This window comes from Kosakonia sp. LAM2021 (assembly GCF_016620385.1).
Taxonomy (GTDB): Bacteria; Pseudomonadota; Gammaproteobacteria; order Enterobacterales; family Enterobacteriaceae; genus Kosakonia; species Kosakonia sacchari.
Map to the genome: position 1 here is coordinate 1,205,477 of NZ_JAENHT010000001.1, position 57,671 is coordinate 1,263,147.

A 57,671-nucleotide genomic window follows, 5' to 3' on the forward strand; every position below is an offset into this window, starting at 1 on the left:
GAGCGTTTGGGCGACTTCTTTATAACTCAGCCCTTCAATGCTCACCAGCAACAGAATGGCACGATAATCGGTCGGCAGCGTGGCGAACACCGCCAGCGTATCATCCGCCATTGCCAGTGATTCGGTTGACGCGCCGGTGGCCTCCTCGCCGGTAAAAAAAGCGAGGATTTTCATATACCGTCGCTTGCGCCGCTCACCGTCAATAAATTGACGGTAAAGAATGGCGAACAGCCAGGCGCGCAGGCTCCGTTCGCCATCACTATTTGGGCTACGCGTCAGCGCTTTCATCAGGCAGCTTTGTACCAAATCTTCCGCGCTGTGCGGGTTGCGGGTTAGCCACAGCGCAAAGCGTTGCAAATGTGGCATCACCTGACGAATCTCATCATCAGTCAGTTGCATAGCTTGCCTTCATCGCTTGCGGGTTCCCGACATACTTTCAAAGACGCCATCGCGGAGCACGAGGGCATGAAACAGCGCGGCGGCTAAATGCAGCATCACCGTTGCGAACAGCGCCAGCGCCACCAGGGAATGCAGTGGCCGCAGTAGCGCGTAAGTATCATTATTCACCGGCAGGATAGGTGGCAACACCCAACCGGCGACAGTCACCGGGTAGCCCGCCGCCGAAAGCATTCCCCAGCCAATCAGCGGTTGCGCAATCATCATGGCATAGAGCGCCCAGTGTGACAGGTGCGCCATGGCGCGTTGCCAACCCGCAAGTGTCGCCGGTAACGCGGGCGTGGCAGTATAAAACCGTAGCCACAGGCGGACCAGCACCAGCACGAAAATCATTAAACCCAGCGGTTTGTGGATTGACACCAGCAAGCTGTGCAGGGATGAGACGGTAGAAACCATTACGACGCCAATAAACAGCATCGCGATGATCGCCGCCGCCATTAACCAGTGCAGCGCGCGCAGCGCCGGGTGGAAATAGGCAATGTTTTTCATAAATGAGCTCCAGCCTGGGCGGATTGTTCACGGGTGCGCGCATTGTAAGATTTAGCATAAGCCGCAGAACGCGCATTGAGTAACGGATCGTCAGAGGCGGCAATGCCGTCCGGCAGGATCAGCGGATCGTAATTGATGTCATTACACGGCCCGTTTTGCTGTTCTGTTGCCTGGGTGAGAACCAGCGTTCCGGCGTTAATTGTTTGCCGGTCGGCAGGCCAGACTTTCGTTGCATTACTGCCATCGTCTCCCGGTCGGGCGACGGTTATCAGCAGATCCCATTTCAGCGGTCCCTGTGCCAGACGCTGTTTGAGATCCGTTTGCAGGAAATTTTTGTCGCTCTTTTCTTCGGCGCTGATGGGCTGATAACCGGTATGCGGCACCATGCTCCAGCGCACCAGATGCGTCATACCGGATTTATCAATAAAACGGAACGCATTCAGGCTATTAAAGCGATCGCTGGCCCAGCTCGACGAAGGGACATTCTGTTTTGCCCACGCCAGAAACGGCAGGATCTCCGGGTTCTTTTGCACGAAGGCTTTGAATTTCTCTGCATTCGGTTTGCCGGTTGCCGCATCGGGCAGCGAGGCAACCTGCAATTCATAGAATTGCTCAACAGTGGAGACCGGGAAAAAGGGCATTGCGTTCATGCCGGTGCGCCACTGTTCACCGTTTGCTAACTGAAACGCCAGCGCCAGACTGCGTACGGGAACGGCATAATCCGGCGCGGCGGGGTTTCCTCCGGCAATGGCAAAACGGCCGGTTACCGGCGTTTCACCTGCGGCAAATACCGAAGCGCGAGACAGCGTGCTGGCATTGCCACTGGAGATAAAACTGCCAGTAACACAGAGCCCTTTGGCGTGATTACGCCGATAACCCGGATGTTCGCCGCCCGCTTGTTGTAAGACATTAACCAGTTTATCTGCGCTCAGGCGCGCAGGAGTTAACCAGCCGCCGCCCCACAGGAACAGCACAATCAACACCAGCGGAACAAGGGCGATCGCTATAAGACGTGCAAGGATCTGGCCGGTCGTAAAAGGAGTGTTTGTCATAGTCGCTCACCTGCTAATCATGAGCGGATAAGACGAAGCAACGGCGGGGTTATTCCACACGGAAGAAAAAAAATTTTTGTGAAAAAAGCCTGCAACAGAATTTTCGTTGCAGGCTCGCTGTTATCAGGGGTTCATCGTCGCAAAGAGTGTGGCGAAGTTGCCGTTTTTTTCAGCCTGCCGGGTGCCTCATAAGCCACCTGCAACAATATGAAAAGTCCCGGATAAGCGACTTCGGCTTTGATAACAGACGAGCGAATTATAAAGAGCCAACCAGCGGCGTACGGGTAATGTGCTGCGTGTCGTTAATCACTTTCGGACCGCGTAACAGGATACTTTCGCCTTCCTGCGCATCGACGACCGCATCGCCGCCAATTTCAATCTGATGCTCGATCAGCACATTGCCGTGAATGCGCGCATTGCCCTGAATCACCACTTTTTCATCAAGTTGCAATGGCCCGCCGCGTAACCAGGCGCGACCGCCCACCAGCACGTGGTGTTTTAAAATACAGTTGCCTTCAACAACGGCGTTTTCTGCCACCTGCGAACTGTAACGAAGGGTCGGGATCTCATCGTCAAGCGTCCCGGCGACCACGCGCGCGGAACCATACACTTTGGCGCAGTCGCACACCCAGACATCATTGAGTTCGTTACCTTCGAGCAGGGCGAAATCAAAGACTTCGGCGCGGTGTTCAATAAACGCGTAATTAACGATGGCATCGCCATAAATTTGCGCCTGATGTACCACGCGCGAATGGCTGACGGTGGCGCGATCGTAAATCTGCAAAATCTGTTCGTTGTCCAGCGTTAAACCCTGAGCGGCAATGATGTCGCAGCCGCTGAGAATGCGCGCATCGCCGCGTAAATGGCATAAACCGCGTACGGTAGAGGCCTGAACGGTGACATTGTCACTTAATTGCGCGCCGTGGCTTATCTCGCTGCCGTCAACCCAGGCGTTATCCGCAATGACGACATCGTGGCAAATCACACACGGCTGGGTGATCCGCGCATTATCCCGCACCGTGCTGCCATGAAAAACCATGCTGTTTTCATCGTAAATCCAGCAGTTTCCTTGCTGATCGAGCACGTTTTCATTATCAACCCAGCCACCGGCGCTGCCCGCTACAACATCGTTGAAATCGCGCAGGGCGATAATCTGGCGCAGGGCGACGGATCGCTTTTCGCCGCTAATCTGGTAATGCATTGTCCTTTGCTCATCACTGAGCCGATACTTATTCATGCTACATTTCCCCCCATCTGCCTGAGTTAAACGTAGCAAATTTTACGCCGCTGGCTATCCGCCAGCGAAACCAATAAAATGCACTGAAAATGCAACTTATAAATTCGCGACGTATTGAGGAACAGCATGACCACCCGCACTGATAACTACTTTACTGAAAAATACAGCATGACCCCGACCCATTCGGAAGTGCTTAACGCCGTTAATTATGTCCAGCCGGGTAAAGCGCTGGATCTCGGCTGCGGTAATGGCCGCAACAGCCTGTTTCTCGCCAACCGGGGTTTTGATGTCACCGCATGGGATAAAAACCCGAACAGCCTGAGCAATTTACAAAATATTCGTGAAGCGGAAGGGCTGGAAAACTTACATATCGAGGCGGTTGATCTCAACAACCTGAGTTTTGAAGGCGACTACGATTTTATTCTTTCGACCGTAGTGCTGATGTTTCTCGAAGCGAAAACCATTCCCGGGTTGATTGCCAATATGCAGCGCTGCACCAAACCGGGCGGCTATAACCTGATTGTCGCGGCAATGGACACGGCTGATTTCCCGTGTACGGTCGGTTTCCCGTTTGCCTTTAAAGAGGGCGAGTTGCGCGATTACTACACCGGTTGGGAGCTGCTGAAATACAACGAAGAAGTCGGTGAGCTTCATCGCACCGATGCCAATGGCAACCGTATCAAATTGCGCTTTGCCACGATGCTGGCACGCAAATCCGCGTAAGTTTTTCCGTTGCGACAGTAAAAGAGCCGGAAGGATGCCACCGGTTCTTTTACTGCCAGCCCGCCGTTTTTCTCTTTCGCCGTTTGCTGCATCACGCCAATTCCTGCTATTCGCCAGGTAAACTTATGGTGATGATGTGTCACCGCTGGCGCAGCAAATGCCGGATGGCAGGGCAAGCCAGCGCATTGGCGTGATCCGCATCCGGCTCATTAAATAGGGTCATCATTACGGAGTGAACTCCGATCCGACACCATCACCGGTCTGCTTTAACGCGCCGCCAGCAGGCAAAGCTGCAACGCAACGTTATAAGAGGCTTCGAAAGCACGCAGCGGCAGGAACTCAAAACGCGAGTGGAAGTTATGTGCGCCGGTGAAGAAATTTGGCGTCAGCAAACCTTTAGCAGAAAGCGCTGCACCGTCGGTGCCGCCGCGCATTGGCGTTGGTTTTGGCGTGATCCCCAGTGATTCCATGGCTGTGAACAGTAAATCAATCGCCCGGCGATCTTCGCCAATCGCGTTGCTGATATTGCTGTAGGTATCGCTGATGCTGTACTCAACCTTCGCGGTGGGATACTGAGCCGCAATTTTTGCCGCAACATCGGCAACTTGCTGTTTGCGTTTGGCAAAACTTTCGTTGTCGAAATCACGAATGTTGGCGTTCAGCGTCGCGTAGCTCTGCACGGCATTGATCCCGTTAAACCAGATATAACCTTCGCGTCCTTCTGTGTGCTCCGGCGTTTGCTGGCGATCGAAATGGCTGATGTAATCCATCGCCATCAACAGCGGGTTCACCAGCACCCCTTTCGCCGACATCGGGTGCGCGGTCACCCCGGTAAACTGGATTTGCGCGCTGGCGGCGTTAAAGTTTTCGTAAACGATTTCGCCCATTTCGCAGCAGTCGATTGTCCAGGCAAAATCAACATCAAAACGCGCTAAATCCAGCGCTTTCGCACCGCGCAGGCCCACTTCTTCATCGGGCACAAAGGCCACCACGATATCGCCGTGACGCTGTTCTGGCGTCAGATTTTCCAGCAGCGTCATCACCACGGTAACCGCGGCTTTGTTATCGGCGCCGAGTACGCTGGTGCCGTCACTGAAAATTATCTCCTCATTCGGATACGCGAGGATCTCCGGATGCTCATCAACGCGCAGCCAGATATCCTGCGCGCTGTTCAGGCAGAGATCTTGTCCCTCAAAGCGCAGGATCTGCGGATGAATATGCGGGGATAAACCGACGTCCACGGTGTCGATATGGGTGATAAAACCAATGCGCGGCGCACCGGGAACATTGCCTTTTTTGACGGCGGTGACGGTCGCGTGATCGTCAATAACGATCTCTTCAAGACCGAGTGTTTTCAACTCATTAGCCAGTTCGCGCGCCATATCAAACTGCCCAACGGTAGTGGGTAAGGTGGTGGCAGTGGGATCGCTTTGGCTGGTGATGTTGAGATAGCGAAAGAAGCGATGCGTTAATTGACTGGTGAGCGACGACGACATAGTGATTCCTTCTTTATTCGAATTATCAGGTGTTTGCAAATTCACTTTAATGTTATTTATGAGAGGGCAAACAACAAGCCTTTACAATAAAACAACAGGAAAAACTATGATTAGCAAACCGACAACACTTGCTCTGGCGTTGGCCGCGATGATAGTGAGTTCTTCTGTGGCGGCGAAAACGCTGGTCTATTGCTCGGAAGGCTCGCCGGAAAACTTCAACCCACAACTCTATACCTCGGGCACCAGCGTGGATGCCAGCGCGGTGCCGGTCTATAACCGGCTGGTGGATTTCAAAGTGGGCACCACGCAACTGCAACCCAGCCTCGCGGAAAGCTGGGATGTCAGCGAAGACGGTAAGGTTTACACCTTCCATCTGCGCAAAGGGGTGAAATTCCAGAGCAATAAATACTTCACGCCAACGCGAGACTTCAACGCCGATGATGTGATCTTCTCATTTATGCGGCAAAAAGACGCCAGTAACCCCTATCACAATGTCTCTAACGGTACGTACTCGAACTTTGAAAGCCTGGAGTTCGGTTCGCTGATCACCGCGATTGATAAACTCGACGACCATACGGTGCGCTTTACGCTGGCGCACCCGGAAGCGCCGTTTGTCGCTGACCTTGGCTGGTATTTCGCCTCGATCCTCTCAGCGCAATACGCCGATGCGATGTTAAAAGCGGGGACACCGGAACGCGTCGATATGGACCCGATTGGCACCGGGCCGTTCCGCCTGGCACAGTACCAGAAAGATTCGCGCATTCTGTTTACCGCGTTCGACGGCTACTGGCAGGGCAAAGCCAAAATTGATCGCCTGGTCTTCAGCATCACGCCGGATGCCTCCGTTCGGGTGGCAAAACTTGAGAAGAACGAGTGCCAGGTCATGCCGTTTCCCAATCCGGCCGATTTGCCGCGCCTGAAAGAGAACAAAGACATTACGCTGATGAGCAAAGCCGGGTTGAACACCGGGTTCCTGTCGTTCAATACGCAAAAAGCGCCGCTGGATAATGTCAAAGTGCGCCAGGCGCTGGCGATGGCGATCAACAAACCGGCGATCATTCAGGCCGTGTTCCAGGGAACAGGCACCGCAGCGAAAAACCTGTTGCCGCCGGGCGTCTGGAGCGCGGATAGCGAACTGAAGGATTACGACTACGATCCGGAAAAAGCCAAAGCGCTGCTGAAAGAGGCCGGTTTTGCGCCTGGAACGACCATCGATTTGTGGGCAATGCCGGTGCAACGCCCCTATAACCCAAACGCCAAACGCATGGCCGAGATGATCCAGGCCGACTGGGCGAAAGTGGGCGTGCAGACTAAAATTGTCACCTATGAGTGGGGCGAATACCTGAAACGGGTGAAAGGCGGTGAACACCAGGCGGCGCTGATGGGCTGGACCACGGCGACCGGCGATCCGGATAATTTCTTCGGCCCGCTGTTTACCTGTACCTCTGCTAACGGTGGTTCTAACTCGGCGAAATGGTGTTACGCGCCATTTGACAAAATTATCGCCGAAGCGAAAGCCACCACCGATCATGAAAAACGCGTCGCGCTGTATAAAGAGGCGCAGCAGATGATGCATGATCAAATGCCAGCGGTGATGATTGCCCACTCAACGATTTTCGAACCGGTACGCAAAGAGGTGCAGGGATACGAAATCGACCCGTTTGGTAAACATATTTTCTGGCAAGTTGATCTGAAGAAATAACCATTAACAGGCGAGCAAACCCAGCGCACTCGCGGTTTGCTCGCCCATTTCACTGCGCTTTATACGTTTTATCAAAGCCGCTGCCCGCCGGGACATTTTTACCCCCCACAAAACGCCGCTGCGTTTGCTATACCTTAAGAGCAATTCCGCACTCACAGGGACATCCTCATGCGTACTCATGCATTGGTTAGCGTTGCCGTCTTTTCCGGCCTGCTGGCGTTATCAGGCTGCGCGTCAAAAGTGACGCAACCGGAAAAATATTCCGGGTTTCTAAAAGATTATTCAGGGCTGAAGGAAACCACCTCCGCCACCGGTAAACCGGTGCTTCGCTGGGTGGCACCGGGTTTTGATCCGGCAAAATACGACAGTATCGTCTACCACCCGGTGACCTATTATCCGGTGGCGAAACCTACCAGCCAGGTGAATCAACAGGTGCTGGATGGCGTTCTTAACTACACCAACAGCAAGCTGAAAGCTGCCGCCGCTTCGCGTAAACCGCTGGTGACATCGCCAGGCCAGCACAGCCTGATTTTCCGTGGGGCGATAACCGGCGTGGACGCCAGCAAACAGGGATTGCAGTTCTATGAAGTGGTGCCGGTGGCAATGGTAGTGGCAGGAACGCAGATGGCAACCGGTCATCGCACGATGAACACGCACCTCTATTTTGAAGGCGAGCTCATCGACGCGCAGACCAATGCACCGGTGTTGAAAGTGGTGCGCCAGGGGCAAGGGAAAGATGTGAATAATGAAAATGCGCCGGTCACCGTCGATTCTCTGAAACAAGTCATTGACGATATGGCGACCGACGCGACGATGTTTGATATCAGCAAGCGTTAGCTTTTCGCCGTGCTCCGCGCCCGCCCAGCCATGTTTCCGGGCGGGCAAACATCACCAGATTGCCGGTAAGGATCAGCAGTAACCCGGCAACGCCATTGAAATGCCAGATATAGCCTTCGAAAAACGTCGAAACCGTCAGCGCGACCAGCGGAAACAGCAGGGTGCTGTACGCCGCTTTGCTGGGGCCAATCCGACCAACCAGCGTAAAATAGGCGCCAAAGCCAATCACCGATCCGAACAACGCCAAGTAGACCAGCGCGCCAAGGTAGCTGGCCGTCCATTGCGGGGTGAAATCGTCACCGCGCAGCAGGCCTATCGCCCCCATAATCAACGTTCCGTAGAGCATCGCCCAACTGTTGGTGGTGATGGTTTCCAGTCCTTTACGCTGATGGCGGAGGCTTATCATATTGCCAAACGAGAAGCCCAGCGTGCCCAGCGCCGACAGACCAATCCCCATTAGTAGCGTTATGCTCCAGCCGCTGTTGACCAAATCCTGCCAGAACAGCGTCACAATCCCCGTCAGGCCGAGGATCGCCGCGACAAAAAAGCGTGCCGGGGGCTTTTGACCAAAAAAGAGATAACTGTTTACCGCGTTAAATAACACCGCCATGGAGAAGATCACCGACTCCAGCCCGGTGCTGATCCACGCCGCAGCGGTATAGAAGCACCAGAAGTTAAAACCAAACACACAGCCGCCCTGGAGCAGGCAAAACAGATGATCGCGCAGCGGCAGGACGCGCAATTTACGCTGCGCCAGTAGCACCAGCATCATTGCCGCCGTGGCCAACGCAAAGCGCCAGAAGATCGACACCGGCGCGGCGACCGGTCCTTGTTGTAGATAAATCGCAATCCAGGTTGTTCCCCAGATAACCACCACCAAACCGTACAGCAATGCGTTCATGTTGAGTTCCAGTGCGTAAAACGAATGCTGAGTGTGGCAAAACAGCAACGCAGGCGATTGCACCGGTTTGCGCCGGACTTGCATATTCTTGCGCTTTTCTTTACACAACGCTGGTATCCGCCGCCAGCTATTCATAGACTGGGGTTCTGGTGAATTTATGATAATTTCCGTGAATGTCTGAGCATTACGAAGCTTTTGAAAACCTCAGTAAACACAACGCCGTGTTGCATAACTCGGTGGCGCTGCACTCTGGCATTCAACTGGCGGCCTGGTCGAACAAACGCGACAACATCACCCAGTATTGCAATCACCATACCCTGAGTTTGTACGTGGCCGACGGCTATGAGAGCTATCACAAAACCGCCTACGGCTGGAAAAACGGCGGCGGGCCGGATCGCTTTTGCCTGATGCCGAAAGAGAGCGAATCAGTGTGGGATATCCGCGATACGTTGTCTTTTGTGCACCTTTACTGCACCGATGAGCATCTGCGTGAAGTGGGTGAGCAGGTGTGGGATCGCAGCCCGGCATCGTTCACGCTGGATGAGAAAACATTCTCGCAGGATGCGCGTATTACTGCGCTTTATCGCCAGTTTTTGCTCGGTTGCGACTGGCAGCAAAACGCCAACCAGTTAACGCTGAGTACCGCATCGACGCTGTTACTGACGCACCTGGTGCAGCACTACAGCAATGTGCAGTGGCAACTGCCGACGGTAACGGGCGGTTTGGCGCCGGTGGTGCTTCGTACCGTGCTGGAGTTTATCGATGCGCATCTGGCAGAACCGCTACTGCTGTCGGATCTGGCGGCGCAGGCCGCGCTGAGCGAATACCATTTTGCCCGCATGTTCCGCCAGTCAATGGGCGTTGCGCCGCACCAGTTCGTGATGCAACGGCGCATGGCACGGGCGAAAGATCTGTTGCTTCATAGCGATCAGCCGCTGACCACCATTGCGCTGGCCTGCGGTTTTAACTCTGCCAGCCACTTCAGTAACCGCTTCAAAGCGGCGAAAGGCATGACTCCCTCGCAGCTACGCGCGTCGCGCTAAGCGCAATGCGCCGTAGCAAATCCCGCCGATCGCTAACCCCCAGAATGCAGACCCAATCCCCAGCAGCGTGACGCCGCTGGCGGTAACCAGAAAAGTGACCATCGCGGCATCGCGATCGCGCTCAGCGATCAGCGCCTGGTGCAGGCTACCGCTCATTGTGCCCAGCAGCGCCAGCCCCGCCAGCGTCTGGATCCAGCTTAATGGCAAGGCAGTGAGTAGAGATGTTATCGAGCCGCCAAACAGACCGGCTAGCAGGTAAAACACCCCGGCCGCCACCGCGGCCAGCCAGCGTTTTTCTGCCTGCGGGTGAGCGTCCGGGCTTTGGCAAATTGCCGCCGTGATGGCGGCAATACAAATCGAATAGACGCCAAACGGCGAGAACAGCAGCGCCAGCGCGCCGGTAAAAATAATTAACGGTGAAACCGGAACGGGGTATCCCGCCGCCTGCATCGTGGCGAAACCGGGCGCATTCTGCGAGGCCATCGTCACCAGAAAGAAGGGAATACTGATGCTCACCAGCGACGACCAGTGGAATTCTGGCGTGGTATAAGTCGGTACAACCAGCGCGATAGTGATTTTTTGCGTGACAACCTCACCGCTTAGCCACGCAACCAGCCCCCCGACCAGAAGTGTGGCGACAATGGCATAGCGCGGTGCCAGCGCTTTGCAGATAAGCCAGGCCAGCAGCATGCTGCCACACAAGACAAAATGCCCCTGAATATTGCTAAAAGCCTGCAAACCGAAGCGCAGCAAAATGCCCGCCAGCATGGCCGCCGCAAGCGTGTGGGGAATGATTTTCATCAGCCTGGCGAACAGCCCGGTAATGCCACACAGGACAATTAAGGCATTGGCAAAGATAAATACGCCAACCGCTTCATTTAGCGAAACGCCTTGTAAGCTGGTCGCCAGCAGCGCAGCGCCCGGTGTTGACCAGGCCGTAAGTACCGGCATGCGATACCACAAGCTCAGCGCCAGCGTGCTGATGCCCATACCCAGACCGAGCGCGGTCATCCAGCCGGCAATTTGCACCGCACTTGCGCCCGCCGCCGAGGCTGCTTGCCAGATAATGGCGGCGGAGCTGGCATAACCGACCAGCACCGCGACAAAGCCAGCCAGCAGGCTGGAAAAAGGGAGGGCAGAAGCGCGAGTAAAGGCGACATTCGACATGAAATAATCCTTGTGCGTTATAGCATCCGCATAAAATATCACTGGCCGTTATAGCGCACAAGCTGGCAGATCATTAAGGTATTTGGCGTGGTTATAGTTTCGCTCTCTAAAAAAGAAACGCTGCGCTATACTGCCCCGGATTTTTCTTCCCGGAGGCGTAATGAACATCGCAGACTACCTGGCAAGCACCTTAAAACTTCTCCGTCAGGGCCGTGGCTGGAGCCTTTCCAGGCTGGCAGAAGAGACGGGCGTTTCCAAAGCGATGCTCGGGCAAATTGAGCGTAATGAATCCAGCCCGACGGTGGCGACACTCTGGAAAATTGCCACCGGCCTGAATGTGCCGTTTTCTACCTTTATTGCGCCGCCACAGAGCGATACGCCGCACGCCTACGATCCCGACCAGCAGGCGATGGTGATCACGCCCATTTTCCCGTGGGATGAAAAGCTGCACTTTGATCTCTTTTCCATCACACTGGCACCGGGGGCGATAAGTGAATCGACGCCGCACGAAAGCGGGGTGATTGAGCATGTAGTTGTCATTAATGGCGCGCTGGATTTATGTCTCGGTGGGCAGTGGAAAACATTTACCAGCGGAATGGGCGTGCGTTTCGCGGGCGATGAAGCCCATGCGTATCGCAACAGTTCCGCACATACCGTGCATTTCCACTCGTTGATTCATTATCCAAAAGAAAAAGCCGCAAGCACGCCTGCGGCCAAAAACGACGACGATAAATAACATGACAACGTTGACCCGCGATACTCCGGGCTGCAGGAAAGTTCAGCCCCACCTGCAACCGGCAGTACGGTGGGTAAAACGTGACGAGGAATGTCCGAGTCACCACTCTATCGCCGCATGAAACGGCGTGGAAATAGCAATTTCGACATTGCATTGCCGACAGACGCAAATTCCCCCTGCGGCAGGTGGTGAAACGCCCCGGTTGTGACTACAATAGCCGCCATTTTGCACATAATGGATAACGACGATTGTATGCGCCTGCACCCCCATCATCTTGAACTGTTAAGCCCGGCTCGCGACACCGCCATTGCCCGTGAAGCGATCCTTCATGGCGCTGATGCGGTCTACATTGGCGGCCCTGGCTTCGGCGCGCGCCATAACGCCGGTAACAGTTTGCGCGATATCGCCGAACTGGTGCCGTTCGCGCATCGCTACGGCGCGAAAGTGTTTATTACCCTGAACACGATCCTTCATGATGACGAGCTGGAACCGGCGCAGAGCCTGATCCATGACCTGTACCAGGCCGGTGTCGATGCGCTGATCGTGCAGGACATGGGCGTACTTGAGCTGGATATTCCGCCGATCGAGCTGCACGCCAGTACACAGTGCGACATACGCAGTGTGGAAAAAGCAAAATTCCTCTCCGATGTCGGTTTTAGCCAGATTGTGCTGGCGCGTGAGCTGAACCTAGAGCAGATCCGCGCCATTCATAGCGCGACCGACGCCACCATTGAGTTCTTTATCCACGGTGCGCTGTGCGTGGCCTATTCCGGGCAGTGCAATATCTCTCATGCGCAGACCGGGCGCAGCGCCAACCGCGGCGACTGCTCTCAGGCGTGCCGCTTGCCCTATACGCTGAAAGACGATCAGGGACGCGTCGTGGCGTATGAAAAACACCTGCTGTCGATGAAAGATAACGATCAGACCGCCAACCTGGCGGCGCTGATCGATGCCGGTGTGCGCTCCTTCAAAATTGAAGGGCGCTACAAGGATATGAGCTACGTGAAGAATATCACCGCGCATTATCGCCAGATGCTGGATGCCATTATTGAAGATCGCGGTGACCTGGCGCGCGCGTCTGCCGGGCGTACCGAACATTTCTTTATTCCCTCGACGGACAAAACCTTCCATCGCGGCAGCACCGATTATTTTGTCAATGCGCGCAAAATTGATATCGGCGCGTTTGATTCACCGAAATTTATCGGCCTGCCGGTCGGTGAAGTGCTGAAAGTGGCGAAAGATCACCTCGATGTAGAAGTGACGGAACCGCTGGCCAACGGTGATGGCCTGAACGTGCTGGTGAAGCGTGAAGTGGTGGGTTTTCGCGTCAACATCGCCGAGAAAACGGGCGAGAACCGCTACCGTGTATTCCCGAACGACATGCCGGATGCGCTGCGAACGCTGCGTCCGCACCATGCGCTGAACCGCAACCTTGACCATAACTGGCAGCAGGCATTACTGAAAACCTCCAGCGAGCGCCGCATCGGCGTGGATATTGAGCTAGGCGGCTGGCAGGAGCAACTGGTGCTGACGTTGACCAGCGAAGAGGGTGTCAGCGTGACGCACACGCTGGACGGGCAGTTTGACGAAGCCAACAATGCGCAAAAAGCGCTGGAAAGCCTGAAAGATGGGCTGGCGAAACTGGGGCAAACCCGCTATTACGCGCAGGCGATCACCGTGAATCTGCCGGGGGCGCTGTTTGTGCCCAACAGCCTGCTCAATCAGCTGCGTCGCGAAACGGTAGAGATGCTGGAAGAAGCACGGCTGGCGAATTACCAGCGCGGCAGCCGCAAACCGGTGGCGACACCGGCGCCTATTTACCCGGAAACGCATTTGTCATTCCTGGCTAACGTTTATAACCACAAAGCGCGTGAATTTTATCATCGCTACGGTGTGCAACTGATTGATGCCGCCTTCGAAGCGCATGAAGAGAAGGGCGATGTGCCGGTGATGATCACCAAACACTGTTTGCGCTTCGCCTTCAACCTGTGTCCGAAACAGGCGAAAGGCAATATCAAAAGCTGGCGCGCGACGCCAATGCAACTGGTGCATGGCGACGAAGTGCTGACGCTGAAGTTTGACTGCCGTCCGTGTGAAATGCATGTGATTGGCAAAATTAAGAACCATATTCTGAAAATGCCTCTGCCGGGCAGCGTCGTGGCGTCAATAAGCGCCGACGACTTAGTAAAAACGTTGCCAAAACGCAAATAAACAAAGGGTGGCGCTATGCCGCCCTGTTTTTTTACTGCTCCCAAAACAATTCTTCCAAATAGCCATAAATTATCCCGCCGCAATAAGAACAATCATGCGTTAATAACCGTAATACGTTAATCTGGGCGGGCGGAAATAATAAGAAATGGCTTATTGATGATATTCATGGAGAGGAAATGCGTAAATTTACGTTAAGTGCCTTGCTTGTCGCGGGTGCATTTTTGTTGTCTGCCTGTACGCCGGGCCCGCTCGGCACACAGCGTTATCAGGCCTATACCGGTAGCGACGCGACAGTAGTTTACACGCAGGCTAATAAGGCTCATCAGGGGCTTTTTTATTTCCAGCGTTATAACAAAGAGGGTGACTGCTTTAATTCCGCCGAGATGATTTACATCAGCAATAATATGCTGGAGGGCGTAGTTGACCGGCTTTTTACCAGCCGACTGAAAGGCGATCAATACTGGACATTAATCGTACAGGATAATTCCAGCGGCAGGATGTGGATCCATGAGACCGCCTTTTTCCTTGAAAAAGGCAAACACTATGTGGCGATAAGCTCCCGAGGTGCGGTTGAAATTCCGGCGGATTTGAATATCACCAGCCAGGACGATCTGGATAAAGTGTATGACCGCTATCAGGATAAACCGGCGAAACCGTGGAATTTGCGCCGTGGCATCTGTAAGTCCTGGTTATCCAAAGCGATGGGCTCGTAATCTCTTCAGCAAGCTTTCTTAAAACAGTGTCTACAAGATAAAAAAACAGGCCTTTCGTGATAGCGAAAGGCCTGTTTGCATTGCGGGCTGGATTAGCGGTCGTCACCCGGACGGCTTTCTTCCGGCAGTGGCGGTTTCTTACCGTTGTGTTTGTCGTTGTGTTTATTATCCGGGCGCGGCGGCTTATCCTGCTTGTGTTTCGGCGGCGGTGCCTCGTGCGACGGTTTTTTATCTCCTTTATGGTGCTGGCCGTTTTGGTACTGTTCCGGCGGTAGCGGCGGACGTTCGTCAGCAAACACCATCGAAGAGAAGCTCACCGCCAGAATGGCAGACACCAGTGCAATCTTTTTCATCTTTTACATCCTTACTCGTTCTATTGCGTGGCGACGATTTGACGATAAAAAAGTGAAGGGATTATGGAGCGTTACGCCTTCGGGATTATTCCTGGAGGCGCGGTGGAAGATAGCGCCAGTAGGGCGGTGAACCGAAACTCGCCAGTAAAAAATCGATTACCGCGCGGGTGTTAAGCGACGGGTATTTTCCGCCCGGGTAGAGCAACCACAGCGACTGCGGCGTTGCCGAATAAGTGGCAGTGAAATCGGGCATGAGCGCCACAAGCTCGTTGCGGTTTAGCATCTCACCCACCTGCCAGTCCGGGAAGAGCAATATTCCCGCATCACTCAGTGCGGCCTGTAACAGCAATTGCGCATTATCAGAAACGATTTTGGCCTGCGGCGAAAACTGGCAGGATTTATCCCCTCGCTGAAAACACCAGCGCTGCAAACCACTTTTCCCGCGATACGCCAGTAACCGGTGCGACTGCAACTCCTCCGGCGTGTTTGGTTGACCATAACGGCGCACGTAGGCGGGGGTCGCCACCAAATGGCACTGCTGCTGCGCAATCAGCCGACCGTGCAGCTCGGAATCCTGCAGCGCCGCAATACGCAGCAACAGATCGGTACCATCAGCAAAAGGGTCGATATAGTCATCGTTCAGGTTCAGTTCGATATGCAGACGCGGATAGCACTCGCTCAGCTCGCTGATTTTGGGGCCAATATGACGCAGGCCAAACGAAGTCGGCGCATTAATACGAATGCGCCCGCCTGGCTCGTCGCGACGCTCGCCCACCTGAGTTTGCGCGTCCGCAAGCTGCTGCAACATGGCGCGAAACGTGTCGGCATAGATATGACCCGCCTCAGTGGCGATCACCGCGCGCGTGTTGCGGTACAACAACTGGGTTTCCAGCGCCTGCTCCAGTTGCTGAACCACGCGCGATAACGATGAGGCCGCCAGACCTTCGTTACGAGCGACTTCGGATAAGTTTCCCTCGCGAACAATGGCGAGAAACAGCTGCATTGAGCGCGCGCTAATTTGACTGAGCTTATTCATCTATGCGTAATCCGCAAAGGTCCATGGCGCATTGTAGTGTTTTTACGAACAGGTTTCATCGCTAAGCTACGCGAACAATTAATATGGAGAAGAATCATGAGCACTGTAGTGAAAGCCTTCGATGAAACCATTCGCCAGCGTTTTTCCGCCCGTGCATTTTTACCAACCTCGTTAACGGACGAGCAAATTCAGGACGTGTTGCAGGATGCGCAATATTCCCCGTCTAACTGCAACACGCAGCCGTGGCATGTGCATGTGGTTTCCGGTGAAACGAAAAACCGTCTTGGAAAAAGGATGACGGAAAACGATCTTGAAGGGCGTCAGACGCCGGATTTCACCTTTTCCTATGATGATTTTCACGGCGACTATTTCGAGCGCGCTCATGAGCAAGCGCGGATTTATTACGATGCGATCGGTGTCGCGCGTGAAGACAAAGCGCGTCGCCAGGAGGCTTATCTGCGAAATTACCAGTTTTTTAACGCGCCACACGCGGCTTTCCTGTTTATGCCATCCTTTGGCGACAACATCCGCGTTGCTTCAGATATCGGCATGTACGCACAGAGCTTTTTGCTGTCACTGACGGCGCGCGGATTTGCCGGAATTCCGCAGACTTTACTGGGTTTTCACGCCGATATGATCCGCGAAGAACTCGGTGTTTCCACTGATTATCGGCTGCTGTTCGGCATCTCGTTTGGCTATGCCGATATGTCTGCGCCGTCTGCGAAAACACGCATGCCGCGTATTCCTGTTGAGCAAAGTGTGGTGATGCACGGGTAACTCGCAGATGACCAGAGACGCTAATCGCGAGCGTCTCTGGTCGGTGTTACGCAGCACAAAGCGCGCGGGCGCTCTGTTTCCACTCATCAACCTGATCGGGGTGCAGAAAGGAGAAATAAACGGTGGTGTTATCAGGCAGGATATTTTGCAGCGCTTGCATGCAGTTGGCTTCGCAGGGGCGTAATTCGATATAAACGCTGGTGATCGGCAACTGTTCATCACCATTGCCGGATTTCTCAATGCGTCGTATCGCCGCAATCAGCGCCGCCATTTCGCCATGCAATTTTACCCAGTTATTGGTGTAAATATCCGGTGGCATCTCAATACGCATCTGGCTATTGCCAAAGGCGTAGCGGGAATTACCGCGCAGCGTGTATTCGACAGTGGCGCAGCACGATTCCGGGCCAAAACCATCATGTTTAACCAGCTTTTTTTTGTCTTCCAGCGTACGGCGGACAATCGGATAACCCGATCGGAGGTTGTAAGGCGTCTGAACGAGGTTAATCATTATTTCTCCCTAAACGCATGAAAAATCGCAGCTCTAATGTAAATTGGACAACAAAAAGCGTAGTGAACGATCCCGGAAATTTCTAGCCAGGATCGTCCGTTGCGAATGGCCAATTAGTGCGATTTAAACCCCGCCGCCGACATCAGAAGCCGGAACACCATACTGACCGCAAACAGTGCCAGTACGCTGCCGCCCCAGATTAAAAGCATCCACATCAGGCGGTTGAAGAAGGAGTGTTTCATCAATGATACCCCTCGCCATGTTGCACCTTGCCGCGAAACACGTAGTAGCTCCACAAGGTATAAACCAGAATAATCGGGATAATCAGCAGGGCGCCGACCAGCATAAAGCCCTGGCTTTGCGCAGGTGCTGCGGCCTGCCACAACGTGATATCCGGCGGAATAATATGCGGCCAGATACTGATGCCAAGGCCGCTAAACCCGAGAAAAATCAGCCCCAGTGTCTGCACAAATGGCAGCGTGTGGGAATCCGGGTTGCCGAGACTGCGCCACAGCCAGGCACTCAGTACCACAACTAACAGCGGCACCGGCGAGAAGAAGTAGAGATTCGGCAAGCTGAACCAGCGGTCGGCAATCGCGGAATGCGTCAGCGGCGTCCACAAGCTAATCACGACAATCACCACTAACATCGCCAGCAACAGTTTTCTCGCGGCCTTGCGCATTTTCCCCTGTAGCGGCTCTTCACTTTTCATCACCAGCCAGCTTGCACCGAGCAGGGCATAAGTGATGACCAGCCCGACACCGCAAAACAGATTAAACGGTGTCAGCCAGTCGAGTGCACCGCCGCTAAATGTGCGGCCTGTCACCGGAAAACCGTTAAGCACCGCGCCCACGACTACCCCCTGGGTAAAGGTGGCAAGCAGCGAGCCGGAGAGAAACGCTTTATCCCAGAACGGCCGGTGCGCCGGAGTGGCTTTAAAGCGAAACTCAAAGGCCACGCCGCGAAAAATAAGCCCGATCAGCATTAAGGTCAGCGGAATAGTCAGCGCATCGACAATCACCGCATACGCCAGCGGAAATGCGCCGAACAACCCCGCGCCGCCGAGCACCAGCCAGGTCTCGTTGCCATCCCAGACCGGCGCGACGGTGTTGACCATCACGTCGCGATCGTGAGCGTCACGCGTGACGGGAAACAGGATGCCGATACCAAGGTCAAAACCGTCCATCACGATATACATCAGGGTGGCGAAGACGATAATGACAAACCAGATTAACGAAAGATCGATGCCCATTATTTATCCTCATCTGCCTGGAGATGTTCGCCCACCGCAGACAGCGGTCGTGCCGGCGTACCTTGCGTGGCGTGCTCATCACGCTCCTGCGGCCCTTTGGTGATAAGCCGCACCATGTAGCTGTAACCGACGCCAAAAACGGAACAATAGACAACAAAGAACGCCAGTAAACTGAGGCTCATTTGCAGGTCGCCATGCGCGGAAACCGCATCGGCCGTGCGCAGCAAGCCATACACCACCCACGGCTGGCGACCCACTTCTGTCGTGACCCAACCGGCAAGAATGGCGATTAACCCCGCGGGTCCCATCCATAGTGCAAAGTGTAAGAACGGCCGCGACTGATAGAGCCTGTCACGAAAACGCAGCCACAGCGCGGCGACCCCCAGCGCAATCATCAGCACGCCAAGCCCGACCATAATGCGAAACGACCAGAATACAATCGGTGAATAGGGGCGCTGATCTTTCGGGAAATCTTTTAGCGCCGGGACTTGCTTATCGAGGCTGTGCGTCAGGATCAGACTACCGAGCGCCGGGATCGCCACGGCGTAACGCGTGCGCTCCTGCTCCATATCCGGCAAGCCAAACAGCAGCAGCGGTGTCGCTTCTCCGGGCGGGTTTTCCCAGTGGCCTTCAATAGCAGCAATTTTTGCCGGTTGATGTTCAAGCGTATTCAGCCCGTGCATATCGCCGACCATCGCCTGAATCGGCGCAACAACCAGCGCCATCCACATCGCCATAGAAAACATCTTGCGGATAGCGGGCGTACTATTCCCGCGTAACAGATGCCAGGCGGCAGACGCGCCGACAAACAACGCACTGCTGAGGAATGCCGCAATGGTCATGTGCAGCAGTCGGTACGGGAAGGAGGGATTAAAGATAACCTTGAACCAGTCGACCGGCACCACCTGGCCATTTTCGACGATAAAACCCTGCGGCGTGTGCATCCAGCTATTGGACGCGAGGATCCAGAAGGTGGACATAATGGTGCCCAGCGCGACCATACAGGTGGCGAAAAAGTGCAGGCCAGGCCCGACTTTGTTCCAGCCAAACAGCATCACGCCGAGAAAACCCGCTTCAAGGAAGAAGGCGGTCAGCACTTCATAGGTCAGTAATGGCCCGGTAATGCTGCCGGCAAACTGGGAAAAACCGCTCCAGTTGGTGCCGAACTGATACGCCATCACCAGCCCGGAGACCACTCCCATACCGAAGTTAACGGCGAAGATCTTCGACCAGAAATGGTACAACGTGCGCCAGTCCGGGTTGCGGGTTTTAAGCCACAAACCTTCAAGCACCGCCAGGTAACTGGCGAGGCCGATAGTGATTGCCGGAAAAATGATATGAAAAGAAACGGTGAAGGCGAACTGTATTCTCGCCAGGTAAAACGCGTCTAAACCAAACATGCACAACCCCAATGTCAATGTTGTGGTGTCAATGTTAATGAGCACAAGCGTGAACTTGCAGAAACAGATACAGGGAATTTTCGTATAACAGTTCCCTGTAAAGGGTATGGCAGGTTGCTGATTAGTCCAGACGAAGCGGGAACCGGTAACCATAACAGTGCGCATAATGAGCTGTTTTGTATAAACTGATATAGCAAGATAGCGCACCGCGTGCCATGATGTAGACGTTTTGTTAACACGTGAAAAATCATGAAAAAATACCAGCGCCTGGCGCAGCAAATCGCAGAACAAATTGATCTTGGCGTCTGGCGACCGGGAGAGAAACTGCCGTCGCTGCGTGAGCAGGTGACCAGCAGCGGACTGAGTTTTATGACCGTCGGTCATGCTTATCAGTTGCTGGAAAGCCAGGGGCGGGTGATTGCCCGGCCACAGTCTGGCTATTTTGTCGCGCCAGCGCCCGGCTTACCGCGCGCGCCGGCGGCTAAGGTCACGCGTGATGAAGCGGTGGACATCAATACCTATATTTTTGACGTGTTACAAGCCAGTTGCGATGCTTCGGTGCTGCCGTTTGGTTCCGCCTTCCCCGACCCCAAACTGTTCCCGATGCCGCAGCTCAACCGCTCGCTGGCAAAGGTGAGTAAAAGCGCCACCGCCATGAGCGTGACAGAAAACCTGCCGCCGGGAAACAGCCAGTTGCGCCACGCCATTGCCAAACGCTATGCCCGCCAGGGGATGAACATTTCGCCGGATGAAATTGTTATTACTGCGGGCGCGCTGGAAGCGCTGAATCTCAGCTTACAGGCGGTGACAGAACCGGGTGACTGGGTGATTATTGAAAGCCCCTGTTTCTACGGCGCGTTGCAGGCGCTGGAGCGGCTCAAGTTAAAAGCGCTATCGGTACCGACCGATGTCAAAGAGGGCATCGATCTTGATGCGCTGGCGCAGGCATTAACTGACTATCCGGTAAAAGCCTGTTGGCTGATGACCAATGCGCAGAACCCGCTCGGGTTTACATTAAGCGCTGCGAAAAAGGGGCAACTGGTCGCGCTGCTGGCACAACACAACGTCACGCTGATTGAAGACGATGTTTACAGCGAGCTTTACTACGGGCGCGAACAGCCGTTACCGGCGAAAGCCTGGGACACGCAAGATATGACGTTGCACTGCTCCTCATTTTCGAAATGTCTGGTCGCCGGATTTCGCGTCGGCTGGGTCGCTGCCGGACGCCACGCCAGGCGCATTCAGCAATTGCAATTGATGAGCACCTTATCCACCAGTTCGCCGCTGCAACTGGCGCTGGTCGATTACTTATCGACCCATCACTACGACGCCCATTTGCGCCGCCTGCGCAGACAGCTTGCCGAGCGCAAACATTTGGCCTGGCAGGCGCTGCTGCGCCATCTTCCGCCGGAAGTGAAAATCTACCGTAATGAGAGCGGCTATTTCTTGTGGCTGGAGTTACCCGCCGGGCTGGATGCCGGTGAACTGAGCCAGCAGGCGCTGGCGCACCATATCAGCATTGCGCCGGGGAAAATGTTTTCGACGTCCGACAACTGGCGTTCGTTTTTCCGCTTTAATTGCGCCTGGGTCTGGGGCGATAAAGAGGAGCGGGCGGTAATGCAATTGGGCGAATTAATTCGCCAGATGATGAATTAACCGCACCTGACATTCTTATTTTCTGAATAACTTATTCTCCTGTTAAAAATAACGGCGGCGTAAATATGACGTACGCCGTCATTATTTTCTGCGCTCCCGAACCTGGTATTCATAGGAAATGTGAATAGCAACACAGATTAACGGACGTTCGCTAACTCCTTGTCTATACTCCAAAAGAGCGCGCAATAGCATTTTCATTGTTAACGCAATGCGTCATCTGTCACATCCTTGCGAAATTTCCGACGGGCCACATTCATGCCGTCAGCGCGCCGTCTATTTTTATTAAGGGAGATATATTTACGGCAAGGCGGCCGCACTTTTTTCATTGCGACAGGAGTAGACAATAATGAGCAAGAAATTTGCCCGCAGCAGCCTGTGTGCGCTGGGTCTGACCGTTATAACCGCACACGCCGCCGAGCCAACCGAAATGGGAAAGGGGGAAGGTCGGCTGGATATTATCGCCTGGCCTGGCTATATCGAGCGCGGCCAGACCGATAAGCAATATGACTGGGTGACCGCCTTTGAAAAAGAGACCGGCTGCGCGGTGAATGTGAAAACTGCCGCCACGTCCGATGAGATGGTGAGCCTGATGGCGAAAGGCGGCTATGACCTGGTAACCGCCTCCGGTGATGCCTCTTTACGCCTGATCATGGGTAAACGTGTCCAGCCGATAAACACCGCGCTTATCCCCAACTGGAAAACGCTCGACCCGAAGCTGGTGAAAGGTGAATGGTTTAACGTTGCGGGGAAAATCTACGGCACGCCTTATCAGTGGGGGCCAAACCTGCTGATGTATAACACCAAAACCTTCCCGACGCCGCCTGATAGCTGGGCGGTGGTCTTTGTGCAGCAAAATCTGCCGGACGGCAAAAGTAATAAAGGCCGCGTGCAGGCCTACGATGGCCCGATTTATATCGCCGACGCCGCGCTGTTCCTGAAAGCCACGCAACCGCAACTGGGCATTGACGATCCGTACCAGCTTACCGAAGCGCAGTATCAGGCGGTGCTGAAAACCCTGCGCGATCAGCATCTGCTCATTCACCGTTACTGGCATGACACCACCGTTCAGATGAGTGACTTCAAAAACGAAGGCGTAGTGGCTTCCAGCGCGTGGCCTTATCAGGCGAATGCCCTGAAAGGGGAAAATCAGCCGATTGCCACCGTGTTTCCCAAGGAAGGTGTAACCGGCTGGGCGGATACCACCATGCTGCATGCCGATGCGAAACACCCGAACTGCGCTTACAAGTGGATGAACTGGTCGCTAACGCCGAAAGTGCAGGGTGATGTGGCGGCGTGGTTTGGTTCACTGCCGGTGGTACCGGAAGGGTGCAAGGCCAGCACCTTGCTGGGTGAAAAGGGCTGCGAAACCAACGGCTACAGCTACTTTGACAAAATCGCCTTCTGGAAAACGCCGGTGGCGCAAGGCGGCAAATATGTGCCTTACAGCCGCTGGACGCAGGATTACATCGCCATTATGGGCGGCCGTTAACCTGCCAGGAGCGCGTTATGACCTATGCGGTAGAATTCCTCGATGTCGCCAGAGTCTATGGCGATGTGCGGGCGGTTGACGGCGTAACGTTCGCCGTCAACGACGGAGAGTTTTTCTCCATGCTGGGGCCGTCCGGCTCCGGCAAAACCACCTGCCTGCGGCTGATTGCCGGGTTTGAACAGCTCAGCGGCGGTGCCATTCGTATTTTTGGCCGCGAAGCCAGTGAGCTGCCGCCCTGGGAGCGGGACGTGAACACCGTCTTTCAGGATTACGCGCTGTTTCCGCACATGTCCGTTCTCGATAACGTCGCCTACGGGCTGATGGTGAAAGGCGTGGACAAAAAACAGCGCCATGCCCGCGCCCGTGAGGCGCTGGAAAAAGTGGCGCTCGGTTTTGTGCACGCCCGTAAACCCTCGCAGCTTTCCGGCGGCCAGCGGCAACGCGTTGCTATCGCCCGCGCGCTGGTAAATGAACCCAGAGTGTTATTGCTCGATGAACCCCTGGGCGCGCTGGATCTAAAGCTGCGCGAGCAGATGCAGCTGGAGCTGAAAAAGCTGCAACAGGATCTCGGCATCACCTTTATTTTTGTCACTCACGATCAGGGCGAAGCCTTGTCGATGTCCGACCGCGTGGCGGTGTTCAACAATGGACGTATTGAGCAAATCGATACGCCGCGCGAACTTTATCTGCGCCCGCGTACGCCGTTTGTCGCCGGGTTTGTCGGCACCTCGAATGTGTTTGATGCGAAGCTTGCGGAAAAACTCTGCGGTATGAACGGCGTCTACTCGCTACGCCCGGAACACATTCGCCTGAATACGCCGGGAGAAATTGAAGCCAGCGCGGTGGTGCAGGCAGTGCAATATCAGGGCGCATTGACCCGTTTTGAACTGGCGCTGGCGCAGGGGGAAAAATTGCTGGTCAGCCAGGCAAACCTCTCCGATGCGTTACTGCCACAAACGCTGGCACCGGGACAACAGGTGCGGGTTTCCTGGTCGCGCGAGGCAATGGTGCCATTACAGGGAGCGGGGTGAGAGGGTAATGAGCATTGCGCAACGTTCGCCGCGCCGCGTCAATCTTAGCGCCGTCTTCTGGCGCAAACCTGTGTACGGGCTGCTTTTGCTGCTGCTCGGCCCGCTGATGTGGTTTGGCATTGTCTATTTAGGTTCACTGCTTACGTTGTTGTGGCAAGGGTTTTACACCTTCGATGATTTCACCATGTCGGTTACCCCGGATTTGACGTTCGCCAATCTGCTGGCGCTGTTTAACCCGGCTAATTACGACATCATTCTTCGTACGCTGATGATGGCGATGTGTGTGACGGTGGCGAGCGCCATTCTCGCCTTTCCGATGGCGTGGTATATGGCGCGTTATGCACAGGGCAAATGGAAAGCGTTCTTTTATATCGCGGTGATGTTGCCGATGTGGGCGAGCTACATCGTTAAAGCCTACGCCTGGACGTTGCTGCTGGCGAGAGATGGCGTTGCGCAGTGGTTTTTAAGCCATCTGGGGCTGGAGCCGCTACTCGCTGCGTTTTTGACGCTGCCCGCCGTGGGTGGTAATACGCTTTCCACTTCCGGGCTCGGACGTTTTCTGGTGTTCGTCTATATCTGGCTGCCGTTTATGATCCTGCCAATTCAGGCGGCGCTCGAGCGCTTACCGCCATCGCTGTTGCAAGCCTCAGCGGATTTAGGCGCGCATCCGCGTCAGACTTTCCGGTATGTGGTGTTACCGCTGGCAGTGCCAGGTGTGGCGGCGGGTTCAATATTTACCTTTTCGCTGACGCTCGGGGATTTTATCGTGCCGCAACTCGTCGGGCCGCCGGGATATTTCATTGGCAATATGGTTTATTCACAGCAAGGGGCGATTGGTAATATGCCGATGGCTGCCGCGTTTACCCTCGTGCCGATGGTGTTGATCGCCCTTTATCTGGCGTTTGTGAAACGCCTGGGAGCGTTTGATGCACTCTGAACGCGCACCGTTTTTGCTCAAAATCGCCACCTGGGGCGGTGTCATCTTTCTGCACTTTCCGCTTTTGATCATCGCCATCTATGCTTTCAATACCGAGGACGCCGCATTCAGCTTTCCGCCGCAGGGCTTTACGCTGCGCTGGTTTAGCGTGGCGGCGGCAAGGGGAGATATTCTCGATGCGGTGACACTGTCACTGCAAATCGCGGCGCTGGCGACGGCCATTGCACTGGTTCTTGGCACACTTGCTGCAATGGCCTTATGGCGCAGCGAGTTTTTCGGTAAAAACGCCATTTCCTTACTGCTGCTGTTGCCGATTGCCTTACCGGGAATTATCACCGGGCTTGCGCTGTTGACCGCGTTTAAAACGGTCAATCTGGAACCGGGCTTTTTCACCATCGTCGTAGGACATGCCACGTTCTGCGTCGTGATAGTGTTTAACAACGTGATTGCCAGGTTTCGGCGAACCTCCTGGAGCCTGGTCGAAGCATCGATGGATTTGGGTGCGAACGGCTGGCAAACCTTCCGTTATGTGGTGTTACCCAACCTGGGTTCGGCGCTCCTGGCGGGTGGCATGCTGGCGTTTGCGTTGTCATTTGACGAAATCATTGTCACCACCTTTACCGCTGGCCACGAGCGTACGCTACCACTGTGGTTGCTCAACCAGTTGGGACGCCCGCGGGATGTACCCGTCACCAACGTTGTGGCGTTGCTGGTAATGCTGGTGACGACGATTCCGATTCTGGGGGCCTGGTGGCTGACCCGTGATACCGACACGATTGCCGGAACCGGCAAATAACTGACCACGTTGAAAGGACTGAACTATGCAACATCAACTGTTTATCAATGGAGTACTGGTTAACGGCGAAGGCGAGAAGCAGCCTGTTTATAACCCGGCTACCGGTGACGTGTTGCTGGAGATCGCTGAAGCCTCCGCTGCACAGGTCGATGCCGCTGTGCAGGCGGCCGATCGCGCGTTTGCCAGCTGGGGACAAACGACGCCGAAAGCGCGCGCCGAATGCCTGTTGCAACTGGCGCAGGTGATTGAGGACAATGCGGAAACTTTCGCCCGGCTGGAATCCCTCAATTGCGGTAAACCTCTGCACTGTGTACTGAACGACGAAATTCCGGCGGTAGTGGATGTGTTTCGCTTCTTCGCTGGCGCAGCGCGCTGCCTGAATGGGCTGGCGGCGGGCGAGTATCTGGAAGGACATACTTCAATGATCCGCCGCGATCCGCTGGGTGTCGTCGCCTCGATTGCGCCGTGGAACTACCCGCTGATGATGGCGGCCTGGAAGCTCGGCCCGGCGCTGGCGGCGGGCAACTGCGTGGTGATCAAGCCGTCGGAAATTACGCCTCTCACCGCGTTAAAACTGGCGGAACTGGCGAAAGATATCTTCCCGGCAGGCGTGCTGAATGTGTTGTTCGGGCGCGGCAGCACCGTGGGCGATCCGCTGACCGGCCATGAAAAAGTGCGCATGGTTTCCCTGACAGGCTCGATTGCCACAGGCGAGCACATTATTGGTCATACCGCCTCGTCGATTAAGCGCACCCACATGGAACTTGGCGGCAAAGCGCCGGTGATCGTGTTTGATGATGCGGATCTCGATGCGGTGGTGGAAGGGGTTCGCACTTTCGGTTTTTACAATGCCGGGCAGGATTGCACCGCCGCATGCCGTATCTACGCGCAAAAAGGCATTTACGACGCGCTGGTGGAAAAGCTGGGTGCGGCGGTGTCCAGCCTGAAAATGGGCGCGCCGGACGATGAATCCACCGAACTTGGGCCGCTCAGCTCCGCAGCGCATCTGGCGCGCGTTAGCAAGGCGGTCGATGAGGCCAAAGCGCTCAGCCATATTCGCGTGGTGACCGGCGGTAAAAGGCATGAAGGCGCTGGCTATTATTACCCGCCAACGCTGCTGGCAGGGGCAAAACAGGAGGATGCCATTGTACAGCGGGAGGTGTTTGGCCCGGTGGTGAGCGTCACGGTGTTTGATGATGAGGAGCAAGTGCTGGGCTGGGCCAATGATTCGCAATATGGGCTGGCGTCATCGGTGTGGACTAAAGATGTGGGTCGCGCGCATCGCCTGAGTGCGCGTCTGCAATATGGCTGCACCTGGGTAAATACGCATTTTATGTTGGTGAGCGAAATGCCGCACGGCGGACAGAAACTCTCAGGCTATGGCAAAGATATGTCGCTCTACGGGCTGGAAGATTACACCGTCGTACGCCATGTGATGATCAAACATTAATCCACAAATAAACGCCACGGACGGCGTTTATCGCATTTATTCCCTTATGAAACATGAGGTAAATCGCATAGTAAATTAAGTGTGTTGTTATTAATGAAAAACTGGTTTAATAATAGCCAGCCATCAGCGGAGTGGCGAAATAAAAACATTTAAATAAAACCGCATACAGACATTGCCCCGATTGATTGTCATATGAATGTCATCAACGCGAAAAATGGCAGTCATTGCAGTGGGTGAGAATGTCTGGCTTTTAAAAAAATCAGGCAAGGAAAATAGAGTAATGAGTAAAATCGTAGTCGTGCTCGTACCAGGGGGCGCGTCTGAATTTTTGACCGTTGAAGATGGCGAAACCTCGGTACAATGGGCGATAGCGGGGCTTGATGGCGGGGCGGCAAGTGCGCGTATGCCAATCGAAACCTACTATTGCGAAGGTGAAGAGTTTTATTTTGCCCGCGTTGAAAGTCTCTCGGGTAATGAAACAGCACCCTCCATGCTGAATTAAAAAATAAGGGCTCAGATGAGCCCTTATTTATTTAACAATGCAATTAATTTGCAGGCTTACCTTTTCAGGAATACCTCATTTTCACGCGGTGCCCAATCTTTCTCTGAAAAATCATATGTCGAGAAGGGCTCATCTTTTACGCCCTGCGAACGCAGAACGGCGCGCACTTCCGCTGGCAGCGTTTCCTCGCGGAATAACTCCGCCAGTACGAACATCGCGTCAATAAACGAGAGTTGTTTTACTTCAAAGGGTTTCCAGCCGGTGCGTTTGAATATTAAATGATAAAGCGCCTCTTCACCGGCAAGCGGAACGAAACTGCTGGCATATTTTTCCCGGTGGCGAGAGAGCAACACTTCGAGGACGAATATCTGCGCGATGCGCTGCCGGGCCGCATTGCCCCGGGCGGTATCAGTGGTCATATCAACGTGCGTTATATCATTGTTTTCACGCACCCGAACTTCTATGGCTTGCCACAGGTCGTCATATTTCTGCATAACCTTACCTTGTTTCATCTGATGTCTGCCTTGCCGGTAGACAATATCAGAGATGATCCCGGCTCGCCAAACTTCCCGACGTTATTATCGGCCGCAATAACATATCAGTTAATCCTTAAGTTAAATTAATGGATATATCATTTCATTACGCGCGGAGTTTGTGTTTAATCATTTTTGACCCGCCACAAAATAATGATCAACCTGGCCTGGATTCGCCGAAAAATAAACATGAAAAATATATTGCTGTTGTGGGCAGCGCTCGCCGCCACAGGTTTATGCACGACATCTGAAAGTTATGCCAAAACGCAGCGCCTGTCGGATGCGCAGGTGAAACAAGCGATCATTGCTGAATCTATTGCTAACTACCCCGGCCCCTGTGCCTGCCCCTACAACCATGCCCGGAACGGCAGTTCATGTGGGAAACGCAGCGCGTGGAGCCGTGCAGGCGGTTATTCGCCCATTTGCTACGCCGAAGAAGTCACGAAAGAGGATATTGCACGGTGGCGTGAAACACATCAGTAGGAAAAAATCCGACCACAGAAAAAGAAAGCAGTTGTGGTTTTTTTCGCTCTCACAGCCAGTTAAATCAAAGCTGGCGGCTACACCTTTCGTGGTAATCCTTAATCGACTTGATATATATCAATAAAAAGAGCATATTGCGTTCGTTTTGTTATTTCTGGGTTAATGTTTGTTATGTCGTTATACCAAAAAATGTTGGTTTTTTACTTTGTCATGGCGCTGATTTGCGCGCTGATTACCTGGTTTCTTTCTCACGATTGTAAACGTATTCGCCTGCTGAGCGCGTTTTTAGTGGGGTCGACATGGCCCATGAGCTTCCCGGTTGCGCTGTTATTTTCCATATTCTAAATTTTGCCAACAAAGCGTGACGGCGAAAGCGATAACGCCTTGAAAATTAGTGCAACATGTTAGGCGGATGTTTTACCTAAGGACAGGAGACAGACGTTGGAACTCTACACCAAACTGCTTATTTTCTACGTTGTCATGGCGGTGTTATGTGCCGTGGCAACCTGGTTTCTCGCCAAAGATAGCCGCAAAATCCGCCTGCTTAGCGCTTTGTTAGTCGGCGCGACTTGGCCCATTAGTTTTCCTGTCGCGTTACTTTTTTCTCTCTTTTAATCGTGTCCTTGCCATAATGCTGTGATACTGTATATAAAAACAGTATTGCGACAGAGAGGGCAGTTATGGACAGTCTCTATTCACTCCACGCGCAGGCGCAGGTGCGCTGGCACGCGTTACCGGGCAAAGGCGATCCGGTGGTTTTTATTCATGGCCTGGGTTGCGCGTCTTCGTACGAATACCCGCGCATTGTTGCCGATCCGGCCTTTGCCGGCAGGCGCGCCATTCTTATCGATTTGCCGGGCTACGGTTACAGTGAACGTCCGGCGAGCTTCTCTTATCGCACCAGCGATCAGGCGCAAGTGGTGATTGAACTGCTGGATCATCTTGGGCTCGATGCATTCTGGTTATACGGCCACAGTATGGGCGGCAGTATTGCGATTGAAGTCGCTTCGCGTATCCCGCAGCGTGTCAACGCGCTGGCCGTTTCTGAACCTAATTTTCACGCCGGTGGCGGGGCGTTTAGCCGCGTTATCGCGGCCCAGGATGAGGCCGATTTTGTCACCTGCGGCTACGCGGCAATGCTGGCGCACGAAAAAACCGCCTGGGCCGGAAGTCTGCAAAGCAGCGCGCCCTGGGCGGTGTGGCGCGGCGCGAAAAGTCTGGTTGATGGTATAGAGCCGTCGTGGATGTCGCTATTTGCCCATTTTCCGCGCCCCAAAACGTTGATTTTTGGCGAGCTGTCGTTACCGGACAACGATGCCGACAGTGTGCTGCAACAAGGGATTGAACTGCGCATTATTCCGCGTGCCGGTCATTCAATGTCTGACGAACAGCCAGCCTTGCTGGCGCAGACGTTAGCGGCATTTATTGCAGAACATGAGTAAAAAGAAACCCGGCACATTTGCATGGCCGGGTGATTTTCAGGGAAGCAGGGATTTGAGTTTTTTACGCGCCGCCGGGCTGATATCCAGCGGGTGGCTGTAACCAATGTTTTCGATAGCCCGGTGGTACAACGCCACCAGCCAGTCATACACATAGCGGGTGGCGGCGTGTACCGGCTGCTCGCTCAGACGGGTTAACCGCGCCTGGGTGGCGCCATCCGTACCGCTGGAAAAAATGGTGCTGCCTTTGTTTACCCGGCTTTCCGGGCGATCCGCTTGCGCGATCTCCGCGTATCCCAGCCAGGCGACAAAGTTACCAATCGCGGCATACAGTTGCGCGGCGCAGGCGGTATCGCGCTGCATAATTTTTTGCAACTGATCGGGTAAATTCAGCCGGTAGCTGCTGACGATAACAATCTCCGCCATCTGGCGCAGCGCGGCAGGGCTGAGCCCCAGGCGCGCTGCGTTATCATCATTGCGGCTCCACTGGCGTACGTGGTTGACCCACAAAGCATGCGCCTGCTGACCGATATCTTTCGACACTGCCTGCGGTTCGCTGCTTTCTGCGGATTCAGCAAACAGATCGATTGATTCATTAAACAAGCCGCTGACTTTCTCTTCGCGCGGCTGCTGAACTTTCCACAGCGTATCGAACTGCTGCATATCCGGCTGTAAACCTTCCAGCAATTCACCGTGGCGTGAAGCCTGGCCTTGCAGCTCGCGCACCACAGACTCCGCGCTCGCGCGTTGCGCCGCCGCGTCTTTTACTGCGGTGGCAAGCCAGGGTTGCAGCAGATCGCGAAGGGCACGCTGATGGCGCTCAGTCAACGCTTTCAAACGCTGCTGACGCAGGCCGGGCGCTGTCGCCTGCACCAGCCATTCAAGCAGACGCTGCAAACTGCTGGCATCCAGCGCCTGCAACGTCCCCCAGTGCTGACCCGGTTTACCAATTAGCTGCTGAACGGCTTCATCCAGATTCTGCGCCAGCGTAAAGCGCGCATCCTGCGGTGTAATTGCCCAGACCAGCCCTGGCAGCGCCGTTTCCTGACCGGATTGTGTCTCTTTGACCCAGTTTAATAATGCACGCGCAGTGGCAGCGGTGGCTGAACGTTCCAGCGTCGCATTGCAAATCATCAAAACATCCGGTTGCAGGCGCTGGCGGTAGCTTTCCAGCAACCAGCGACATTTGCTACGCCACAACGGCTGACCATCTTGTGGGCCCGGAGTCGGAATATCGAGAATATCCACGGCCGTTAACACCGCGTTTTCTACCGGCAAAACCAGCTCGCGTGTAATCAGCGCAAGGGTTGCCAGCGGAATACTGACCGCGTTGTGCAACTGCTCATTTGACCACGGATGCACCACCACTTCGTCATGGATCTCACCGCTACCGGGTTCCGATGGTGTTAAGAAACCGTCGGTTGGCAGGGCAAAGGTATCCACCAGAATACTCAGCGGTGCCGCCAGCTCCTGCGCGTTACCGGTCTGGTGAAGGGTATGTGCCAGCGACAACCACTGCTGCGTGAGTTCCTGCTGCTCGCCCCATAACAGCGACCAGGCGCTGGCGCGGGCGCTGAGATCCAGGGAAGGCAACAGGCAAGCAAACTGATACCACAGCGCATCGTCCATCTGTTGCTGCGACGACGGCACCGCCGCGCGCCAGAAGCGGGCAATTGCGCCAATATCTTCCGCCGTGATCCCCGGCACCGCATTCGGTTGGCGCAGTGAGCGCCATTTCGCGACGCGATCTTCAATCACCGATTTGTCAACGGCGCGCAATTCCGGCTGCTGAATGGCATGCGCAATAAAAATCTGCACCAGCTCGGCTTCACTGATAATGCGCAGGCACAGCGGGAAACCCTCATCCATCGGCGCAAGATGCTGGCTAAAGCGCAGCGCCATGCAGGTCAGGGCATGGCCGGGATTGATATGGGTGAAGTAATCCAGAGTTTTTTCGCCGGGGCGCACATTAAGCCGCCCGTTACCGCTGCCGCACAGGGCGGCCAGCAGATGCGCTTTGGCCGCTTGTGAATGACCATACAACCCAACGGTGCAGGGCGCGTCGACCGCTTCACGCAGCGCGCTTTCCTCGGCGGCGGCAGTCGTCAGACGCGACAGTAGCGCGTCGGCATCATCATCCAGTAAAGGTGCATGCTGGCGGTTGTCGTTGATCCATGTCGCCAGTGCCTGGGTGGTTTTTACGCTCGCACTCATTTCAGATATACACTCCCACTGTCGATCCAGTAATGGCTGCCGCTATGGCGGCGATCGGCCAGCGTATTCAGTTTAAAAGTTAACGCGTCTGCGGCGACCGGCGTACCATCCTGGAGCCAGGCCTCACTTAAGGTGAACGATTCCGGCCCGTGCTGTTTATTGCCGCCGCTGAACTGCAAACGGACATTCAACACGCCGTCACCCGCGATGGTTTTCGCCAGTTCCTGCGAGTTGATACTCAACGTGTACAGCGGCGTAGCTGGCCAGCGGGCGTTTGCGAGCTGGCGGAAACCGAGCGTAACATTGCCGCGCAGCGGGAAATGTAAACGCGCGTCCAGTTTCGCACCGGGCTTATCAAGGTCGATATCGTGATACCAGATATTCTCATCGCGCAAGGTATTGACGACGTTATCCAGCACACCGAGGTAGCGCACGGTGGAATAGGCACCGATATCCGCCGCTTTAAAGTTAAAACGCGGCAGACGCAAATCAAGCGCCAGGCTGCACAACATCGCACCCACGGCGGCGGTTGATTTCGGGTTGCCGATCTTACCCTGCTGGCTGAACGGATACCACTCATGTACGCGGTATTTATCAAGCCAGATCATGCGGTTAACCGGCACAGGTTGCAGGTGGCGAATCAACGCCTGCACGCCGGGCAAGCAGCCAGGACGACCGGTAATTAACAGTACATCGCAGCAGTAGTGGCTGATGGCTTCGCAAACCGCATGCAGCGGGGCGGTCAGGGTAAATTGCCCGGCCAGCATCGCATCCTGCAACTCACGGAAATTCACCTGCAACGGGACAGCCAGCACATCGAATTCTGTCGAACCAGACGGCAGCGCATGATCGATTGCCTGTTTCAGGTAGTTCATGACATTGCGCGTTGGCAGTTGCGTGAGTAGTTCACCAAAGGTTGCATGCAACCCTGCGAGCGGATCGTTAATGTCACTCTCTTCCCACGCGGCAAGAATGGCGTGACCAATCGGCATAAACAGTTGCAGCGTCGTCTGCTGGCGCAGCACAGCCTGGGTATCAATACGTCCGGAATCACCAAATAACGTCGCCATGATCGCCGCGGCATCGGTAATGCCCGCTTTCTGCATCTGCGTTTGCAACGCCGGCAGCACACAGCGCTGAATCACATCCAGCAGAATGTCATCGCCGGCGACTTTAAACCCTTCGCGAAACAGCAGTTGCGGGGTGATTTTGACGTTACTGCCAGTGCCATCATCCAGTTGATAATGGGTGATCGCCATATCTGTCGTACCGCCGCCGATATCGACGGAGGCCACGCGCAGCGAACGGCCTTTTACCGCGCCCGGTGCTTCTTCGCGATCCGGGCGGGCAAGCGAGGCGAAAAACGTTTCAGTTTGCCCGGAAAAACGGGAAATCGCTTCGTTATACAGCCACACCAGTTGGCCGCAGCTGGCTTCGTCCCACTCCATCTGAATGTGCGGCACAGGTACGACGCTTTTTTCCTGCTGCTTGCGGTTAGCAAAGTCTTCATCCTGCGGATGCCAGCCCATGGCTTTCCACACCAGCGCGATGGCTTCGAACATACGGCGACGGAAAATTTCACGCTCCTGCTTCGGCATCGCCGAGGGCAGGGTAAGAATAATGGTGCGCAGCTGGCGCGGAGAGGCCGGAAAGCCCAAACGCAGACGCGTGGCGACACTGTTGATCTGCCCAAGCGCCTGCGACAACAATTCGCACAGCATGTGGGTCATCAACGTACTGCGGCTGTACTGCGGGGAAAAGACCGGTAAACGCTCATCCAGCGGCAGGCTATACAGCGGCTGGCCTTCGTCATTCATCAGGTTCATGAGCGGGAAGGCGGTCGCCAGCGGTTCACGCTGGGTTTTGCTGTTCATCTGGCTAAAGCGCCAGTCCTGCAATACCGGTGTTTCGTCCCACAGGTAACGGCGCGGGCTGGAGATGCCGCTATTGCCTTCGGTGCCAAGGCGCTGCGTTGCCAGCTTGCGGGCCTCATCGCCCACGCGCACGATCGATGGCCAAATAAAAGCATCTTCGCGACCACTTTCCACTGAGAAGTGTTGTTTGCCGAAGCGCGCTTCAGAAAACTCAAGACGGCTGGTAAACAGCGGCTCATTCAGGAACTGAGGTTCACTGAGCGAGCGCACCTGCAATTCCGCTGTCTGGCGCAACCCATCATTGGCATCGCCGTGATCTTCGATGATCACGCCGCAGGTGTGGGTGTTGCCGACATCCAGAATTAGATCGACCGGGATCGCCGGGGTACTCAGCGTGTGCGTAACGATTTTGACTTCCGGAACCTGCAATTGCATGCCGAGCAGGCTCATCAGATTCAGCCAGTGCGCCTGATATTCAAAACCGCGTAATGCCTGATTAATTTCGCGTTCGCTGCGGGTTTCATGTTGCGTAATGAATTGCAAAAATGCTTCACGCAGCCAGCCATCGACCCAGGTCTGATCGAGGAAATCCGCCACTTCCTCGTCACGCCAGGCCAGCGAGAATCGCGTGCCATTGAGAATATCGTTTTCCAGCGGGGCCAGCGCGGCAGGCGAGTTACCGTTAATCTGGCTGTCGAGCGCCAGCGCCACGCGGTGAGTGTTTCCGGCGCTGTCCGGTTCGTTGAGCTTGCGGATCTGCACGCGTGCCCAGTTATCCGGGCCTTCAACGAAAGTGCGGGGCGGGTTAAAGCGCAGGAAAGGGATCGGCAGCCAGACGCCATCGAGGATCGACAACGAATATTGCAGCGAGTGCGTGCTTTCGGGTTTTACCACTTCCGGCTGACCGCCGTCGCGGTTCGGCAGCGTATAACGCTCGTTGACCAGATCGAAATCCAGACGCAGCAGCGGGCCGTTGGCGGTTTTACGCACAAATCGACCGCTGTTGGCGGAATCCTGCGGTGTCAGGCCAAAATCAAGAAACTGCACGCCGCTATTGGCAATCAGCGTCACGCTCTGTTTGTAGTCGCAAAGATTAACCAGCATAAACTCAGTCACCTGTTTTTCTGAACGTCACCGGAACGGTGGTGTTGGCGTCAAAACGCGCGCTGCATTCCGCGACGTCGTTGCTGCTTGCTTTACAGGAAATTTCCGGCATCGGGTAACGCGTCCCGTCGCTGCAACGTGCGTTGCTGCGGCTCTTAATCAGCAGTTCGCCGGTTTCATGCAGACCGGAGAACAGATCGGCGCGACAGGTCACATTTTTACCCATCACAATACGCGCCGTCCCTTTGTTGTTCTGGATCTGGTAACGCACGGCAGGGGCTTTGCCAGTGACCGGATCTTTCACATCCATCGCCACACGCCAGTTACCGTTAAGGAATTTGGTGGAACCGATTTTCACTTCTAACGCATCCATCACCAGTACATCTTTCGGGATAGAGGCGATAACAACCGGCCCTTTATCAACCGGTTTGACTTCCGGTGCTTTGACAGCAGGCGCAACAATTTCAGCCTGATGCAGCGGCAGTTTCACCGCCAGTTCAGGAAGCGGCTCGGCTTGCATCGGCGGCGGCGCAATAGCGACCGGCTCTGCTTTGGTTACGGCAGGCGCAGGCGCAGGTTCTTGTTGTTGCTGATTGAGCACCAGCGGTACGGCAATTGCCGCCGCGACAGCCGCGGCAACGGGCAATGCCCACAGACCGTAGCGGCGGCGTTTTTTCACCACGGGCACAGGTTCAGGCTGAGGAGCGGGTTCAGGTGCAACCACGGGTGCTGCTTCCTGCACGGGCGGTGCGGCAACGGGCTGCGGTTTGATTTCCGCTTGCGGCGTGAGTAGCGGCGCATCTGCCTGGCTGAATGTCACCTCGACGGCGGGCTCTTCTTCCGGCTCTGGCTCCGGTTCGATAATAATTTCAGGGATTTTTGGCTCCGGCTCTTGCAGGCACTCGAGCACATTTTCGCGGGCGCTTTCATTGAGATTCACGAAGCCCCAGAAGGTGATGACCGGTTTGCCATCAACAAGGAAAACATGGTTTTCGCCGGGGAATTGCAGCGCTTTTTCCAGCAGCGAGCCAAACAGTTGCTGCGCGGTTTTCGGTGATTGCATGCATTTGCGGCTCAGCGCGGCGGCGCTGTCCAGCGTGCTTTCAAGGTAACGCAGCGCGCGGGCGCGCGCCTCGGGTTCCGCCGCTTTCCATGCCTGGGCGCGACCATCGATGGGTGAGTACCAGTCGACCCGATCGCCTTCATCATTGACCTGGGGTATTGCCAGGCAATCTACCAGCGCTTGCTGCTTACGCAGACGCAGTGCTTCACGAATTTGCAATGCCGAATCGAATACGGCCTGACCGCCGCCGCCAACGGCCTGGAAATCATCCAAATCGCCGCTACGCAAGAGAGTTTTTGCCACGTTTTCATCCCATAGACTTCTTCACGCGTCTACTATACGCAAACTTCTTACCAGTAAAAGGCAGAGGAAAGCGCAAAACCATTGAATTCTCGACGCATTGAGCGCGCCGAACCCGCTTGACGGCACGAAATTTATTTAACACAAATTTATTCATTAATAATGGTGGATATTTCAGCAAAAACAAATGCTTTAGAATAACCTGATGCGGAATCATTATTTGCCAGTTCCCATCTGCTGTGCTGAGATTAATGCTCCATATAAAAAAGAAGGCTCCTGATAATGTCCACGGGAAAAACGCTGCTCGCCCTTGCGCTGAGCACACTGTTACCGGCAAGTGCCGCATGGGCGGCGTCCAACGATACAATCATTTACTGCTCCGAAGCGTCACCGGAATCCTTCAACCCGCAAATTGCCAGCTCCGGGCCGACATTTGTTGCCAGCTCGCAGGTGCTTTATAACCGCCTGGTCACCTTTGATCCGGTGAAAAACACACCGGTACCGTCGCTGGCGACCGACTGGAAAGTCTCTGAAGACGGAAAGACCTGGACCTTCACGCTGCGCCAGGGTGTTAAATTCAACAGCAATAAATATTTCAAACCGACGCGCGACTTTAACGCCGATGACGTTGTCTTCTCTGTGATGCGCCAGATGGATCCGAAACATCCTTATCATAATGTTTCGCAAGGTAATTACGAATACTTCACCGATGTCGGCCTTGATAAGCTGATCAAAGAAGTGAAAAAAATCGATGATAACCATGTTCAGTTTGTACTGAATGAGCCGAACGCCGCGTTTCTTGCCGACTGGGGGATGGATTTTGCTTCCATTCTCTCTGCGGAATACGCGGATGCGATGCTGAAAAAAGGCACGCCGGAAAACGTCGATAACTGGCCAATCGGCACCGGCCCGTACGCCTTGCAGCAGTACAAAACGGACGCGCAAATCCGTTATATTGCCAACCCAAATTATTGGGATGGCGAAGTGCCTACCAAACATCTGATCTTCTCTATTACGCCGGATGTGCAAACCCGCCTGGCGAAACTGCAAACCAATGAGTGCCAGATAATTCCCGCCCCGGCACCGGTGCAGTTTGATCAGATCAAAAACAACAAAGACTTAACGCTGCATACCATTGATGCGCTGAATGTCGGCTACCTCGCGTTTAACACCGAGAAAAAGCCGTTTGATAATGTGCTGGTGCGTCAGGCGCTGAACTATGCGACCGACAAACAAGCCATCGTCAATGCGGTGTTCCTCGGTTCCGGTACGGTGGCAAAATCACCGCTGCCGCCTAACATGCTCGGGTTTAATAAAGACCTGAAGGATTACAGCTACGATCCCGAAAAAGCCAAAGCGCTGCTCAAGCAGGCCGGGCTGGAAAAGGGCTTTGAAGCCACGCTGTGGTCAATGCCGGTGCAGCGTCCGTATAACCCGAACTCGCGGCGTATCGCCGAAATGATCCAGGCGGACTGGGCAAAAGTCGGCGTGAAGGCGAAAATTGTTTCGTATGAATGGGGCGAATATCTGGCCGGTATGCGTAAAGGCGAACACGATACCGCATTGTTCGGCTGGATGTCGGATAACGGCGACCCGGACAACTTTGCCGATGTGCTGCTCGGTTGCAATAGCATCAAAACCGGCTCCAACGCAGCCCGCTGGTGCGATAAAGGCTATGATGGTCTGGTGCAGAAAGCGAAGCTGACTGCTGATCCTGCCGAGCGCGCCAAACTTTACGGTCAGGCACAGGAGATTTTCTACCAGCAGGCGCCGTGGATCGCGTTGGCTAACGGCAAAACGTTTTACGCCACCCGCAGTAACGTCAGCGGTTATACGGTAAGCCTGATGGGCAGCGATTTTTCTAAAGCGAAGCTGAATTAAAGGAGAGGCTATGTCACATATGGATGAGGTTATCGCACGTGTCGACGCGGCTATCGAACAGGGCGTTATTATCGGGATGAATGAGTTACTGGTTGAACTCAGCGATGATGCGGCACTGAGCCGGGATGAACGTTACACCCAGCAACAGCGCCTGCGTCAGGCAATTGCGCACCATGGACGGCAGCATAAAGAAGATATGGAAGCGCGACGCGAACAGCTCACCAAAGGTGGCGAAATCCTGTAATTAAAACTGGCGTCTGGCTACCAGCCAGGCGCCAATCACCAGCAACACAGCACCGCATACCGGGCCAATCAGCGCTTTGAGCGCAACGCCCTGGCTTCTCACCACATCCATCACCAGACCGCCGATAAGCTGGCTTGCAACCAGCACCGCAATGGTTGTTGCCGCGCCGACATATTGATAGCCGCTGATGCTGGCAAAGACAAAAAACGACCCCAGCAGACCGGGAATGAGCGTCCACCATTTCACGCTGGTGTACAACTCCTGAAAACCGGCGACACCGTGTTTGATCAGCAAAATAGAGACAAACAGCACAATGCCGACCAGCGAATTCAGCAGCATAGCGATAAGAATGGTCGACGCCGACTGGGTAATGCGCACCATTAAGGTGTTTTGCACCACCAGGCCAATACCTGCAGCAATCAAAAAGGTGAGGGTGAGCGACTGATTCATGAAATGGCGTCCGGTTCGGTGCGATCATCGAGTTGCAACTGCATAAATGTCAGATCCAGCCAGCGGCCAAACTTCGTGCCGACCTGCGGCATTTGCCCGGTAATCACAAACCCAAGCTTGCTGTGCAGATGAATTGAACCATGATTCTGCGCTTCGATACCCGCGACCATGACATGTTTGCCGATGCGTTTGGCTTCGTCGATTAAGCGCTCCATCAGTGCCAGGCCGATGCCTTTGCCCTGGTGTTCCGGATGAACATACACAGAGTGCTCAACCGTGTGGCGAAAACCGTCAAAAGCGCGCCAGTCGCCAAACGAGGCATAGCCGGTAACTGCACCATTTTCTTCGCTGACCAGCACCGGATAGCCCAGCGAGGCGCGCGCTTCGAACCAGGCGATACGGTTGTCGACATCGACCGTCTGGTCATTCCAGATGGCGGCGGTATTGACCACCGCATGGTTGTAAATGACGGCAATTGCCGCACAATCGTCTTTCCCGGCGTAACGAATATTCATGGTTGAACCTCAAATTTGTACACTATAGTATTACGTTATGAATACTATCTCAGACAATATAAATCAACGGATCAGTGCGCGAATTCGCGTTGAACGTGAATCACGCGGCTGGTCGCTGAGCGAACTGGCGGAGCGCGCTGGTGTATCGCGGGCGATGATCCACAAAATTGAACGCGGCGACAGTAACCCGACGGCGGCGCTGCTGGCGCGGCTTTCCGGCGCGTTTGGCATCAGTATGTCAACGCTGATTGCGCGCGCAGAAATGCAGGAGGGCAAACTGCTGCGCCACGCCGATCAACCCGTCTGGCGCGATCCGCAAAGCCACTATCTGCGCCGCCATGTTTCGCCGCGCAGTGATTTGCCTATCGATCTGGTGCAAATCGAGCTGCCCGCCGGGAGCGATATTCCGATGCCTGCGTCCGCCTATGCGCTGGCGCGCCAGCTTATCTGGTTGCAGGAGGGGGAACTGGTGTTCGTTGAAGGCGACACGCGCCATGAGATGTGCGCCGGAGATTGTCTGGAGCTCGGCCCGCCAAATGATTGCCGCTTTATTAATGAAAGCCACGCGCCTTGCCGTTATCTGGTGGTGCGGCTAAATCCTTCCAGCTCGTAATGTAAACGCGCGCCTGGCCGTCAGAGACTAGTATCAATAGTTAGTCTGACACGTACAGGAGCGAACAATGAAACAAGATCCTCACCGCAACCGCCGCTGGGTGCTGGCTTCCCGCCCGCATGGCGCGCCCGTCGCGGATAATTTCCGCCTTAAAGAAGATGACATTGCCACGCCGGGCGAAGGGCAGGTGTTGCTGCGCACGGTTTTCCTTTCGTTAGATCCTTATATGCGCGGGCGTATGAGCGATGCGCCATCGTATTCACCACCGGTAAAAATTGGTGAAGTGATGTGCGGTGCCACCGTTAGCCGCGTCGTCAAATCGCAGCACCCGGATTTCGCCGAAGGTGACTGGGTGCTGGGTTACAGCGGCTGGCAGGATTACGACATTTCGGGCGGCGAAGGCCTGGTCAAACTGGGAGACAATCCGCCGCACCCGTCGTGGTCGCTTGGCATTCTTGGTATGCCAGGGTTTACCGCCTATATGGGATTGCTGGATATCGGCCAGCCGAAATCCGGTGAAACGTTGGTTGTTGCCGCGGCAACCGGTCCGGTAGGCGCGACAGTAGGGCAAATCGGTAAAATTAAGGGTTGTCGCGTAGTCGGCGTGGCCGGCGGCAGCGAGAAATGCCGTCATGCGGTTGACGTGCTGGGGTTCGATCACTGCATTGATCACCATGCGGAAGATTTTGCCGAACAACTGGCTGCGGCCTGCCCGCAGGGTATCGATATCTATTTTGAAAATGTCGGCGGAAAAGTATTTGATGCGGTACTGCCGTTATTAAATACCTCCGCGCGAATTCCGCTTTGCGGATTAGTCAGCGGCTATAACGCCACCGATCTTCCCGCCGGTCCGGATCGTATTCCGTTATTAATGGCAACGCTGCTGAAAAAACGAATCCGCTTGCAAGGTTTTATTATTGGTCAGGATTACGGCCACCGTATTCATGAATTTCAACAAGAAATGGAACAATGGATTCGACAAGAAATAATTCAGTACCGTGAGCAATTGATCGACGGTCTGGAAAATGCGCCAGACGCTTTTATTGGCCTGCTCGAAGGGAAAAATTTCGGTAAAGTCGTAGTGCAAATCGGGCCTCTCAGCTAAAAGAATGATGGCGGTGAAAAACCGCCATCAGAAATCGTGCAAATTTTTGAGAAACGTCTTTAATTAGATAAGCATAAGGAACTGATGACCTTGTGAAGGCGGTTCCTGGTAGTTGTGCATAATAAATACAAATTGTTTTAACTTTTACGCGACCATCCAAGACCAGGCATGTGTATATAATATATTCATTGACACAAATCACGGACACGCTACCAGGCTGAGAATAAATAAGAAATTATACGGGATACAAACATGCTTGATTTGGAAAAAGCGCAGCGGACCAGTCTCACCATGCAAGTTGAGGCGAGTCTTAAGAGTGCGCTTATTATTGGTGCGCTTAAACCGGGCGCGCGACTCATCACAAAGGAAATAGCCGATCAATTAGGCACCAGTATTACACCGGTGCGGGAAGCGTTACTGCGGTTGGTCTCCGCAGGCGCGCTGCATGCCACCCCGGCGCAGGCTTTTCTGGTGCCGGAAGTCAGCCTTGATCGCTATAACGAAATTAACCAGATTCGTAAAAATCTTGAGGGCATGGCCGCTCGCGCAGCCAGCCAGCATATGACGAAGGAGAAAATTCGTGAGTTGCGTATCCTGGCGGCGAATTTCCATGAAGCAATGAAAAGCGGTAACACCGAGCAGGGCTTACAAGCTAACCGCGTGTTTCGCTTTAGCGTTTACAGCCACGCCGGGATGCCGACGCTAACCGCCTTGATTGAGCAGTTATGGGTTCGTATTGGCCCTTGTTACAATTATCTTTATCCAAATTCTGAGGATTTAACGCGCGTCGAAAATTACGGTGATTTATTGGCGGCGTTAGAAGAGGGAGACGCTTTCGCTAGCGAACGCGCGTTATGGCGTGCGATTGATGAGGGCGCAAACATCGTTCACAAACAATTCTATCGCTGAGTTCCAATTCAACAACACAATCATTCTCTTTATATATTGATGCTCCCCGGGAAAATTTGCGAATGGGGCGCATCAATATCACGTTTTTGACTGATAAGACCAGCCAGCACCTGAAATCCCTGGCTTCTTTGCCGATAACAATGTGTGCGTGCAGTTGTTGAGCGCTAACATTGGGGTTTAGCAAGGAGTCCGGAATGTCATTTAGCCAGCGGTTAAGCAATATAAAAATTAGTAGGAAGCTGTCAGTCGGTTTTGGGTTAGTTCTCTTTCTGGTTGCTATTGCCACCGTCCTCAGCGTATTGCGCTTCAAAGAAATACGCGACGTCTACGAAAAAACCAACCTTATGTACAACATCAACATTGAAGTATTTCAGGCCAAAATTAACCGTCTGAAATACTTCTATGGCGATGATAAATCAGGGCAGGTGATGTCCAACTACGTGCGTCACGCTTCCGAGCTAACTGCCAGCGCCGACGATATGTCCTGGTCTGCAAACGAAAAACAAATTATCAACGATGTCGCCCGCCACCTGGAACAGTTCCAGAACGCGATTGGCGAGATGCAAAAAGCCACCGGTGATATCAAGACCGTGCGCGAATCGCTCGACAAACTGGCCGCACAAGATCTCTCTGCGCGTTATACCACGCTGGTGCGCACACCAGTGGCCGACCCGGCGCTGATGGCGCAAATTTACGAACAGTTGTTTGCGATCAGCACCGTACGCGACGCCGCGCTGGTGGTTCGTTACAGCCCGGGTAAAGAGTCTAAAGAGGCGCTGGATGCCCGTTTTGGCGCAACGCAAAAGAGCGTTCAGGCACTGGTAAGCCAGTTACCGGGTGAGCTGCAATCACCGTTGCAATCCCTGTGGGATGACACGGTGAAATACCGCGATTTGAGCCTTAACTATCTCACCGCTTTCCAGGCATTAAAGGCGTCGGAAGATAAAGTCAAAGTGGGCGGGGATGAGAGCAGCGCCTCGCTCAAACAGATCATTACGCTGGTGAAAGCGCATAACGATGAACTGGCGTACACCTCCAGCACCATTGCGGCGATTATCGGCGTGATTGCTATCCTGCTTGGCGTGATCGTCTCCTGGTGGGTTATCCGTCAGATTACGCGTCCTATCGATCGCAACCTGGCGCTGGCGGAACGTATCGCCAGTGGCGATCTCAGCTCGCAGATCCGTGCGCAGAGCACGGATGAACTGGGGCAATTAACCGGTGCAATGGGCCGGATGAACGATACGCTGCGCGACATGATTTTCGAAGTGCGCAACAGCGTAAGCCAGGTTTCGCGTGCGGCGACGGAGATTGCCGAAGGCAATACCGATCTCTCTTCCCGCACCGAGCAACAGGCAGCGGCGGTCGTTGAAACCGCAGCCAGCATGGAAGAGTTGACCGCTACGGTGAAAAACAACGCCGATAACGCTCGCAATGCCAGCAGCCTGGCAGCCCAGGCGTCGAAAACCGCCAGCGAAGGCGGTACGGTGATGCGCGAAGTGGTAAACACCATGGGCGATATTCATAACAGTTCGAACAAAATTGCCGATATTACTGCTGTGATTAACAGCATCGCCTTCCAGACCAACATTCTGGCACTTAACGCCGCAGTAGAAGCGGCACGCGCTGGTGAACAGGGGCGTGGTTTTGCGGTAGTGGCCAGCGAAGTGCGCAGCCTGTCGCAACGCAGCTCGCAGGCGGCAAAAGATATCGAACAGCTGATTAGCGAGTCAGTTTCGCGCATTAATGTCGGTAGCGAACTGGTGGCAAAAGCCGGTGAAACCATGGATCAGGTGGTGCAGTCTGTCACCCGTGTTAACGATATCATGGGCGAAATTTCGTCTGCTTCCGAAGAGCAGAGCCGCGGTATTGAGCAAATCGCCCGCGCGGTGGGTGAACTGGATAGTACCACGCAACAGAACGCCTCACTGGTAAGCGAATCCTCTTCGGCGGCGGGTTCGCTGGAAGAGCAGGCGCGTTTGCTGGAAGAGCTGGTCGCCACGTTCCGTCTCGATCAAAATGGCGCAAAACCGGTAGCCAAAACCGGCAAACCGACAGCCAAACCCGGCGTGAAGCAGGGCGTCGAACCGCGTGAAACCGCCACGAGTGATGAGGGCTGGACCACGTTTTAACCTTTGATACGCGCATCAGTAACAGCCCGGAAGCGCGATGCATCCGGGCTTTTTTATGGGAAACGGCGGCATGAAATACCCTCTGGTAAAACAACTAAAACAGCACGACATATTGCGCCAAAGCTTTATTGATTTAGCCGTAGATACCTTCGATTTATCCTTCGAGGCCTGGTATCAGGCGGGGTTCTGGACAGAAAACTACATTCCCTACGCGCTGGTCGATGAAAACCAGGTTATTGCCAATGCCTCGGTTAATGTTATCGACACACGCTGGATGGGCGCAGAAAAACGCTATATCCAGATAGGCACGGTAATGACCGATAAGCGCTATCGCAATAATGGACTTGCCCGTTACCTGTTGACGGAAATTATCCATGAATGGCAACAGCGGGCCGATGCAATCTATTTGTACGCAAACGCCACCGTGCGGGATTTTTATCCGAAGTTTGGCTTTGAGAAAGCGCGGGAATATCAATACACCCTGCGTGCCACGCCGGTGGCGAGTGACTTTCGCCGGCTGGATATGGACGACGACGCCGACAGGCAGCAGTTGCTGCACTATTATGCGAAATCCAACCCCTTTTCGGCGCTGCCGATGAATAACAACGTGGGTTTGTTGATGTTTTACTGTGCGTCGTATTTAAAAGCGTGCGTCTATTTTTCAGAAAAACATCAGGCTATTGCCATTGCCACGCAAAACAGAGGCACGCTGTTGTGTTTCGATATTTTTGCCGAACCGGGCACGACATTAACGCAAATTGTTAATGCCTTAGCCAATCAACAAACCCAGCGTGTGGTGTTAGGTTTTACGCCCAAAGAAACCCGCGAATGTGAATGCACGTTAATTGACGATGAGGACACGCTGTTTCTGTTCAGCGGGAAAGAGAATGTGTTTCGCGACCATCAGGTGATGTTCCCACTGTTGTCACATGCCTAGTTGTCCCACGCCTGGTTGTCACATGCCTGGTTGTTCCACGCCTGGTCGTTATCGCTATAAAAAAAGCCCCTGCTAACAGGGGCTTGCATATTATTCAAACTGATACGCGACCGATAAGCCAACGCTGTAATTACGCCCCGGCGCCGGTTCGTAGTAACGGTTATTGCCTTCGTTAACGATAACGGAACCGACATATTTGCGATCAAACAGGTTATCGACCCGACCAAACACGTCCATCATCCAGTTGCCATAGCTGAATTTATAACCGGTATTCAGCCCGGTGACGGTATAAGAAGGCGCTTTGGCGCTGTTTTCGTCATTGGCCATGATATCGCTCATATAACGCGCATCTGCGCCTGCGTACCAACCCTGGTCCGGGATCCAGCCCAGCGAGGCAAAGCCCATATTGCGCGCGATACCCGGGATTCGGTTGCCATTACATCCGCCGTCGCACACCTCACTGCGATACGTTGCATCAAGATAGGTCCACGCCAGTTTCGCCCGCCAGTTCCCGGCGAATTGCTGATCGAGGGATAACTCCGCGCCCTGACGACGGGTTTTTCCGGCATTTTTATAGGTGGTACGCCCACCGATGCTGGTATCGGTGACGATCTCATTATCGGTATCCGTGCGGAACAACGCGGCGGTCAGCAGGCCATTGCCGATACGCGTTTTGCTGCCGATCTCCACCGTGTCGTTCGTCGACGGTTTCAGCGCGAAGTTGAGACCATTTTTGCCATCCGCGCGGTAGGAGAGCTCATTAATGGTGGGCGTTTCAAAACCGCGACCGGCGGCGGCATACACATTCCAGCCCTCGGTCATGGCATATTTCAGCGACGCGGCAGGCAGCCATTTGTGATAATTGGCTTCGCCGCTGTCATCACCATTACGCGCTGTAATGTAATGGTCGTTGGAGTCAAACCAGACGGAGCTGTAACGAACGCCCGCATCCAGCGACAGCTTATCGGTCAATTGCCAGGCGGTTTGCAGATACGGATCGACGTTCCACATCAGGTTGCGTTCATTACGGCGCAGGTTGCCTTTTTCGCCGTACACCGGCGTGATGCCATCCATGACAAAGTTTTCGTAACCTTTGCGCTCCTCGCTCATGTTTTCGTAGTTCAGACCACCGGTAAATGTGACGGGTACGCCCAGTTCGCCACGGTGCGTCCAGCGGGTATCAATGCCCTGATAGTGGCGCGTTAAATCAATCACGCCGCCCGCGTGGGTTGGGTTGAGCTGCGGCGCGCGCGGGATCGATTGATATTGCGTGGTTTCACGCTCACCGGCGTACATCATCACGCTGAAATCATCCTGGCTGCTCATCTGGCGCTCATAGCGCAAGCCCGCCTGGGTTTGCTTAATGGTTTTGCGCGTATCATATTGCTGCGCACGCGGCGACTGGCGCGGATTATCTTTCCATTCAGATTCGGTTAATCCGCCGGCGTCGTTGGCTTTAATATCCACGCTGTTAAAAATCAGGCTCAGTTTGCTGACGTCATCAATACGAACGCCGAGTTTCGCGTTGGCGAGATTTTTCCGCGCGCCGCTGCGATCGCGATAGCCCTGGGTGACAAAACGGGTGCTGGATACGGTGTAATCGACATCGCCCGCGTGCGTCCCGTCGCCCATCGCGCCGGTGGCTTTCAGCCCGTAGCGCCAGCTACCAAAGCTGCCGTAATAGCTGCTGGCTTCAATGGCGGCCGGTTCACGCCCGGTCTGCGTGGTGACATTCATCACTCCGCCAGACGCGTTGCCATACAGCGCCGAGAACGGGCCGCGCAGCACATCTATGCTCTCCACACTGTTTAAATCGATATTCGATGTTTGTCCCTGGCCATCCGGCATGGTCGCGGGAATGCCATCAACATACAGGCGAATGCCGCGCACGCCGTAGGTAGAACGCGAACCAAACCCGCGAATCGACAGTTGCAGATCCTGGGCGTAATTTTGCCGGTTTTGCACTTGTAAACCGGGAACGCTGTTCAGCGATTCTGAGAGATTGACGCGCGGCGCGGCCTGGCGGATGTCGTCGCCCTGAACGACGCTCACGGCGGCGGGGCTGTCCAGTTCGGAAACGGTCTGCGGTGTGGCGCTGACAATCATCGTTTGTTCGTTGTCGGCGGCATAAGCGGACGTGGAGAGCGCAGCCGGTAGCAATAACACCGGCAGGGTGACCTTTGTGGCAGAAATGATATTCATGACGGAACCAAGTTAAAAGACGAACCAAAAAGAGGAAATACGCCAATATGTTAAAGCGTATGTAAATTATTTGAAAACGTTAAACGCACGTTACGTTAACAATGAGTGTAACGGAGGAACCAGGATCCTGCGTCGCGAAGATTAACGCTCCACTTTCTTGTCATTAATGATTACTATTCTCAACTATAACAATAAGCGAAACCGCCGTTTCGTGCACTGGACGCATGTGAAAACGTAACCACTAAGTTGAACAAAGGGAGTCGTCATGTCTTTACGTCAATTATGCGCACCGCGCTTGCGCCATACGTTGGTTCTGGGATCGTTACTGCTGGCGGGGGCATTTAACACCCACGCCGCAGAAGAGATGCTGCGCAAAGCGGTCGGGAAAGGCGCCTATGAAATGGCCATCAGCCAGCAGGAAAACGCGCTGTGGCTGGCGACCGCGCAGAGCCGCAAAACGGATAAAGGTGGGGTGATTTACCGTCTTGATCCGGCCACGCTTGACATTACGCAAGCCATTCACAGCGATTTAAAACCGTTTGGTGCAACGCTCAATAGCCGCACGCAGACACTGTGGTTCGGCAACACCACAGACGGTTGCGTAACGGCGGTAGACGCCAAAACTGGCGTTATTAAAGGCCGCGTGGTGCTGGATGCGCGTAAACGCTCGGACACGGTACGTCCGCTCAGCCCGCGCGAGCTGGCGGTGGATGAAGAAACCAACACGGTTTACATCACCGGCGTCGGGAAAGAGAGTGCGGTATGGGTGGTGGACGGTGCGGCGCTGAAGCTGAAAACGACCATTACCAGTACGGGAACATACAGCACCGGCCTTGCTATTGATAGCGCGGCGAAACGCCTCTACACCACCAATGCTGACGGTGAGCTGGTGACCATTGATATCCGCAACAACCGCATCCTTGAACGTAAAAAATTGCAGGATGACGACAAAGAGCACTTCTATCTCAACCTCAGCCTCGATACCGCCGGTCATCGCGCGTTTATCACCGATTCAAAAGCGCCGGAAGTGTTGGTTGTCGATACCCGTAACGGCAAGGTGCTGGAGAAAATCTCGGTACCAGAATCGCTGGCGGTGTTGTTTAACCCAACGCGCAATGAAGTTTACGTGACGCACCGCGAGGCGGGGAAAGTGAGCGTTATCGACGCAAAAAGCTATAACGTAGTGAAAACCTTCGCCACACCAACTCATCCGAACAGCCTGGCGCTGTCAGCGGACGGCAATACGCTGTACGTCAGCGTGAAACAGGCCTCAACGCGTGAAAAAGAAGCAACGCAACCGGATGATGTGCTACGTATTGCGCTGTAATCGTTTGATATCTGAAGCTCCCTGCGGGGAGCTTTTTCTTTCACTGACTATTACTACACGACTGCAGCGGCAGGGTATTTTGACGAGTACGAGCGCGTGTTGACAACAGGGCTGCCTACGATCTCCCACGTTGATAATACCCAGGAAAACTATGCGTTGATTGCGCCGCAGATTACTGCCGCCTGGCAACGTTTTAAACAAGCGCAGGCGTAGCTTTCACGCGAACAAAAAAAGCCGCAACGTTTCCGCTGCGGCTTTTTGCTTTTATGACGCGTTACGAATGCGTCTTCGGTACGGCATCCGGGTGAACCGGTGCGGTGCTGTGAATTTCATTAACGCGTTTACGCACGCCAAACCAGCCCGCAACCAACAACACCGCAATCAGCGGAATCGAACCGATGGTGTACGTACCGTTCGGGTAATCGAACGCCATCAGCACCAGCACGCTGAGCAGGAACAGCAGCGTCAGCCATGAAGTCACCGGTGCGCCAGGCATTTTGAAGCTGACATCCGCCACTTTGCCTTCGTGGATAGCTTTGCGCAGACGCATCTGGCACACCACGATAAAGCCCCAGGAGGCAATGATCCCCAGCGACGCAACGTTAAGCACAATTTCAAACACTTGCGACGGCACCAGGTAGTTCAGGAACACACCAACAATGTAGACGCAAATGGTCGCCAGAATGCCCGCGTAAGGTACATGGTGACGGCTCATTTTCGACATGAATTTCGGTGCGGAACCGCCCATCGACATCGAGCGCAGAATACGACCTGTGCTGTAAAGGCCGGAGTTCAGGCTGGAGAGCGCCGCAGTCAGCACCACCATATTCATAATGTCGCCGATATACGGCACGCCCAGTTTGGAGAAGAAGGTCACAAACGGGCTTTGTCCCGCCTGATACGCATTCCACGGTAGCAGCAGAACCAGCAGCACCACGGAACCGACATAGAACAAACCGATACGCCAGATAACACTGTTAATGGCTTTCGGCACCATGGTCTGCGGATCTTTACACTCACCGGCAGCCGTACCTACCAGTTCGATTGAGGCGAACGCGAACACAACGCCCTGAACCAGCACCAGCGCCGGTAACAGGCCGTGCGGGAAGAAACCGCCGTTATCGGTGATCAAATGGAAGCCGGTCGCGCCGCCATCGAGCGGTTTACCGCTGCCGAGAAAAATGGTTCCGACGACCAGGAACACCACAATCGCCAGCACTTTGACCAGCGCAAACCAGAACTCCATCTCCGCGAACCACTTCACGCCGATCATGTTCATGGTGCCGACAATCGCCAGCGCGCCAAGGGCAAACACCCATTGCGGCACATCGCCAAACGCGCCCCAGTAATGCATATACAGCGCAACGGCGGTGATATCCACGATACCGGTCATCGCCCAGTTGATGAAATACATCCAACCGGCGACATACGCGGCTTTTTCGCCAAGAAATTCACGCGCATAAGAGACGAAGCTGCCGCTGGAAGGGCGGTGTAATACCAGTTCGCCCAGCGCGCGCAGAATAAAGAAGGAGAAAATACCACACACCAGATAAACGATAGCCAGCGACGGCCCCGCCATCTGCAGTCGGGCGCCCGCGCCCAGAAATAAACCTGTACCGATTGCGCCGCCGATAGCAATCATTTGCACCTGGCGGTTACCCATCGCGCGGTTGTAGCCCTCTTCGTGAGAATTGAGCCAGCGTCGTTTCGCGGCGTGATGATCCGTGACGTTGTTGTCTGTTTTCATTGCGTTACCTGTTTACCTGTCTGAACCTTGCGGAATTCCTCAACCCGGCAGGCAGAAAACCAATCGATTGCCTGGCGCGGGAAAATGTTCTGTCTTTCCAGTGTTTCTTCGTATGGATAAGACCAAACATGGCGCAGCATCGTAACCGCAATCGATATACGACGCAAAACATACCAGTGCCATAGCACTCGACTATTAGCGGAAATTGTGAGGTTAAGGGTAACGAGCAGAGCAAATGATTTAATCCGACGAAAAATGCAACAGAAATAACCTGTATAAGTAAAAGGAATGTGTAACAAATTTACAGAATTATTGCGTAGTTGTTATCAGTCATCATGACGACCGCAGCACCGACATCCATGTCTTTGCAAATTTTTTGCTTATTTAATGTAAATTAATTGTTTCACAGCATGCGCGCGTCGCCCTATTAATGAGGTTATCTCCTCTAACGCGAGTCAATTGCATGTCTTATCGCCTGAGTTTGCTGGATAAAAGCCCCATCGCGGAGCACGAAACCGCACAGGATGCCCTGGCCCGCACGCTGCAACTGGCGCAGCAGGCGGAAAACTGGGGCTATCACCGCTTCTGGATTGCCGAACATCACAACACTACCCAGTTGGCCAGCCCGTCGCCGGAGCTGGTTATCGCCTGGATACTGGGGCAAACGCGGCGAATTCGCGTCGGTTCCGGCGGGGTGATGTTGCAACATTACAGCCCGTTCAAAGTGGCGGAAAACTTCAACCTGCTGGCGACCCTTGCGCCGGGGCGCGTTGATCTTGGTGTCGGCAAAGCCCCCGGCGGTTTGCCGCTCTCCACCCGCGCACTCCAGCAGGGAATAAACAGCGCTGAGAAGGGCAGTTTTGCCGATCAACTGGCGCAACTGGATAACTGGTTGTCCCTGTCAAAAGATGACCACACGGAAGAAACCGTTCTGGCAACGCCGCTACCCCCGCAGCGTGCAGAAGGTTTCCTGCTTGGTGCAAGCCTCGAAAGCGCGGCGCTTGCGGCAAAACTAGGCTGGAATTTCGTTTTTGCCGCCCATCTCAACGGTGACAAAGCTCTTTTACGTGACGTTGTCACGCAGTGGCAACAACAGAGCCAGCGTGACACATTGGTTGCCGTGCAGGTGATCGTCGCGGAAACCGAAGCCCAGGCGCATGCGCTGGCGCAACAGGTTGAAGTCTGGGGTGTCGAGCTGGCTAATGGCCAGCGCGTGAGCGTCGCCAGCGAGGCACAAGGTCAAGCGTTTGCCCGCCAGGCAGGCAGCCCGGCGGTGCGTATCGCAAAACGCGAACCGTCATTGATCGCCGGAACGCCACAACAGGTTCTGGCGGGGCTGGATCAACTGCATCAGCAGTTCGCCATTGATGAATTTATTATCGATACGCCGATCAGCGAAGGCAGTGCGCGGCTGACCTCTGTATTGCGGCTGGCGCAGGCCCACGCAAACACCAAAGCAACGCAGGAGGTGGCGGGATGAGCTTTGCTGAACAACTGATCGACTGGCGACGCGAGTTACACCAGCACCCGGAGTTGTCATTGCAGGAATTTGAAACCACCCGGCGCATTCGCCACTGGCTGGAGAGCGCCGGGCTGAGATTGCTGCCGTTAAGCCTGCCGACAGGTGTGGTCGCGGAAGTGGGCAGCGGCGAAAAAGTGATCGCCCTGCGCGCGGATATCGATGCCTTGCCGATTGAAGAAGCGGTCGACGTGCCGTTTGCTTCGCGCAACCCTGGCGTGATGCACGCCTGCGGGCACGACGTTCACTCCAGCGTTATGCTTGGCGCGGCGCTGCTGCTTAAACAGAAAGAGCCGCAACTGCCGGGCAGAGTGCGCATTCTGTTCCAGCCCGCGGAAGAGAATTTTGGCGGCGCGAAACGGTTAATCGACGCTGGCGCTCTGGACAACGTTAGCGCCATCTTTGGCATGCATAACGAACCCGGCTTACCGGTCGGATCGTTTGCCACGCGCGGCGGCGCGTTTTACGCCAATGTGGATCGTTTCTCGCTGACCGTCACCGGTAAAGGTGCGCACGCCGCACGCCCGCACGAAGGTAACGACGCCATTTTGCTCGCCAGCCAGTTGGTGGTCGCGCTGCAAAGCATTGCCAGCCGTAACGTCAATACGCTGGAGTCGGTGGTGCTGAGCGTCACCCGCATTCAGGGGGGCAATACGTGGAATGTACTGCCGGAACATGTCGAGCTGGAAGGCACGCTGCGTACTCATCAGGCGGCAGTGCGCGAAACGGTGAAACGCCGCGTTGACGATATTGCCGCCGGTCTGGCGCAGGCGTTTGACGCCAATATCACGGTGCGCTGGTTCGCAGGACCTGCCGCGCTGGTTAATCACGATCGCTGGGCAACCTTCGCCCGCGATGTTGCCGACTGGCACGGTTACCAGACGCAGGAGGCGGATCTGCACATGGGGGGCGAGGATTTCGCCGTCTATTTGCAGCATATTCCCGGTGCGTTTGTCAGCATCGGCAGCGACAGCGATTACGGCCTGCATCACCCGGCGTTTAACCCCGATGAAGCGTTAATCGAAGAGGCGGCGCGTTATTTCGCGCTGCTGGCAGAAAAAGCACTGCTGCAATCCTGATGTGAAATTTGTCTGCCTGGGGCTCTCGCTCCGGGCTACCTGTTGCCTGAATATGAGGATCGATTATGTCTACAGCACGACAACTGCGGCTTGGCACCATATTACATGGCGCGTCGGGAAATATGTCCGCGTGGCGACATCCGGCGGCGCTCGCCGATGCCAGCATTAATTTTGGCTTCGTGCAGGACACCGCGCGCATTGCCGAGCAGGGGAAGCTGGACTTTCTTTTTGTCGCCGACGGCTTATATATCAACGAAAAATCGATCCCGCATTTTTTAAACCGTTTTGAACCCATTACAGTATTATCCGCGCTCGCCAGCGTGACCTCGCACCTCGGTCTGGTCGGCACACTTTCCACCTCCTACAGCGAGCCATTCACCGTCGCGCGCCAGCTCGCAAGCCTTGACCATCTGAGCAACGGGCGCGCGGGCTGGAACGTGGTAACTTCGCCGCTGGAAGGCTCAGCGAAAAACTTCTCTCGCGCGCAGCACCCGGATCACGCCTTACGTTACCGCATCGCTGATGAATATCTCGATGTGGTGAAAGGGTTATGGAACTCCTGGGAAGAGGATGCGTTTGTACGCAATAAAGCGACCGGACAATTCTTTGACGCCAGTAAATTACACCCGCTGAATCACCACGGGGATTTTTTCCAGGTTGCCGGGCCGCTTAACATTGGCCGCACGCCGCAGGGGCGACCGATTATTTTCCAGGCCGGTGCCTCAGACGATGGTAAACAACTGGCCGCCCGTCACGCCGACGCCATTTTTACGCACCAGGAGACGCTTGATGAAGCTAAAGCGTTTTATCGCGATGTGAAAAATCAGCTGGAAAAATACGGTCGCCGGCATGATGACCTGCATATTTTCCAGGGCGTCAGCGTGATTGTTGGCGACAGTGAAGAGGATGCTGAACAGCAGTACCAGACCACCGCCGCGCTGGTCTCCATTACGGATGCGCTGAACTACCTCGGGCGCTATTTCGAACACCATGACTTCAGCCAGTACCCGCTCGACGAGCCGTTCCCGGATATCGGTGATTTGGGGCAAAACAGTTTTCGCAGCACCACCGATGAGATCAAGCGTAATGCGCGCGAGCGCCAGTTAACGCTGCGTCAGGTGGCGCTGGAGAGCGCTTCGCCGCGCCCACGCTTTTCCGGCACGGCGCAGCAAGTGGCCGATGGCCTGCAACAGTGGTTCGAAAGCTACGCCGCCGACGGTTTTATCATCCAGGGCGGTACGCCGGATACATTCCCGCGCTTTGTCGAAAAAGTGGTGCCGTTGCTGCAGGCTCGCGGCTTGTTCCGCACGGAATACCCCGGCACGACGCTGCGCGAAAGTTTGGGTTTATCGCTGCCTGTTCATCCTTCCTCACCACAATAAAAGAAGAAAACGCTATGCAGAAAACATCGCTATTGCTGGCGGCAACGCTGGCGCTGACGCCGCTGGCCTGGGCTAAAGACGTCAATATCAATGGAACTGGCGTGAGCCTGGAAGCCAACAAAACGCCGATCACCACGGCGAAAAACGCACAAGCCATTGCGCAGTTGCCGAAGGATTATCACTTTGTGGTGCCGGGAAAACTGACCGTCGCCGTAGCGGCGCTCAACTCTCCGCCGCTGACGGTCTTTGCGGATGACAATAAAACTCTGCTCGGCAGCGAAGTGGACATCGCCCGCCTGGTGGCCAGCAGCTTAGGCCTGGAGCTGAACGTGGTGCCGACATCGTGGGAGGACTGGCCGCTCGGCGTCACTTCCGGCAAATATGATGCCGCGATCAGCAATATTACTGTCACCAAAGAGCGCAAAGCGAAGTTCGATTTCGCCACTTACCGTAAAGATTCACTCGGCTTTTACGTCAAGTCCACCAGTCCGCTGACATCGATTGAGAAAGCGGAAGACATTGCCGGGCTGCGCATTATTGTCGGCTCCGGCACGAACCAGGAGGCGATCCTGCTGGCGTGGAACGCGGAAAACGTGAAAAAGGGGCTGAAACCTTTTACGCCGGTCTACACCAAAGATGACGCCGCCCAGACGCTGGCGCTGCAATCCGGTCGCGCCGACGCTTACTTCGGTCCGAACGTGATTGGCGCGTGGAAAGCGGCGCTGACCGGCAAAACCAAGCTGGTTGGCAGCGTGGACGGCGGCTGGCCGAAAGCGGCGCATATCGCGGTCACTCTGCGTAAAGGGAGCGGGCTGGTTGAACCGGTGCAAACGGCGCTTAATGGCGCTATCAAAACCGGCGACTACGACAAGGTGCTCAATCGCTGGGGCGAGGGCGTAGAGCGTATTCCGGCGTCGGAGGTGAATCCGGCGGGTCTTGGCGATTAAGGAGTTTGTCATGAGTGAACATTTTCGCGATGTCTCGCCAGACGCACCGGAATTGCAGCCGATTTTAGACGGGCTGTTTGGCGAATACGCTGCCCGCTATGGCGACTATTTTTCCCGCAGCGCCGAAGTGGAACTCACCGAGTGGTATTTAGCGCCGCAGGGGCTGTTTATCGTGCTGGAGCGTGACGGAGAAATTATCGCAACGGGTGCCTACAAACCGTTTGATGCCCATACAGCGGAAATCAAACGCATCTGGACGAAGCATGAATTGCGCAAGCAAGGGCTGGCGGCCAGAATCGTGCAGGAGCTGGAGCGGCGCGCGGTACTGGCCGGTTACAGCCATATCTACCTGACCACCGGCTTTCGCCAGCCGGAAGCGGTGCGGCTGTATCTGAGCCAGGGTTATCAGCCGCAGTTTGATGTCCATCGCGATCCGGAAGAGTACAGCCAGCCGCCGTTCGACGGTCGGTTGCGCTTTAGCAAAGCGTTGTCGGTTGAGCGTTTAAGCAAAACCGCCTGAGGAGCGACCATGAAAAATACAGAAACCATCAAAGTGGTGCCCGCGCGCTACCCACTGCGCACGATCGGCGCGGTTGTCGCTCTGTTTGTGCTGGCGGCGATTGTTCAGTCCGTGGCCTTTAACCCGCGCTGGGAATGGACAGTGTTCGCGCGTTGGTTTTTCGACCCGGTGATCCTCGAAGGGTTAGGGCAGACGCTGTTACTGACCTTGCTCGGCACGGCGCTGAGCGTGATTTTCGGCGGTTTACTGGCGTTGGCCAGGCTTTCGTCTTCGTGGCTGCTGAGCAGTCTTGCCTGGAGTTATATCTGGCTGTTTCGCTCGCTGCCGCTGATTGTGGTGCTGATCATTCTTTATAACTTTTCCTATCTGTACGACACCTTATCGCTCGGCATTCCGTTTACCGGAATTCAGTGGGCGAGCTATCAAACCATCAATGTGCTTGGACAGTTTTCCACGGCGGTTGTCGGGTTGACGCTGGTGCAAAGTGCCTATACCGCCGAGATTATTCGCGGCGGCTTTCTTGGGGTTGATCACGGGCAGTACGAAGCGGCGGCCGCGCTGGGGTTACCCGCCTGGCGGCGCACGCTGCGCATTATTCTGCCGCAGGCGCTGCGCACGATTTTGCCGTCCGGTTTTAACGAGATAATCAGCCTCGCCAAAGGCACGGCAATGGTTTATGTGCTGGCGATGCCGGAGCTGTTTTACACCATTCAGATGATTTACAACCGCACGCAGGAAGTTATCCCGCTACTGATGGTTGGCGCAGTGTGGTATCTGGTGATCACCAGCGTGCTGTCGGCAATTCAGTATCTGGTTGAACGCTGGCTGGCGCGCAGCGAACGGCGTTCAGCGATTTCACCCTCGCGCGTTCGTTCATATTCCACTGCCCGCGTGGCGCAAACGCAGGAGCCTGTTCATGCCAACCTCTCTTAATGGTCATATTTCGATTACCGGCGTCAGCAAATATTTTGGTCGCCATAAAGCGCTGGATGAGGTGTCGCTGGAGATCCTGCCCGGTTCGGTCACGGTGATCCTGGGGCCATCCGGCTCCGGGAAATCGACGCTGCTGCGCACCATTAATCACCTTGAGCGCGTGGATGAAGGATTTATACGCATTGATGGCGAATACATCGGTTATCGCCTGCACGGCGACAAGCTGTATGAACTGAAAGAGAAGGAGATTTTGCGCCAGCGCGTCAACG

The 57,671-nt window shown here is 54.7% G+C and carries 53 protein-coding genes and 1 pseudogene (2 of these 54 running past the window's edge); 33 read left to right on the plus strand and 21 right to left on the minus strand.

The annotated features are described in order from the left end of the window. The 4 genes from JKP81_RS05730 to ydcK all read right to left on the minus strand — a co-directional run. Positions 1-399, minus strand: the 5' portion of a protein-coding gene (locus JKP81_RS05730) for an RNA polymerase sigma factor (RefSeq protein ID WP_016495963.1). It extends 108 nt beyond the left edge of the window; 399 of the gene's 507 nt are visible here — the first part of the coding sequence; its start codon is at positions 397-399; its stop codon lies off the left edge, out of view. A 9-nt stretch (positions 400-408) separates the two neighbouring features. Continuing rightward, positions 409-945 (minus strand): cytochrome b, encoded by a 537-nt coding sequence (locus tag JKP81_RS05735; protein ID WP_200550913.1) that lies wholly within the window; start codon positions 943-945, stop codon positions 409-411. Continuing rightward, complete coding sequence (locus tag JKP81_RS05740; RefSeq protein WP_200550914.1) at positions 942-1,997, minus strand: catalase family peroxidase; 1,056 nt, start codon at positions 1,995-1,997, stop codon at positions 942-944. The genes JKP81_RS05735 and JKP81_RS05740 overlap by 4 nt, the downstream gene beginning before the upstream one ends. Positions 1,998-2,253: 256 nt before the next feature. Next, entirely contained in the window at positions 2,254-3,234 is a 981-nt protein-coding gene (gene ydcK / locus JKP81_RS05745; RefSeq protein ID WP_200550915.1) for a YdcK family protein, read from the minus strand. A gap of 126 nt (positions 3,235-3,360) precedes the next feature. On the opposite strand from ydcK, the gene tehB reads away from it, so the two are divergent. Further along, complete coding sequence (gene tehB, locus JKP81_RS05750; protein WP_200550916.1) at positions 3,361-3,957, plus strand: tellurite resistance methyltransferase TehB; 597 nt, start codon at positions 3,361-3,363, stop codon at positions 3,955-3,957. Positions 3,958-4,223: 266 nt separating this feature from the next. Here tehB and pepT read toward each other — a convergent pair whose 3' ends face one another. Further along, positions 4,224-5,453: a peptidase T gene (gene pepT / locus JKP81_RS05755; protein WP_200550917.1), complete on the minus strand. Its 1,230-nt coding sequence runs from the start codon at positions 5,451-5,453 to the stop codon at positions 4,224-4,226. Between the two features lie 106 nt (positions 5,454-5,559). Between pepT and JKP81_RS05760 the strand changes: the two genes are divergently transcribed. Both JKP81_RS05760 and JKP81_RS05765 read left to right on the plus strand, forming a co-directional pair. Continuing rightward, a complete protein-coding gene (locus tag JKP81_RS05760; RefSeq protein ID WP_200550918.1) occupies positions 5,560-7,155 on the plus strand; it encodes an ABC transporter substrate-binding protein in 1,596 nt (531 codons plus the stop codon). A 168-nt stretch (positions 7,156-7,323) separates the two neighbouring features. Next, the gene (locus JKP81_RS05765) at positions 7,324-7,992 is read left to right on the plus strand and encodes a DUF3313 domain-containing protein (protein WP_200550919.1); all 669 of its coding nucleotides are present in this window, start codon (positions 7,324-7,326) and stop codon (positions 7,990-7,992) included. Here the strand turns inward: JKP81_RS05765 and JKP81_RS05770 are convergent. Further along, complete coding sequence (locus JKP81_RS05770) at positions 7,979-8,893, minus strand: DMT family transporter (protein WP_200550920.1); 915 nt, start codon at positions 8,891-8,893, stop codon at positions 7,979-7,981. The two genes, JKP81_RS05765 and JKP81_RS05770, sit on opposite strands and share 14 nt — an antisense overlap. 173 nt (positions 8,894-9,066) lie before the next feature. Here JKP81_RS05770 and JKP81_RS05775 point away from each other — a divergent pair, with 173 nt between their 5' ends. Beyond that, the gene (locus JKP81_RS05775) at positions 9,067-9,936 is read left to right on the plus strand and encodes a helix-turn-helix domain-containing protein (protein ID WP_200550921.1); all 870 of its coding nucleotides are present in this window, start codon (positions 9,067-9,069) and stop codon (positions 9,934-9,936) included. Here the strand turns inward: JKP81_RS05775 and JKP81_RS05780 are convergent. Then, entirely contained in the window at positions 9,919-11,103 is a 1,185-nt protein-coding gene (locus tag JKP81_RS05780; protein ID WP_200550922.1) for a benzoate/H(+) symporter BenE family transporter, read from the minus strand. The genes JKP81_RS05775 and JKP81_RS05780 overlap by 18 nt on opposite strands. Before the next feature lie 160 nt (positions 11,104-11,263). On the opposite strand from JKP81_RS05780, the gene JKP81_RS05785 reads away from it, so the two are divergent. From JKP81_RS05785 to JKP81_RS05795, 3 genes are all read left to right on the plus strand, one after another. After that, positions 11,264-11,839 carry a helix-turn-helix domain-containing protein gene (locus JKP81_RS05785; protein WP_200550923.1) on the plus strand — a complete coding sequence of 192 codons (576 nt, stop codon included), beginning with the start codon at positions 11,264-11,266 and terminating at the stop codon, positions 11,837-11,839. A 252-nt stretch (positions 11,840-12,091) separates the two neighbouring features. Beyond that, entirely contained in the window at positions 12,092-14,050 is a 1,959-nt protein-coding gene (locus JKP81_RS05790; RefSeq protein ID WP_200550924.1) for a U32 family peptidase, read from the plus strand. A gap of 176 nt (positions 14,051-14,226) precedes the next feature. Beyond that, positions 14,227-14,763: a hypothetical protein gene (locus JKP81_RS05795; RefSeq protein ID WP_016495976.1), complete on the plus strand. Its 537-nt coding sequence runs from the start codon at positions 14,227-14,229 to the stop codon at positions 14,761-14,763. Between the two features lie 92 nt (positions 14,764-14,855). On the opposite strand, the gene JKP81_RS05800 is transcribed toward JKP81_RS05795, so the two are convergent. Together JKP81_RS05800 and JKP81_RS05805 are read right to left on the minus strand one after the other, a co-directional pair. Then, positions 14,856-15,116 (minus strand): hypothetical protein, encoded by a 261-nt coding sequence (locus JKP81_RS05800; RefSeq protein WP_200550925.1) that lies wholly within the window; start codon positions 15,114-15,116, stop codon positions 14,856-14,858. An 85-nt stretch (positions 15,117-15,201) separates the two neighbouring features. Then, complete coding sequence (locus JKP81_RS05805; RefSeq protein WP_200550926.1) at positions 15,202-16,152, minus strand: LysR family transcriptional regulator; 951 nt, start codon at positions 16,150-16,152, stop codon at positions 15,202-15,204. Between the two features lie 96 nt (positions 16,153-16,248). On the opposite strand from JKP81_RS05805, the gene JKP81_RS05810 reads away from it, so the two are divergent. Then, positions 16,249-16,929: a nitroreductase gene (locus JKP81_RS05810; protein WP_200550927.1), complete on the plus strand. Its 681-nt coding sequence runs from the start codon at positions 16,249-16,251 to the stop codon at positions 16,927-16,929. 46 nt (positions 16,930-16,975) lie between these two features. Here JKP81_RS05810 and JKP81_RS05815 read toward each other — a convergent pair whose 3' ends face one another. The 4 genes from JKP81_RS05815 to JKP81_RS05830 all read right to left on the minus strand — a co-directional run bounded on the left by JKP81_RS05815 (position 16,976) and on the right by JKP81_RS05830 (position 20,089). Next, complete coding sequence (locus JKP81_RS05815; RefSeq protein ID WP_200550928.1) at positions 16,976-17,437, minus strand: hypothetical protein; 462 nt, start codon at positions 17,435-17,437, stop codon at positions 16,976-16,978. Between the two features lie 113 nt (positions 17,438-17,550). Then, positions 17,551-17,679, minus strand: a complete 129-nt coding sequence (locus JKP81_RS05820) for a DUF2474 domain-containing protein (RefSeq protein WP_086868873.1) — start codon at positions 17,677-17,679, stop codon at positions 17,551-17,553. Beyond that, entirely contained in the window at positions 17,679-18,689 is a 1,011-nt protein-coding gene (cydB, locus tag JKP81_RS05825) for a cytochrome d ubiquinol oxidase subunit II (RefSeq protein WP_200550929.1), read from the minus strand. Before cydB ends, JKP81_RS05820 begins: the two co-directional genes overlap by 1 nt. Next, positions 18,689-20,089 carry a cytochrome ubiquinol oxidase subunit I gene (locus tag JKP81_RS05830; RefSeq protein WP_200550930.1) on the minus strand — a complete coding sequence of 467 codons (1,401 nt, stop codon included), beginning with the start codon at positions 20,087-20,089 and terminating at the stop codon, positions 18,689-18,691. The genes cydB and JKP81_RS05830 overlap by 1 nt, the downstream gene beginning before the upstream one ends. Positions 20,090-20,338: 249 nt before the next feature. Between JKP81_RS05830 and JKP81_RS05835 the strand changes: the two genes are divergently transcribed. The 7 genes from JKP81_RS05835 (at position 20,339) to JKP81_RS05865 (ending at position 27,950) form a co-directional block, all read left to right on the plus strand. Then, positions 20,339-21,745, plus strand: a complete 1,407-nt coding sequence (locus JKP81_RS05835; RefSeq protein WP_200550931.1) for a PLP-dependent aminotransferase family protein — start codon at positions 20,339-20,341, stop codon at positions 21,743-21,745. Between the two features lie 346 nt (positions 21,746-22,091). Next, positions 22,092-23,234 (plus strand): putative ABC transporter substrate-binding protein YdcS, encoded by a 1,143-nt coding sequence (gene ydcS, locus JKP81_RS05840; protein ID WP_200550932.1) that lies wholly within the window; start codon positions 22,092-22,094, stop codon positions 23,232-23,234. A gap of 17 nt (positions 23,235-23,251) precedes the next feature. Beyond that, positions 23,252-24,265, plus strand: coding sequence for an ABC transporter ATP-binding protein (locus JKP81_RS05845; protein WP_200550933.1), 1,014 nt, complete (start codon positions 23,252-23,254; stop codon positions 24,263-24,265). A gap of 7 nt (positions 24,266-24,272) precedes the next feature. Then, the gene (locus tag JKP81_RS05850) at positions 24,273-25,202 is read left to right on the plus strand and encodes an ABC transporter permease (protein WP_200550934.1); all 930 of its coding nucleotides are present in this window, start codon (positions 24,273-24,275) and stop codon (positions 25,200-25,202) included. Then, the gene (locus tag JKP81_RS05855) at positions 25,192-25,998 is read left to right on the plus strand and encodes an ABC transporter permease (protein ID WP_200550935.1); all 807 of its coding nucleotides are present in this window, start codon (positions 25,192-25,194) and stop codon (positions 25,996-25,998) included. Before JKP81_RS05850 ends, JKP81_RS05855 begins: the two co-directional genes overlap by 11 nt. Positions 25,999-26,023: 25 nt before the next feature. Further along, complete coding sequence (gene patD, locus JKP81_RS05860; RefSeq protein WP_200550936.1) at positions 26,024-27,448, plus strand: aminobutyraldehyde dehydrogenase; 1,425 nt, start codon at positions 26,024-26,026, stop codon at positions 27,446-27,448. Positions 27,449-27,728: 280 nt separating this feature from the next. After that, the gene (locus tag JKP81_RS05865) at positions 27,729-27,950 is read left to right on the plus strand and encodes a hypothetical protein (RefSeq protein ID WP_200550937.1); all 222 of its coding nucleotides are present in this window, start codon (positions 27,729-27,731) and stop codon (positions 27,948-27,950) included. Positions 27,951-28,006: 56 nt separating this feature from the next. On the opposite strand, the gene JKP81_RS05870 is transcribed toward JKP81_RS05865, so the two are convergent. Beyond that, positions 28,007-28,462 carry a hypothetical protein gene (locus JKP81_RS05870; protein ID WP_017456860.1) on the minus strand — a complete coding sequence of 152 codons (456 nt, stop codon included), beginning with the start codon at positions 28,460-28,462 and terminating at the stop codon, positions 28,007-28,009. Positions 28,463-28,666: 204 nt separating this feature from the next. On the opposite strand from JKP81_RS05870, the gene JKP81_RS05875 reads away from it, so the two are divergent. From JKP81_RS05875 to JKP81_RS05890, 4 genes are all read left to right on the plus strand, one after another. After that, on the plus strand, positions 28,667-28,966 hold the full coding sequence (locus tag JKP81_RS05875) for a hypothetical protein (protein ID WP_370568850.1): 300 nt from the start codon (positions 28,667-28,669) through the stop codon (positions 28,964-28,966). Positions 28,967-29,137: 171 nt separating this feature from the next. Continuing rightward, positions 29,138-29,311: a GhoT/OrtT family toxin gene (locus JKP81_RS05880; protein ID WP_200550939.1), complete on the plus strand. Its 174-nt coding sequence runs from the start codon at positions 29,138-29,140 to the stop codon at positions 29,309-29,311. A 96-nt stretch (positions 29,312-29,407) separates the two neighbouring features. Continuing rightward, positions 29,408-29,581, plus strand: a complete 174-nt coding sequence (locus JKP81_RS05885; protein ID WP_017456865.1) for a GhoT/OrtT family toxin — start codon at positions 29,408-29,410, stop codon at positions 29,579-29,581. Between the two features lie 65 nt (positions 29,582-29,646). Further along, a complete protein-coding gene (locus tag JKP81_RS05890) occupies positions 29,647-30,408 on the plus strand; it encodes an alpha/beta fold hydrolase (protein ID WP_200550940.1) in 762 nt (253 codons plus the stop codon). Positions 30,409-30,444: 36 nt separating this feature from the next. On the opposite strand, the gene JKP81_RS05895 is transcribed toward JKP81_RS05890, so the two are convergent. Genes JKP81_RS05895 through JKP81_RS05905 form a run of 3 tightly spaced genes read right to left on the minus strand, consistent with a single transcriptional unit; the run spans position 30,445 to position 36,963 of the window. Next, on the minus strand, positions 30,445-32,619 hold the full coding sequence (locus JKP81_RS05895) for a virulence factor SrfC family protein (RefSeq protein WP_200550941.1): 2,175 nt from the start codon (positions 32,617-32,619) through the stop codon (positions 30,445-30,447). Next, positions 32,616-35,597 carry a virulence factor SrfB gene (locus tag JKP81_RS05900; protein ID WP_200550942.1) on the minus strand — a complete coding sequence of 994 codons (2,982 nt, stop codon included), beginning with the start codon at positions 35,595-35,597 and terminating at the stop codon, positions 32,616-32,618. Before JKP81_RS05900 ends, JKP81_RS05895 begins: the two co-directional genes overlap by 4 nt. Before the next feature lie 4 nt (positions 35,598-35,601). Next, positions 35,602-36,963, minus strand: a complete 1,362-nt coding sequence (locus JKP81_RS05905) for an SrfA family protein (RefSeq protein ID WP_200550943.1) — start codon at positions 36,961-36,963, stop codon at positions 35,602-35,604. 279 nt (positions 36,964-37,242) lie between these two features. Between JKP81_RS05905 and JKP81_RS05910 the strand changes: the two genes are divergently transcribed. Next, on the plus strand, positions 37,243-38,841 hold the full coding sequence (locus tag JKP81_RS05910) for an ABC transporter substrate-binding protein (RefSeq protein ID WP_200550944.1): 1,599 nt from the start codon (positions 37,243-37,245) through the stop codon (positions 38,839-38,841). 10 nt (positions 38,842-38,851) lie between these two features. Continuing rightward, positions 38,852-39,085, plus strand: coding sequence for a DUF2526 family protein (locus JKP81_RS05915; RefSeq protein ID WP_200550945.1), 234 nt, complete (start codon positions 38,852-38,854; stop codon positions 39,083-39,085). Here the strand turns inward: JKP81_RS05915 and JKP81_RS05920 are convergent, their stop codons facing one another. Next, positions 39,086-39,535 (minus strand): DMT family transporter, encoded by a 450-nt coding sequence (locus JKP81_RS05920; RefSeq protein WP_017456872.1) that lies wholly within the window; start codon positions 39,533-39,535, stop codon positions 39,086-39,088. It lies immediately after the preceding gene. After that, complete coding sequence (locus JKP81_RS05925; protein WP_200550946.1) at positions 39,532-40,050, minus strand: GNAT family N-acetyltransferase; 519 nt, start codon at positions 40,048-40,050, stop codon at positions 39,532-39,534. The genes JKP81_RS05920 and JKP81_RS05925 overlap by 4 nt, the downstream gene beginning before the upstream one ends. Before the next feature lie 37 nt (positions 40,051-40,087). Here JKP81_RS05925 and JKP81_RS05930 point away from each other — a divergent pair, with 37 nt between their 5' ends. The 5 genes from JKP81_RS05930 to JKP81_RS05950 all read left to right on the plus strand — a co-directional run bounded on the left by JKP81_RS05930 (position 40,088) and on the right by JKP81_RS05950 (position 45,746). After that, on the plus strand, positions 40,088-40,663 hold the full coding sequence (locus JKP81_RS05930; protein WP_200550947.1) for a helix-turn-helix transcriptional regulator: 576 nt from the start codon (positions 40,088-40,090) through the stop codon (positions 40,661-40,663). Between the two features lie 67 nt (positions 40,664-40,730). Beyond that, the gene (locus tag JKP81_RS05935; RefSeq protein WP_200550948.1) at positions 40,731-41,768 is read left to right on the plus strand and encodes an NADP-dependent oxidoreductase; all 1,038 of its coding nucleotides are present in this window, start codon (positions 40,731-40,733) and stop codon (positions 41,766-41,768) included. 252 nt (positions 41,769-42,020) lie between these two features. Further along, positions 42,021-42,677 carry a GntR family transcriptional regulator gene (locus JKP81_RS05940; RefSeq protein WP_200550949.1) on the plus strand — a complete coding sequence of 219 codons (657 nt, stop codon included), beginning with the start codon at positions 42,021-42,023 and terminating at the stop codon, positions 42,675-42,677. 194 nt (positions 42,678-42,871) lie between these two features. Then, on the plus strand, positions 42,872-44,809 hold the full coding sequence (locus JKP81_RS05945) for a methyl-accepting chemotaxis protein (protein WP_200550950.1): 1,938 nt from the start codon (positions 42,872-42,874) through the stop codon (positions 44,807-44,809). A gap of 70 nt (positions 44,810-44,879) precedes the next feature. Further along, positions 44,880-45,746, plus strand: coding sequence for a GNAT family N-acetyltransferase (locus JKP81_RS05950; protein WP_200550951.1), 867 nt, complete (start codon positions 44,880-44,882; stop codon positions 45,744-45,746). A 90-nt stretch (positions 45,747-45,836) separates the two neighbouring features. On the opposite strand, the gene pqqU is transcribed toward JKP81_RS05950, so the two are convergent. Continuing rightward, entirely contained in the window at positions 45,837-47,948 is a 2,112-nt protein-coding gene (gene pqqU, locus JKP81_RS05955; RefSeq protein ID WP_200550952.1) for a TonB-dependent receptor PqqU, read from the minus strand. Positions 47,949-48,213: 265 nt separating this feature from the next. Between pqqU and JKP81_RS05960 the strand changes: the two genes are divergently transcribed. Further along, entirely contained in the window at positions 48,214-49,275 is a 1,062-nt protein-coding gene (locus tag JKP81_RS05960) for a YncE family protein (protein ID WP_200550953.1), read from the plus strand. Positions 49,276-49,549: 274 nt separating this feature from the next. On the opposite strand, the gene ansP is transcribed toward JKP81_RS05960, so the two are convergent. Beyond that, positions 49,550-51,022 carry an L-asparagine permease gene (gene ansP / locus JKP81_RS05970; protein ID WP_200550954.1) on the minus strand — a complete coding sequence of 491 codons (1,473 nt, stop codon included), beginning with the start codon at positions 51,020-51,022 and terminating at the stop codon, positions 49,550-49,552. Positions 51,023-51,485: 463 nt separating this feature from the next. Here ansP and JKP81_RS05975 point away from each other — a divergent pair, with 463 nt between their 5' ends. From JKP81_RS05975 to JKP81_RS06005, 6 genes and pseudogenes are all read left to right on the plus strand, one after another. Next, entirely contained in the window at positions 51,486-52,502 is a 1,017-nt protein-coding gene (locus JKP81_RS05975) for an MsnO8 family LLM class oxidoreductase (protein ID WP_200550955.1), read from the plus strand. Continuing rightward, a complete protein-coding gene (locus JKP81_RS05980) occupies positions 52,499-53,620 on the plus strand; it encodes an amidohydrolase (RefSeq protein ID WP_200550956.1) in 1,122 nt (373 codons plus the stop codon). Before JKP81_RS05975 ends, JKP81_RS05980 begins: the two co-directional genes overlap by 4 nt. Positions 53,621-53,685: 65 nt before the next feature. Continuing rightward, positions 53,686-55,949: pseudogene (locus tag JKP81_RS23540) on the plus strand (NtaA/DmoA family FMN-dependent monooxygenase). Positions 55,950-55,959: 10 nt separating this feature from the next. Further along, positions 55,960-56,469, plus strand: coding sequence for a GNAT family N-acetyltransferase (locus JKP81_RS05995; RefSeq protein ID WP_200550959.1), 510 nt, complete (start codon positions 55,960-55,962; stop codon positions 56,467-56,469). A 9-nt stretch (positions 56,470-56,478) separates the two neighbouring features. After that, complete coding sequence (locus JKP81_RS06000) at positions 56,479-57,402, plus strand: amino acid ABC transporter permease (RefSeq protein ID WP_200550960.1); 924 nt, start codon at positions 56,479-56,481, stop codon at positions 57,400-57,402. Then, positions 57,386-57,671, plus strand: the 5' portion of a protein-coding gene (locus JKP81_RS06005) for an amino acid ABC transporter ATP-binding protein (protein ID WP_200550961.1). The gene runs 488 nt beyond the window's last position; only the first 286 of its 774 coding nucleotides appear in the window; it begins with the start codon at positions 57,386-57,388; its stop codon lies off the right edge, out of view. Before JKP81_RS06000 ends, JKP81_RS06005 begins: the two co-directional genes overlap by 17 nt.

Excerpts from the sequence above, each read along its gene's own strand:
- JKP81_RS05785 (WP_200550923.1), top strand. The coding sequence starts at position 11,264 with ATGAACATCGCAGACTACCTGGCAAGCACCTTAAAACTTCTCCGTCAG.
- JKP81_RS05935 (WP_200550948.1), top strand. The coding sequence starts at position 40,731 with ATGAAACAAGATCCTCACCGCAACCGCCGCTGGGTGCTGGCTTCCCGC.
- JKP81_RS05770 (WP_200550920.1), bottom strand. The coding sequence starts at position 8,893 with ATGAACGCATTGCTGTACGGTTTGGTGGTGGTTATCTGGGGAACAACC.
- ydcS (WP_200550932.1), top strand. The coding sequence starts at position 22,092 with ATGAGCAAGAAATTTGCCCGCAGCAGCCTGTGTGCGCTGGGTCTGACC.
- JKP81_RS05760 (WP_200550918.1), top strand. The coding sequence starts at position 5,560 with ATGATTAGCAAACCGACAACACTTGCTCTGGCGTTGGCCGCGATGATA.
- JKP81_RS05845 (WP_200550933.1), top strand. The coding sequence starts at position 23,252 with ATGACCTATGCGGTAGAATTCCTCGATGTCGCCAGAGTCTATGGCGAT.
- JKP81_RS05855 (WP_200550935.1), top strand. The coding sequence starts at position 25,192 with ATGCACTCTGAACGCGCACCGTTTTTGCTCAAAATCGCCACCTGGGGC.
- JKP81_RS05865 (WP_200550937.1), top strand. The coding sequence starts at position 27,729 with ATGAGTAAAATCGTAGTCGTGCTCGTACCAGGGGGCGCGTCTGAATTT.
- JKP81_RS05775 (WP_200550921.1), top strand. The coding sequence starts at position 9,067 with ATGTCTGAGCATTACGAAGCTTTTGAAAACCTCAGTAAACACAACGCC.
- JKP81_RS05810 (WP_200550927.1), top strand. The coding sequence starts at position 16,249 with ATGAGCACTGTAGTGAAAGCCTTCGATGAAACCATTCGCCAGCGTTTT.
- JKP81_RS05980 (WP_200550956.1), top strand. The coding sequence starts at position 52,499 with ATGAGCTTTGCTGAACAACTGATCGACTGGCGACGCGAGTTACACCAG.
- JKP81_RS05930 (WP_200550947.1), top strand. The coding sequence starts at position 40,088 with ATGAATACTATCTCAGACAATATAAATCAACGGATCAGTGCGCGAATT.
- pqqU (WP_200550952.1), bottom strand. The coding sequence starts at position 47,948 with ATGAATATCATTTCTGCCACAAAGGTCACCCTGCCGGTGTTATTGCTA.
- JKP81_RS05925 (WP_200550946.1), bottom strand. The coding sequence starts at position 40,050 with ATGAATATTCGTTACGCCGGGAAAGACGATTGTGCGGCAATTGCCGTC.
- JKP81_RS05940 (WP_200550949.1), top strand. The coding sequence starts at position 42,021 with ATGCTTGATTTGGAAAAAGCGCAGCGGACCAGTCTCACCATGCAAGTT.
- tehB (WP_200550916.1), top strand. The coding sequence starts at position 3,361 with ATGACCACCCGCACTGATAACTACTTTACTGAAAAATACAGCATGACC.
- JKP81_RS05915 (WP_200550945.1), top strand. The coding sequence starts at position 38,852 with ATGTCACATATGGATGAGGTTATCGCACGTGTCGACGCGGCTATCGAA.
- JKP81_RS05890 (WP_200550940.1), top strand. The coding sequence starts at position 29,647 with ATGGACAGTCTCTATTCACTCCACGCGCAGGCGCAGGTGCGCTGGCAC.
- cydB (WP_200550929.1), bottom strand. The coding sequence starts at position 18,689 with ATGGGCATCGATCTTTCGTTAATCTGGTTTGTCATTATCGTCTTCGCC.
- ansP (WP_200550954.1), bottom strand. The coding sequence starts at position 51,022 with ATGAAAACAGACAACAACGTCACGGATCATCACGCCGCGAAACGACGC.
- JKP81_RS05735 (WP_200550913.1), bottom strand. The coding sequence starts at position 945 with ATGAAAAACATTGCCTATTTCCACCCGGCGCTGCGCGCGCTGCACTGG.
- JKP81_RS05910 (WP_200550944.1), top strand. The coding sequence starts at position 37,243 with ATGTCCACGGGAAAAACGCTGCTCGCCCTTGCGCTGAGCACACTGTTA.
- JKP81_RS05780 (WP_200550922.1), bottom strand. The coding sequence starts at position 11,103 with ATGTCGAATGTCGCCTTTACTCGCGCTTCTGCCCTCCCTTTTTCCAGC.
- JKP81_RS05830 (WP_200550930.1), bottom strand. The coding sequence starts at position 20,089 with ATGTTTGGTTTAGACGCGTTTTACCTGGCGAGAATACAGTTCGCCTTC.
- JKP81_RS05835 (WP_200550931.1), top strand. The coding sequence starts at position 20,339 with ATGAAAAAATACCAGCGCCTGGCGCAGCAAATCGCAGAACAAATTGAT.
- JKP81_RS05815 (WP_200550928.1), bottom strand. The coding sequence starts at position 17,437 with ATGATTAACCTCGTTCAGACGCCTTACAACCTCCGATCGGGTTATCCG.
- JKP81_RS05975 (WP_200550955.1), top strand. The coding sequence starts at position 51,486 with ATGTCTTATCGCCTGAGTTTGCTGGATAAAAGCCCCATCGCGGAGCAC.
- JKP81_RS05740 (WP_200550914.1), bottom strand. The coding sequence starts at position 1,997 with ATGACAAACACTCCTTTTACGACCGGCCAGATCCTTGCACGTCTTATA.
- pepT (WP_200550917.1), bottom strand. The coding sequence starts at position 5,453 with ATGTCGTCGTCGCTCACCAGTCAATTAACGCATCGCTTCTTTCGCTAT.
- JKP81_RS05790 (WP_200550924.1), top strand. The coding sequence starts at position 12,092 with ATGCGCCTGCACCCCCATCATCTTGAACTGTTAAGCCCGGCTCGCGAC.
- JKP81_RS05960 (WP_200550953.1), top strand. The coding sequence starts at position 48,214 with ATGTCTTTACGTCAATTATGCGCACCGCGCTTGCGCCATACGTTGGTT.
- ydcK (WP_200550915.1), bottom strand. The coding sequence starts at position 3,234 with ATGAATAAGTATCGGCTCAGTGATGAGCAAAGGACAATGCATTACCAG.
- JKP81_RS05880 (WP_200550939.1), top strand. The coding sequence starts at position 29,138 with ATGTCGTTATACCAAAAAATGTTGGTTTTTTACTTTGTCATGGCGCTG.
- JKP81_RS05995 (WP_200550959.1), top strand. The coding sequence starts at position 55,960 with ATGAGTGAACATTTTCGCGATGTCTCGCCAGACGCACCGGAATTGCAG.
- JKP81_RS05795 (WP_016495976.1), top strand. The coding sequence starts at position 14,227 with ATGCGTAAATTTACGTTAAGTGCCTTGCTTGTCGCGGGTGCATTTTTG.
- JKP81_RS05765 (WP_200550919.1), top strand. The coding sequence starts at position 7,324 with ATGCGTACTCATGCATTGGTTAGCGTTGCCGTCTTTTCCGGCCTGCTG.
- JKP81_RS05850 (WP_200550934.1), top strand. The coding sequence starts at position 24,273 with ATGAGCATTGCGCAACGTTCGCCGCGCCGCGTCAATCTTAGCGCCGTC.
- JKP81_RS05950 (WP_200550951.1), top strand. The coding sequence starts at position 44,880 with ATGAAATACCCTCTGGTAAAACAACTAAAACAGCACGACATATTGCGC.
- JKP81_RS05920 (WP_017456872.1), bottom strand. The coding sequence starts at position 39,535 with ATGAATCAGTCGCTCACCCTCACCTTTTTGATTGCTGCAGGTATTGGC.
- JKP81_RS05805 (WP_200550926.1), bottom strand. The coding sequence starts at position 16,152 with ATGAATAAGCTCAGTCAAATTAGCGCGCGCTCAATGCAGCTGTTTCTC.
- JKP81_RS05820 (WP_086868873.1), bottom strand. The coding sequence starts at position 17,679 with ATGAAACACTCCTTCTTCAACCGCCTGATGTGGATGCTTTTAATCTGG.
- patD (WP_200550936.1), top strand. The coding sequence starts at position 26,024 with ATGCAACATCAACTGTTTATCAATGGAGTACTGGTTAACGGCGAAGGC.
- JKP81_RS06000 (WP_200550960.1), top strand. The coding sequence starts at position 56,479 with ATGAAAAATACAGAAACCATCAAAGTGGTGCCCGCGCGCTACCCACTG.
- JKP81_RS05895 (WP_200550941.1), bottom strand. The coding sequence starts at position 32,619 with ATGAGTGCGAGCGTAAAAACCACCCAGGCACTGGCGACATGGATCAAC.
- JKP81_RS05900 (WP_200550942.1), bottom strand. The coding sequence starts at position 35,597 with ATGCTGGTTAATCTTTGCGACTACAAACAGAGCGTGACGCTGATTGCC.
- JKP81_RS05945 (WP_200550950.1), top strand. The coding sequence starts at position 42,872 with ATGTCATTTAGCCAGCGGTTAAGCAATATAAAAATTAGTAGGAAGCTG.
- JKP81_RS05800 (WP_200550925.1), bottom strand. The coding sequence starts at position 15,116 with ATGAAAAAGATTGCACTGGTGTCTGCCATTCTGGCGGTGAGCTTCTCT.
- JKP81_RS05870 (WP_017456860.1), bottom strand. The coding sequence starts at position 28,462 with ATGAAACAAGGTAAGGTTATGCAGAAATATGACGACCTGTGGCAAGCC.